This is a genomic window from Halomonas sp. V046 (assembly GCF_052645355.1).
The window spans coordinates 228133-285803 of sequence record NZ_JBQXYF010000004.1 but is presented as its reverse complement, the minus strand read 5'-3'; the positions used below and the strand labels follow the sequence as shown (position 1 = coordinate 285803).

The 57671-nt window shown below is 64.3% G+C and carries 33 protein-coding genes and 1 pseudogene (2 of these 34 only partly in view); 22 read left to right on the top strand and 12 right to left on the bottom strand.

The window, feature by feature from the left end:
* The 9 genes from ACUN9Y_RS07225 to ACUN9Y_RS07185 form a co-directional block, all read right to left on the bottom strand.
* Positions 1-601 carry the 5' portion of an ornithine cyclodeaminase family protein gene (locus ACUN9Y_RS07225; protein ID WP_445460007.1) on the bottom strand. Its footprint begins 356 nt before the window's first position, so the window shows 601 of its 957 coding nt (coding positions 1-601); it begins with the start codon at positions 599-601; its stop codon lies off the left edge, out of view.
* A 1-nt stretch (position 602) separates the two neighbouring features.
* On the bottom strand, positions 603-959 hold the full coding sequence (locus tag ACUN9Y_RS07220; RefSeq protein ID WP_445460006.1) for a RidA family protein: 357 nt from the start codon (positions 957-959) through the stop codon (positions 603-605).
* Between the two features lie 56 nt (positions 960-1015).
* Positions 1016-2050 (bottom strand): histone deacetylase family protein, encoded by a 1035-nt coding sequence (locus tag ACUN9Y_RS07215; RefSeq protein ID WP_445460005.1) that lies wholly within the window; start codon positions 2048-2050, stop codon positions 1016-1018.
* 124 nt (positions 2051-2174) lie between these two features.
* Positions 2175-3452 (bottom strand): TRAP transporter large permease, encoded by a 1278-nt coding sequence (locus ACUN9Y_RS07210; protein ID WP_445460004.1) that lies wholly within the window; start codon positions 3450-3452, stop codon positions 2175-2177.
* Complete coding sequence (locus ACUN9Y_RS07205; RefSeq protein WP_445460003.1) at positions 3449-4060, bottom strand: TRAP transporter small permease; 612 nt, start codon at positions 4058-4060, stop codon at positions 3449-3451. The genes ACUN9Y_RS07210 and ACUN9Y_RS07205 overlap by 4 nt, the downstream gene beginning before the upstream one ends.
* A gap of 121 nt (positions 4061-4181) precedes the next feature.
* Entirely contained in the window at positions 4182-5228 is a 1047-nt protein-coding gene (locus ACUN9Y_RS07200; protein WP_445460090.1) for a TRAP transporter substrate-binding protein, read from the bottom strand.
* 716 nt (positions 5229-5944) lie between these two features.
* Positions 5945-6823, bottom strand: coding sequence for a helix-turn-helix domain-containing protein (locus tag ACUN9Y_RS07195; RefSeq protein WP_445460002.1), 879 nt, complete (start codon positions 6821-6823; stop codon positions 5945-5947).
* A 451-nt stretch (positions 6824-7274) separates the two neighbouring features.
* Positions 7275-7472 (bottom strand): hypothetical protein, encoded by a 198-nt coding sequence (locus ACUN9Y_RS07190; protein ID WP_445460001.1) that lies wholly within the window; start codon positions 7470-7472, stop codon positions 7275-7277.
* A gap of 527 nt (positions 7473-7999) precedes the next feature.
* Positions 8000-15205, bottom strand: a complete 7206-nt coding sequence (locus ACUN9Y_RS07185; protein WP_445460000.1) for a carbohydrate-binding protein — start codon at positions 15203-15205, stop codon at positions 8000-8002.
* A gap of 869 nt (positions 15206-16074) precedes the next feature.
* Here ACUN9Y_RS07185 and ACUN9Y_RS07180 point away from each other — a divergent pair.
* Both ACUN9Y_RS07180 and ACUN9Y_RS07175 read left to right on the top strand, forming a co-directional pair.
* Positions 16075-17865, top strand: a complete 1791-nt coding sequence (locus ACUN9Y_RS07180) for a type I secretion system permease/ATPase (protein WP_445459999.1) — start codon at positions 16075-16077, stop codon at positions 17863-17865.
* On the top strand, positions 17862-19229 hold the full coding sequence (locus ACUN9Y_RS07175) for an HlyD family type I secretion periplasmic adaptor subunit (protein WP_445459998.1): 1368 nt from the start codon (positions 17862-17864) through the stop codon (positions 19227-19229). The genes ACUN9Y_RS07180 and ACUN9Y_RS07175 overlap by 4 nt, the downstream gene beginning before the upstream one ends.
* Positions 19230-19632: 403 nt before the next feature.
* On the opposite strand, the gene ACUN9Y_RS07170 is transcribed toward ACUN9Y_RS07175, so the two are convergent.
* Positions 19633-34710, bottom strand: coding sequence for a carbohydrate-binding protein (locus tag ACUN9Y_RS07170; protein ID WP_445459997.1), 15078 nt, complete (start codon positions 34708-34710; stop codon positions 19633-19635).
* Positions 34711-35469: 759 nt separating this feature from the next.
* Here ACUN9Y_RS07170 and ACUN9Y_RS07165 point away from each other — a divergent pair.
* The 4 genes from ACUN9Y_RS07165 to ACUN9Y_RS07150 all read left to right on the top strand — a co-directional run bounded on the left by ACUN9Y_RS07165 (position 35470) and on the right by ACUN9Y_RS07150 (position 41305).
* Entirely contained in the window at positions 35470-37251 is a 1782-nt protein-coding gene (locus ACUN9Y_RS07165) for a type I secretion system permease/ATPase (RefSeq protein ID WP_445459996.1), read from the top strand.
* A complete protein-coding gene (locus ACUN9Y_RS07160; protein WP_445459995.1) occupies positions 37248-38576 on the top strand; it encodes an HlyD family type I secretion periplasmic adaptor subunit in 1329 nt (442 codons plus the stop codon). The genes ACUN9Y_RS07165 and ACUN9Y_RS07160 overlap by 4 nt, the downstream gene beginning before the upstream one ends.
* A gap of 394 nt (positions 38577-38970) precedes the next feature.
* Positions 38971-40158 (top strand): alcohol dehydrogenase catalytic domain-containing protein, encoded by a 1188-nt coding sequence (locus ACUN9Y_RS07155; RefSeq protein WP_445459994.1) that lies wholly within the window; start codon positions 38971-38973, stop codon positions 40156-40158.
* Between the two features lie 103 nt (positions 40159-40261).
* On the top strand, positions 40262-41305 hold the full coding sequence (locus tag ACUN9Y_RS07150; RefSeq protein WP_445459993.1) for a proline racemase family protein: 1044 nt from the start codon (positions 40262-40264) through the stop codon (positions 41303-41305).
* 21 nt (positions 41306-41326) lie between these two features.
* Here the strand turns inward: ACUN9Y_RS07150 and ACUN9Y_RS07145 are convergent, their stop codons facing one another.
* On the bottom strand, positions 41327-42214 hold the full coding sequence (locus ACUN9Y_RS07145) for a substrate-binding domain-containing protein (protein ID WP_445459992.1): 888 nt from the start codon (positions 42212-42214) through the stop codon (positions 41327-41329).
* A 136-nt stretch (positions 42215-42350) separates the two neighbouring features.
* Between ACUN9Y_RS07145 and ACUN9Y_RS07140 the strand changes: the two genes are divergently transcribed.
* From ACUN9Y_RS07140 to ACUN9Y_RS07070, 15 genes and pseudogenes are all read left to right on the top strand, one after another.
* Positions 42351-43049, top strand: coding sequence for an ABC transporter permease (locus ACUN9Y_RS07140; protein WP_445459991.1), 699 nt, complete (start codon positions 42351-42353; stop codon positions 43047-43049).
* Positions 43046-43771, top strand: coding sequence for an ABC transporter ATP-binding protein (locus tag ACUN9Y_RS07135; RefSeq protein ID WP_445459990.1), 726 nt, complete (start codon positions 43046-43048; stop codon positions 43769-43771). Before ACUN9Y_RS07140 ends, ACUN9Y_RS07135 begins: the two co-directional genes overlap by 4 nt.
* Positions 43772-43877: 106 nt before the next feature.
* Entirely contained in the window at positions 43878-44705 is an 828-nt protein-coding gene (locus ACUN9Y_RS07130) for a substrate-binding domain-containing protein (RefSeq protein ID WP_445459989.1), read from the top strand.
* Positions 44706-45045: 340 nt separating this feature from the next.
* Positions 45046-45546: a cupin domain-containing protein gene (locus ACUN9Y_RS07125; RefSeq protein WP_445459988.1), complete on the top strand. Its 501-nt coding sequence runs from the start codon at positions 45046-45048 to the stop codon at positions 45544-45546.
* A 261-nt stretch (positions 45547-45807) separates the two neighbouring features.
* A complete protein-coding gene (locus tag ACUN9Y_RS07120) occupies positions 45808-46977 on the top strand; it encodes an isovaleryl-CoA dehydrogenase (RefSeq protein ID WP_445459987.1) in 1170 nt (389 codons plus the stop codon).
* Positions 46978-47049: 72 nt separating this feature from the next.
* Complete coding sequence (locus ACUN9Y_RS07115) at positions 47050-48657, top strand: carboxyl transferase domain-containing protein (RefSeq protein ID WP_445459986.1); 1608 nt, start codon at positions 47050-47052, stop codon at positions 48655-48657.
* Between the two features lie 76 nt (positions 48658-48733).
* The gene (locus ACUN9Y_RS07110; RefSeq protein ID WP_445459985.1) at positions 48734-49534 is read left to right on the top strand and encodes an enoyl-CoA hydratase-related protein; all 801 of its coding nucleotides are present in this window, start codon (positions 48734-48736) and stop codon (positions 49532-49534) included.
* A gap of 13 nt (positions 49535-49547) precedes the next feature.
* Positions 49548-51617 (top strand): acetyl/propionyl/methylcrotonyl-CoA carboxylase subunit alpha, encoded by a 2070-nt coding sequence (locus ACUN9Y_RS07105; RefSeq protein WP_445459984.1) that lies wholly within the window; start codon positions 49548-49550, stop codon positions 51615-51617.
* 126 nt (positions 51618-51743) lie between these two features.
* Entirely contained in the window at positions 51744-52664 is a 921-nt protein-coding gene (locus tag ACUN9Y_RS07100; protein WP_445459983.1) for a hydroxymethylglutaryl-CoA lyase, read from the top strand.
* Between the two features lie 159 nt (positions 52665-52823).
* A complete protein-coding gene (locus tag ACUN9Y_RS07095) occupies positions 52824-53111 on the top strand; it encodes a hypothetical protein (RefSeq protein WP_445459982.1) in 288 nt (95 codons plus the stop codon).
* Positions 53092-53232, top strand: coding sequence for a hypothetical protein (locus ACUN9Y_RS07090; RefSeq protein ID WP_445459981.1), 141 nt, complete (start codon positions 53092-53094; stop codon positions 53230-53232). The genes ACUN9Y_RS07095 and ACUN9Y_RS07090 overlap by 20 nt, the downstream gene beginning before the upstream one ends.
* Positions 53233-53244: 12 nt before the next feature.
* Positions 53245-53391: pseudogene (locus tag ACUN9Y_RS07085) on the top strand (type II toxin-antitoxin system RelE/ParE family toxin); the annotation flags it as partial.
* A gap of 256 nt (positions 53392-53647) precedes the next feature.
* Positions 53648-55507 carry a cation:proton antiporter gene (locus ACUN9Y_RS07080; RefSeq protein ID WP_445459980.1) on the top strand — a complete coding sequence of 620 codons (1860 nt, stop codon included), beginning with the start codon at positions 53648-53650 and terminating at the stop codon, positions 55505-55507.
* Between the two features lie 137 nt (positions 55508-55644).
* The gene (locus ACUN9Y_RS07075; protein WP_445459979.1) at positions 55645-55986 is read left to right on the top strand and encodes an MliC family protein; all 342 of its coding nucleotides are present in this window, start codon (positions 55645-55647) and stop codon (positions 55984-55986) included.
* A gap of 97 nt (positions 55987-56083) precedes the next feature.
* Complete coding sequence (locus tag ACUN9Y_RS07070; RefSeq protein ID WP_445459978.1) at positions 56084-56494, top strand: RidA family protein; 411 nt, start codon at positions 56084-56086, stop codon at positions 56492-56494.
* Between the two features lie 115 nt (positions 56495-56609).
* On the opposite strand, the gene ACUN9Y_RS07065 is transcribed toward ACUN9Y_RS07070, so the two are convergent.
* Positions 56610-57209, bottom strand: coding sequence for a LysE family translocator (locus ACUN9Y_RS07065; protein ID WP_445460089.1), 600 nt, complete (start codon positions 57207-57209; stop codon positions 56610-56612).
* Between the two features lie 115 nt (positions 57210-57324).
* Between ACUN9Y_RS07065 and ACUN9Y_RS07060 the strand changes: the two genes are divergently transcribed.
* Positions 57325-57671, top strand: the 5' portion of a protein-coding gene (locus tag ACUN9Y_RS07060) for an aminotransferase-like domain-containing protein (RefSeq protein WP_445459977.1). 1054 nt of this gene lie beyond the right edge of the window; the window shows 347 of its 1401 coding nt (coding positions 1-347); it begins with the start codon at positions 57325-57327; the stop codon falls past the right edge of the window.

Below are 57671 nucleotides of genomic sequence, written 5' to 3'. Positions count from 1 at the left end.
GCGTCACACAGCTGATCACATCGGCCTCGCGACAGGCCGCCTCAAGATCCTCGACCGCCGCGCAGTCGAAGCGGTCGGCGTACTCCAGGGCCAGCGCGGCGGCCTTGTCGGCATTGCGCCCCCAGATACGAACGCGCGTGATCGGGCGCACCGCCGCGTGGGCCTCGATCACCATCGGCGCCAGCTTGCCGGTGCCCACCACGACCAGGGTCTCGGCGTCTTCCCGTGCTAGTTCCCGGGCGGCAAGCGCAGAGGCGGCCGCGGTACGCCGGCGAGTCAGTTCGGCGCCGTTGAAGCATGCCAACGGCTGGCCATGCCGCCCTTCGCTGAGCAGATAAAGGCCGGAAATCGCCGGCAGGCCGTGATCGGCGTTCTGGGGAAACACGTTGACCATCTTGACCCCGATGTAGCCGCGATCCTCGTCGGTGCCGGCCTCCCAGGCCGGCATCAGGAGCATGGTGGCTTCGCCATCGGGGCGATGCATGGCGTGGTGGTGACGCGGGGGGGACTCGACGCCCTGGCGGAAAGTCGCCGCCAGGCGATCGACCAACGGCGTCCAGAGGAGCGCGCCGGCCACTTCATCGGCATCGATCAGGCGCATGTCAGGACTCCGGCAGCGCGGCCACGACCATGATCTCGACCTTCCACTCGGGCTTGGCCAGCTTCGCTTCCACGGCGGCGCGCACCGGCGGACGGCCGGGAGCGACCCAGGCGTCCCAGGCGGCATTCATGTCGGCGAACTCGCCCATGTCGGTGACCCAGACCTGGGCCGAGATGAGCTGCTGCTTGGAGGTACCGGCTTCGGCCAGCAGCTCGTCAATGCGCGCCAGCACCTGCTCGGTCTGGCCACGCATGCCTTGGGTCGCATCGCTCGGGACCTGCCCGGACAGGTACACGGTGCCGTTGTGCACGGCGATCTGGCTCATGCGCTCGTTGCTGTGATGAAGACTCGGGGACATGGTTCTCTCCTTGAGGGTGTGACGCCTGAGGCGTCGTTGGCAAACAGGGTGACGCCTCAGGCGTCGTTGAAGCCGCGCAGGAAGGCGGCAAGATTGTGGCTCAACGCGGGCGTCGGATAGCCGCCCTCCTGGATCAGCACGGTGGGCACGCCGAGCTCTCCGAGCTGACGCCCGATGGCAACGAAGTCCTGGGTCTCCAGGGCCAGCCCCGCCAGCGGATCGTCCTTGTGGGCATCGAGACCGAGGGCGATCACCAGCGCATCGGGGCTGAAGCTGGCCATGGCATCGATCAGCTGGTCGATGCCGGCCTGGAACGCCTCGATACCACTGCCGACGGGCAGCGGTACGTTGAGGTTGGCACCGAGCCCGGGGCCGATGCCGGTCTCTTCGGCGGAGCCCCAGTAGAACGGGTAGAAGTCGCCGGGATCGGCGTGCAGCGAGCCGGTCCAGACGTCGCCGCGGTCGTAGAAGATGTCCTGGGTGCCGTTGCCGTGGTGCAGGTCCACGTCGAGAATGGCGACCTGAGACACGCTTTCACGCAGCACGGTGGCGGCCAGCGCCGCATTGTTCAGAAAGCAGAAGCCTCCGGCGCGGTCGGGCCCGGCATGATGTCCGGGCGGCCGACACAGGGCATAGGCGGTGCCGCCCCCGGCGACAATGCTCTCCGCCGCGGCCTGCGCCGTGGCGGCGCTCGCCAGGATGCCGTGGAAGCTGTCTTCGGTGATCGGACAGGCCATGTCATGCAGGTGCCAACCGGCCTGCCCCACCGGGTGGCGCGGGTAGTGCTTGCCGCCGCCACACGGGTGGATGTTGGGCGCCACGAAGTCGGTGGCATCCGGCAGCACACGCCAACGTGCGTAGATCGTCTCGAGAAAATCCAGGTAGCGCTCGGTATGAATTTCCTTGAGACGCTCCCTCAGCTTGGGGCTATCGCACTCCGCCGGCGCGGTCAGCGACAGGCCCACTTCAGCCAGGCCTTCGGCCAGAAGCTGTGCGCGCTTCGGGCCCTCGGGCGATGCCACCAGCCGCCCACGGCTGAGGAACTGGGGGGGCGCATGGCGTTCCTGGTCAGGATGGTAAAAGAGTTTCATGTTACGTCGTTCTCCGGTCATGACGGCCCTCGGTGGCCGGCGCTGCGGTCCGTCTCAGTCGCCATCGGTTCAAGCATCACGCTTTACATCGCGCCATGGATCGCGCCTTGCATCGCGCCATGGATCAATCCAGCAGCGAGGGGATCCATGTCGATAGTGCCGGAAAAGCGGCCAGTAACACCACCACTGCGATGAAGGCAGCGTAGAACGGCAGTGACGCGACGATGGCTCGTTCATAGGGTACCTGGGCGATTCTGGCGGCCGTCATCAACGTCATCCCCACCGGTGGCGTGACGTTGGCGATGTTCAGGGTCACGATCATGACGATGGCAAAGTGCAGCGGATCGAAGCCCAGGCTGACCATGGCCGGCACCACCACCGGACCTATCACCACCAGCGCCGGCAGCACATCCATCACCGTACCGATGACGATCAACAACAGGCACACCAGCAGAATCTGCACCAGCGCGACATCGCTCAAGGTAGTGATCAGCTCGGCGGCGTCCCGGGCAATGCCCGAGCGGGTGACGAACCAGCCAAGCACCGCTGAGGTCGCCAGCAAGAAGAACACAACGCCGGAAAACTTGACCGTCGTCACCAACGCCTGGCCGACCTTGGCAAGCGTCAGGTTCTTGTAGAACAGCATGCCGATGACGATGGCGTAGACCGCGGCGAAGCCCGACGCCTCGGTGATCGTGGTCATGCCCGAGAGGATGCCGCCGAGGATAATCAGCGGCACCAGCATCGCCGGCAGTGCAGAGAGAAACGCCCAAAGCGCCATCTTGAGCGGCGTCGGCGCCTGCTTGGGATAGCCGCGACGCCAGGCCAGCACGATGCTGACGACCAACAGCGCAGCGGTCATCAGCACGCCCGGTACGATGCCGCCGGCGAACAAGTCGATCACCGAGACGTCACGCAGCAGGGTCGCGTAGACCACCATCACCACGCTCGGCGGAATGATCGGCCCGATGATCGAGGAGCAGGCGGTGATGGCGGCGGCGTACTCGGCGTCATAGCCCTGCTTTTTCATCTCCGGAATCATGATCTTGCCGATCGCCACGGTATCGGTGATGGCGGCCCCGGTGAGCCCGGCGAAGAACAGCGATACGGTGACATTGACGTGGGACAGCGCGCCGCGAACGCGACCGAAGAGCGCGTTGTTGAAGGCGATCAGCTTCTGGGTCAGGCCGCCCTGGTTCATCAGTTCGGCGGTGAAGATGAAGTACGGCACCGCGATCAGCATGTAACCGGAGACGCCGGAGAACATGCGATCCGCGACGATGCCGACGAGGCGTTCACCACCCAGCTCGTAGACCCCGGCGACACCGGAGATGGCCATGACCACGGCGACGGGCGCGCCGATGGCCAGCACCACAATGAAGGCAATAATGGCAGCGGTCATGGGCGAGCCTCGTGAGTGGATGCGCTTGCGTCGTCGGACGCCGGCACCTCGCTTTGTGACATCACCTTCTCGAGCATGGCGTCGTCGTCGATGAAGTGCTCGAGCAGGCTGAAGCCGTGAACCAGGTGCAGCAGCATGATGGCGCCGCTCAACGGCACCGCGAAGGTGGTCCACTTGTAGGAGATCTGGATCGAGGCCGAGACCATGTAGCTCTGGCGGGCGTTGGCGAAGAAATCCCAGCCGTACCACACCATCAACAGGGCGAAGCCGGCCACGATGGCGAGGGTCGCGGAAGCGGCCAGCACCACCAGCGGGCGCGGCAGACACTTGACGAACAATGTCATGGCCACGTGCTCGCCGGCATGCAGGGCGATGGTCGACGAGATCAACCCGATCCAGGGCAAGAACAGGCGCGCCAGGGAATAGGTCCAGCTCAGGGCGTCGCCGGTCACCAGGGTATACAGAAACCCGGTAAAGGAGATGGCGAGCATGGCCAGGACGCAGCCAACACAGAAGCCGATGGCCAGACGATTGACCCCATCGCTCAGGCGCTTGAGCGAACTGACGACGGAGGACAGCGGCGTTGCAGGAGCGGAAGGTGATGACATGGCGTTACCGAAGAGACGCGTTGAGGGACCCGCCCCGGGACAGGGCCCGGGGCGGCACCATGGGCAAGGTCGTTGTCCTCATGGCAGACTGCGGCACCGTTGGATGCCGTCTCAGGCGGCGTTACTGCCCGTAGCGCGCATACGCCTCTTCGGGCAGTGACTGGCGCAGCGAGTCGACCTGGCTCAGCAGGTCGTCGACCAGCGCAGCATCGAGGCCGAAGTCATCAACGATCCAGGTCTTCCACGCCGGGCGCGCGACCTCGGCCATGCGCTGACGCTCCTCGGTCGGCATGATGTAGCACTCGGAGAACAGCTCACAGGACTTCTGCCAGCTGGCCGTGGCGAGCATCGCCGAGGCGCCATGACTGAGGGTCACCGCTTCCCGGGCGGCATTGGTCACCACGCGCTGGTACTCCTCGGGCAGCTCCTGGAACCAGGCCTCGCTGACCACCCAGCTGGCGCTGTTATAGACGTGGCCGGTCAGGGTCGTGTAGTCGGTCACCTCATCGAGGCCATAGGTGGTGTTGATGACCGGCGCATTGAACTGCCCATCGGCAAGCCCGGTTTCCAGCGCGGTGATCAGCTCCCCCCAGGGCAAGGGCGTGGCCGAGGCCCCCAGCGCCTGCATGGTGGCGACATGGGCGGGGTTCTCCTCGGTGCGAATGTTGAGTCCCTCGAGGTCTTCCACGGTCTTGATCAGACGCTCGTTGTTGGTGAAGGCGACGAAACCGCCGCCGTCATCGAAGGTCCCGAGATAGCGCATATCGGCCTGCTCGACGGCGCCGTGCATGAAATCGGCGAACCATTCCCCATCGAAGAACGCCCAGGCCTGACGCCAGTCATCGAACAGAAAAGGCGCGGTGACCGCCTGGTATTGCGGATAGAACGACGACATGGCGCCGGAGGTGAGGATCGTCGACTGCAGCGCCCGCCCGCCCGACTGGACCTGGGAGCCGGTCTCGACCTCGGAGCCCATCTGCCCGCCGGCGAAGATGCTGATCTCGACCTCGCCATCGGTACGGCTCTCGACCAGCTCCTTGAAATGCACCAGGGCCGGGTAGATCGAGTTATTGGTCAGGTTTTCGGGAAGCAGGGTGGCGATGGCCATCTCGTACTCGGCCGCCTGAGCCTGGGTCGCGCCAAGAGTGGCGACGATGCCAGCGGCCATGGCCAAGGGCAAGGCGGCAGGAGCGAAGCGGCGTCCTGCGGGCTTCGCCTGGCCGCTGTCAGCCTGGCCGGATCGCCTCGTGTCGCCCTCGCAGGCGGATTGGCGCCGAGAAGTGATTAGCATGGACATGAATGTCTCCCGTTGTGATTGTTATGGATACGTACCGCCGGGCGTGCCAGGACGGCATGAGCCTGCCGAGCCAGCGCCTTTCTTTCCGCGCCCTTCTTCCCACGCCTTTCTTCCTGCGACTCGTCTTGCCAACGCTTTCGCGCCTCGCCGACTCGGCCTTCACGGCCTGGGCTTCAAGGTTCCGCCTTTCAAGGTGCGGTCTTTCAAGGTGCAGCCCTTCGAGGGCCCGTCTTTCGAGGTGCCGCCGTTTAACGCCCTGCCCTGCAACGCCCGAGGCGTTGGGCTTGCCACGCTCCCTGACGATCAGATTAGGCCAGCCCATGATCGCGTCGCTTGCCCGACCCTCGGAAAGATTTGCCCGAGGCTCAGGTATACGCCCTGGACAGCGGTCCGAGCTCGACACGGAGGGGCAAGACAAAGAGGGGAGACAACAGGCCTGACCGTGGGGGAGACAACAGGCCTGACCGTGGGGGAGACAACAGGCCTGACCGTGGGGAAAACAACAGCCCTGACCGCGGGGGAAGACCCGCACGGGAGAGTCGAATCGGCAGCGTCCGAGTGCTCAGGCGCTACCGCATGCCCTGAGCCTAGTGATGTGCCTGGCCCGCTCGGTGGGCCAGGCGATCGTCGGAGGCGGTACAGCCAAAGTGGCGCCGATAGGCACGGGAAAAACTGCCCTGATCGCAGAACCCGACCAGGCAGGCCACCTGGCCGAGTGCCAGCTCACTGTGGCCCACCAGGGTGCGGGCGTGGGCCAGACGCCGTCCCTGGACGTAACTCTGCGGGGTGAGTCCAGTGGCGTGTCGAAAGCAGGCGTGAAAGTGACCCGGGCTGAGGGCGCAGAGGGCGGCAAGCTGTTCGACGCGGATCTCGTCGGCCAGGTGGCGATCGATCCAGGCATCGAGGCGCGGCAGGTCCAGGCGTTCGCTGATGGCAGCGTCGCTATCGCCACCGCCCTGGGTGAGCGGCCTTGCGCCCCGGGTGGCTCCCGGCAAGGTCCCCGCATCCTGCTCCAGATGCAGATACAGGGCACGCAGCAGCAACGAGGCGACTTCGTTATGCAACGCGGGAAAGTCATCGAGCTGGCGCATCAGGCTTTCCGCCAGCTGTTGCAGGCTCGGTGGCACACTGAAGAAGCGCGGACGATCGAACAGGCGATCGATCTGTTGCTTGTCACGCACCAACGGCAGTGTGGTCAGCGGTATGTCCAGGACGAAGGTGCGATTGCGCCCATCGCCCTGGTAGTCGTGGTGATGGTCACAAGGGATCAGGCAGCCGCGAGACGCGGTAATGTTCGCCCCGCTGCCCTCGATGGCGAGCTCTGTGGTGCCTTTGGTGGCGAGAATCAGCTGGTGGTGATCGTGAGCATGGGCCACATGCTCGGTCGCCAGGGTGCAGGCCCGCAGGTCGTAGTGCGACATGGCATCGATACCGAGGTTGGCGGACAGGCCTCCCGTCCGAAACATCCCTTTACCATGCCCATTCGGGCATCGCCTGGCAAGGTTGCGCGGTTCTTACGCCGCCGTGAGGCAGCCGATCCCGACCCTGCCGTGGCCGTGGCCGTGGCCGTTGCCGTTGCCGTGGCCGTTGCCGTTGCCGTTGCCGTTGCCGTTGCCGTTGCCCCAACGATGGGAAAGATGCCCAGGCAACGAAAGAAGCCCGAACCACGAAAGAGGCCCAGGCAAGGAGCGCGCCTTTCGGTGCCCTCCTTGCCTGGGCCTGATGGTTGGCCCCATTGTGGCAACTGCCAATGTGGCCACTGCGATTGCGGCCACTGCCATCGCGGCGACACCCTACGGGGCGCCTCCGGTTGACGGCTCACTGTTACCACCGACGTTCTACGACCACTCGTGATGACGACGGAGACACGGCCCCGGATTCCCACAACCGCGCGTGCCTCTTGCATCTGCGTCAACGCTAGCAGCGGCCCTTCTTGGCTTGCCCCGGCGGACAGAAATCACCACGATCATGGTCATGCCAGTCGTCGTAATCACGGTCACGATGATCGTCATCGAGAATGATCAGAGGCTCTGGGGAGATTCGAGCCGGGTCATAGCTGCAACCGACAAGGGTGAGCAAGGCGAGAGCGGCGGCGATCAAGGGGAGTGCACGCATGAAGACTCCTGAATTAGCGATAAGCGATTACGATGCGTGACAGGATAGCAAAGTCGATCCTTCGCGACCGCTGTGGCACAATCGCGACGGACATGTCTCGAAAAAGAGACACTTTGATCACGCTTCGCCTGACCCGACGGTCCCGGCTTGGTTAGCCGGGACCGACTCTCGTCGCATCGCTTCTCCCCGAAGGAAGTATCGCCACCGCAAACGCGCCCTCTTGGCTTGTCTTGGCTTGTCTTGTCTTGGCTTCTCTATGGCTGGTCTAGCCTGGTCTAGCCTTGTCTTATGCTGATCTGGTCTTGCATCGTTTTATCGCATGGCGGGCTCCTGACATCATCTCGCTAGGGATCGCCCCGTGTGTTGCCAAGCGCCGCCCATCGACGCTGCCTGTGCCTGAGCTCCAACGTGCTCAGGCACAGGGGGGCACTATCACTTTCCCGGTATCACTTTCCCGGTATCACTTTCCCGGTATCACTTTCCCGGTATCACTTTCCCGGAATCGCTTTCCCAGGCCACCTCCAGGGTCAGAACAGACCGCTACCGTCATCGGTATGAACGCCCTGCACCTCAATGGCATCGTCTTCCGGCGGCGGCGCCTCACTGGCAACCGCCTCCAGGCTGCGCGCCGCCACCACGGTGCTGGGTGAAGCCGGTTGCTTGTCGGTCTCGGCAGGCGCCACACCATTGCCGTCGTACATCGGCTTGATCCCTGAGATGACGAACATGTTGTCGTTGTAGTCGTGGTTACTGGCCCCGGCATAGTCCTGGAGAACGAGATAGGTATCGGGAATCTTCTCGCCATTGCCGTCCAATGCTTCGAACAGTCGGACCAGGTAGCCACGTTCCAGGTCCGGAGACCCGGGGGGCGGATTGCCGGCCCCCACGGGATTGAGCGACGGATCGGTGGACAATGTCGCCACTTCGATACCAAACAGGCCATCGCCTCGCCAAGCGTCGGGAATATCGTCGCGGGTGAAGGTGGCCGTCGGCGCCTTGCCGTCGAGCGAGAGCGGCAGGAAGCTCTGGTTCTGATCGGCCGCGTGACGGATGAGCTTGATGTCCTGGTCGGTGTTCTGCGGATTGTGCAAGCCGATCGCCGAGACGCCAGCACCATGCAAGGCCGCCAGTTGCGTCACCTTGGCTTCGCTAACACCGTCGGCCAAGCTCCAGTAACGCGACAGGACTTCTTCGTCACTGATCGAGCGATAGAACGTGAAATCGTCGAACGCCGACCCCTTGGCCCCGCCCTCGGTGGGCAAGCCGCCAATCTGATTGCCGAAGCCAAACACCTGCCAGACCTCGTCCACCGTGGGCTCCCAGCCACCTTCGTCCTTGGCCTGCCAGTACCCTGCCAGCTGCACTTCCTGCACCGGAGAATCCTGATCGTTGGTGACCAGCCTCAGGCGACCGCCAAAGCTGCCATCCTCGGCGTTAGTGGCCGGGGGGTGGTAGGCACCGCGGTCGAACAGGACGGTGATATCGATAGATTTCCCGGGTGCCAGTACTAGCCCTTCAAGCGCCGCGCCATTGCTCAGGGTAAAGGGGCCTGTCAGGTCGACGTCGAGTATGGACAGGTTCTGGGTACCCGAATTGGACACCGTGAGCTTCGCACTTTCCTTGAAGTCGCGGTCCGGACCGCCGAAGTCGTTGACCTCCAGATAGTTGAATTGCAGGCGGTCGGCGAAGTAGGCGGCGTCCCCTACCTTGACCTCGACCTCCGCCTGGTTGTGGCCAGCGACCGGCACGACATCCAGATAGTCGAGTGCATCCACCCCGGCACCGTCCGAGGTGATATGCAGGGAGTAGTCGACACCGGCCTCCAGCTCCACGTAATACGACTCCTCGCCTCGCGTCCCGGCGCCCGGATAGGCCAGTTCGGTCAAGTGTTCGCCATTCAGGCTCAGCTCCAGATCGCGGCCGCGCATGACGCCGGCGTTGGCGGCCAGGTCCAACCGATACAGCCCCGAGGTCTCGACGCTAAAGCCGAAGTCCGCCGTACGGTCACTGGTGGAGACCGCCGCCGGGTTATCATCGAGCTCCAGCCGTTTGCCCATCGTGACATCGGCAATGTCCAGTTTCAGTGCTTCCCGGGAGGTTTCCGGCACCCACAGCAGATCGATATCGGGCCCGTTGGCCAGCGGCGCGGACAAGACCAGCGTGTTGACGCCGGCCTTCAACGCCACCGGGACATTCTGATAATGCCAATCGTCGTTGCTCTCGCTCTTGCCGGGAAAGTCGAGCTTGCCCTGGTCGATGCTGTTGACGGTAAAGTCCAGCGGCCGGTCTGCCTTGTCAACCGACAACGCGTAGCGGAATCCCACGTCGTAGGTCCCTGCCTGCGGCACGGTGACGGTCCAGGTGATCGACTGATCCACGCTGCCCTTGTAGTCCACATAGGCGCCCTCGGACACATCACGGTCCGCATTCACCTTGACGATTTGCGGGCCGTTGAGCACGGCATCCTCGGCCTCATAGGTCCTGAAGCCTTGGGAAGGCTCGTTGATCACCTCAAGCTGATCGACGTTGGGTCCGGCGGCACCGGTGGACTGCAGGCGAACGCTGACTTCGCCCTCCGGCAAGGTGGTGACGATATCCTGGAACATCCAATGGCCCCAACGCTCGGCATTGGGCACGTCATTCGGGGCCGGCGCGAAGTTATAGACACCGACACTGACGTCGTTGATGAACACCTCGAGCGGACGATCCGCGGCCCCTCCGTTGGCATAGCGGACTCGAAGCACCGTTTCTCCGGCATCGGCGGCGGCAAGGCCAAAGCCGAACGTCAGAAAGTCATTGGCCGTCGCGCCGAAATCCGCATAGCCGCCCGGTACACCGTCGCGGTCATTGAGGTTGCCATCCTGCCCATAGGCACCGGGATGCTGGCCGGCGGTTTCTTCGGCGATGCCGGTACGAAGGCGAATCTGCGCACCGCTGGCAATGCTGGCACTGCTGCCATCGTCTGGCGTGCTGTCCTCTGACTGAATGGTGGCAAGCACCCTGGGCAGATCCGAACCGTTGTCGCTGCCCGTGTCATCGGGTTCAGTGGGGTCGAGCCGCACCAGCTGGCTCTCACCGGTCATGCGGTTGAGCGTGAGCAGGTAGAGCTGGCCGGTGACCGGGTTCTCGATGATATCCAGCGGATCGGTGTAGCTGATCACATTGCCCTGAGCATCACGCAGCACATCATCACCGATGACGTTGCCCGAGGCATCCAGCGATATCCAGCGAATGTCGTCTCCCCCCGAGTACTCGGCCACCAGCAGGCTGCCGCGGAAGGCATCGCCGAAGGTGTTCCCCATCACCTCGGTGACGCCATTGGGTGACCGGTTTTCGCCCAGAGAATAGACGCCGCTGTAGCGATAGTTGGGATCGGCAACGACACCCGGGGCATAGGACGTGACCTCGTTGAGGTCCTCGAGTCGCGTCGGGTTCCCACCGTTGAGAATGTACTCGTCGTGGAGCGGGTTGGGGTGGCCGTAGTAGCCCCCCTCGACGATCTTGAACAGATAGTCGTCCTGCTTGGCGACGTTGGTGACGTGCTCATCGGCCACGGTGTTGGGATCGTCGGGGACACTGCCCCCCGCCGCCGAGCCGTTGGTCGGGGCGTACAGGTAGCCATTGGAGTGCCACACCAGGTCATAGGCGTTACGCGCCCCGGTGGCGAACACTTTCAATACGGCATCATCGGCGAAGGGATCGTAGAAGGTTTCGAGCACTTCACCCGCCGCATTCTGGACGCTGGCCACGCCGCGCGCGTCGAACACCAGGAAGCGGCCGTCGCCCATGGGAATCGGCGCATTCTTGAGGTCGTTGTCGTTGTCCACGAAGCGCCCGTAGTCGTCCGGCAGCGGCTCGGTGGTGACGTCGAACCCCCCGGCCGGCGGCTTACGCGTGGGATCGATTTCCATCACGGAAGCACTGAGCAGGCGTTCCGGGCGACTGCCCCAAGCGCTATCGGCCTCGCCCATGGCGCTGTTGGAGCCCTGAGCGAGGTACAGCAGATGACTGGGTACATCGCTATTGGTCGCCGCGTCGTACGCCGGATTAACCCGAAACTCGAGGCTGTTGGTGACGTGGTCGGCCACCGACCTCGGGAGCCCGGTGATGTAGGTCTCCGCGCTGCCGCCGAAGCTGCCGTCGTTGTTCAGCATGATCTTGAGGATCCGCCCGCTGAAGTCGGGCACCGACCCATCCCGTCCCGACAGCGGAATCGGATAGTTGTCGGTCACCCACAACACCTTGGGATCGGTCGGGTCCACGGCGATACCGATGATGCCACGACGGTTGTTGAACTCATCCGCCCCCGGCTGCAGGAAGGGGTCGAGCGCAAGGTTCAGCGACTCGCTGGAGCCCAAGGACCCATCCTTGGGATCCACGCCATAGCGCAGCACCTCTCCGGAGATGGTCACGACATAGAGAAACTTGCCATCGGGGCTCATTTCCAGCGAGGTGAAGCCGAAGGCGCCGTCGGCGGCGCCATCGAGCTCGATGTTTCCTTCAAACGCCACGTCGCTGGGGAGCACCGCTGGCTCGGGCCCGGTGACGAAGGTATTGGTGTACTTCTGGAACTCCCGGGTGGGGGCGGCAGCATCCGTGTTCGACCCACGATCCTGGAAGCCGTCGATTACCAGGGTGTAACTGGTGAAAGGTTTCAACGACGAAGTGGGCGAGAGCGTCAGGGAGTCGAATCCTCCCGTGGTATTGATATCGAACTCCACGGGCAGACCGGTCACCGTTTCGAAGAGCGTGACCGAGCCGTCGGCCAAGCTTTCGAGCAGGGCCCCGCCACGCCCCTCGACCACCGAAATGCCAACGAAGATGTCGGACGTCGGGTCGACACCCGTGGGCAGGGTATGGTCGTCCGGATCGAGATCGACCTCGACGGCATTGGCGCCGACGCCGGCAATGGCACGAGCATCGGTGAACAGCGCATAGTCTTCGACGGCGGGTCGCGCATCTTTCGGCGTCAGGTCGGGCAACGCCTGGATCTCGAGGTACTGCAGCTTGGTGTTCTTGCTGTCGACACCGATGGTGTCCAACGTCAGACGCCCATCGGTGACCTCGACGATCCGAGTCACCAGATCAGACCTCAGGCCCTCGGTATCATTGACCACGTTGGCATCGAGCGGAAAGTCGCCGGGTCGCTGCGGGGCGAAAGGATCATTGAACAGCTTCCCCTCGGCGTTGATCTGGTGGTAGCTGTTGAACGCACCCGACACCTCCCCTACCGATACGGTCACCTCGTAGAAGCCGTTGTCGAGCTCGATTTCCCAGCCCACCGGGGTGAATCCGCTCTTCGGCATATCGAGCTGAGCGAAGGTGGCCTGGCGGTCATCGAGCCCGACGAAACGATTACCGCGATCGATCAACGCGGCCGCGTCCTGCGCCGCCAGATTGATCGGCGTGGTGCCATTTCCGGTCCCATCGGCGATGCTGGCCTCGGTGACCCAGCCGTAACGGTGGGCCTGTCCGTCCACGCTGACCGATTGCTGGCCGAACGCCAGTCCGACATCGGCGACGTACCCTTCCGGCGTGTCGGAGCCATTCGGCTGGAAGTTGATCTTCAACGACAAACGGTCGCCCGGCTCGATGATCTTCTCGGTCAGGCGCACCGCATCGATGTTGGGCCCACCCTTGGAGAGGTTGGCCAGGCGCAAGGTGTGAGCGCCGGCCGACAGCTCGACTTCAATGGTCTCCTCGCGCCAGGTCACCCACCCATCTTCGCCGGCACCGGTGGAAGCAAAGGCATACTCGCCTCGACTGATCCCATCCACCGCAAGGCCCATCGGCCGGTCCGTATTACCCCCGTTGGCGTAGCGAACCGCGAGCCGATAGGTCCCCGCAGAAACGACGTCGAGCTGAAACAGGCCGGCGTCGCCCACCTCACCCCCCATGTCCAGGTAGCCCGTGCCGGTGTATCCGGGACGCAGGGTAGCGTCCGAGGTCCCCTCGATCAGGCGCACCGTGTCGGCCGGCCGCGCAGGATCCGACTCGATGTCGTCGATAGCGAAGGTTTCGGCTTGCACCGTCTGCCCCGGTGTCGTGCCGGGCTCAGGATCAGGATCAGGATCGGGGTCCGGGTCGACCCCCGAGTCGCCGTCATCGACCTTGACGAGCTCGATCTGATCGATGTTGGGTCCGTTTGCTACGCCGCCCTCGGCGGCGCTGGGAATGGCGAACGCCAGCGTATTGTCACCCGCCACCAGATCCACGGTCAGGGTCACCTCCTGCCAGGCCTCCCAGCGAGAGCCGGTGGTATTCTCCGGCGCCGGCTCAAACGCCACCTGCGTCGTGCTGTCGCCATTGACGCTGAGGTTCAAGGGACGCGCTTGAAGGGCCCCGTTGGCGTAACGCACCGTGAGCGTATAGCTGCCGGCTTCGGTCACCGACACGTCGAACGTCAGGCTATCGCCGGCGTCGCCCCCCATGTCGACGTAGGCCCCACCTTCGGCACCGGGACGCGCGCCGGACCCCACCACCGCCTGATCGCGGACCTTGGTGACCTCGCGGCTGCCGACATCGACAATGGTCGCATCCTCGGCCTGGAAGGTCAGTCCGTCGGTACCGGGGTCGGGGTCGGGATCAGTTCCGGTATCGGGATCCGTGCCGGTGTCAGGATCATCGGCCTGAACCAGCAGTATCTGGTCGATGTTGGGGCCATTCGCCACGCCGCCCTCGGCGGCGCTGGGGATCGAAAACGCCAGCGTATTGTTACCGGCCGTCAGGTCAAGGGTCAGGGTGACCTCCTGCCAAACCTCCCAGCGAGAGCCGGTGGTATTCTCCGGCGCCGGCGCAAACGCCACCTGCGTCGTGCTGTCGCCATTGACGCTAAGGTTCATCGGGCGCGCTTGAAGGGCCCCGTTGGCGTAACGCACCGTGAGCGTATAGCTGCCGGCTTCGGTCACCGACACCTCAAACGTCAGGCTATCGCCGACGTCGCCCCCCATGTCGACGTAGGCGCCACCTTCGGCACCGGGGCGCGCTCCGGTGCCAGCCACCGCCTGATCGCGGACCTTGGTGACCTCACGGCTGCCGACGTCGACAATGGTCGCATCCTCGGCCTCGAGAAGATATTCGGCGTTGCCGGTTTCACCAACGGTCATCGGACCCGTGCCGGCCGGGGTGACCTCGAGGCGATCGAGCAGCGGTCCATCAGCGATGCCACGCAACAGCGTAAGCTTCACCGTATTCTCACCGCTGGCCAGTGCCACTGTCTGGGTAAAAAATCCCCAGTTATCATGGCCATCGGTACCACCACCGGCCGCCGTGTCGGTCCCGGTCAGGACGATACGCTCGCCGGGCTCGCCATTCAGCGATAGCGCCAGGCTGGTGTTGCCACGGCTGGCATAACGCAGGTTGAGGTCGTAGTCACCGGCCTCGGGCACGGTCAGCTGGACGCTGACCCGATCGCCAAAGGTATCGCCAAAATCGAGGTACCCTGACCCGGAAAAATCGGCCCTGAGGCCCCCCGCCAATGAGGCATCGGGTTCCGGATGATCGGCATCCCTTACCGTGGTGTCATTGGTATTGGCGTCTTTATCGACAACGATAAGATTCCCTGCCTCGGCCTCCACGCTTACGCCGTTGAAGCTTGCTGGATCAGCCGCAACCTGACGTGAGATGACCCGCGTGACAGCACTACTCGGTGCTGTGTCCGCCGTGGCGCCGTTCGAGGTGGTGCTGTCCAGGTCGCGATTTTCGGACGACGCAGAAGACGTGTTGGAATCCATGATTCCCCCCCAAGAAGTGTGAACGATGTACGAAGTTAAGTCGGGAAATGACGCCAAGAGTCACGGCCTGGGAGGCTGCCCGCCAATGAATGCTGTGCCCCAGTAGAAACGGTGCCCCAACTCATCGGGTGGCAAGCCCTGGCTGAACCTTGGATCGCGGTTTGTTTCGCCCGACGTCCGGTGACTCATTCCCATACGCAGCATGCTCGCGCTTCACGACAAGCGTAAATTCGCTGGCGACAGAATCGCATATGGAAAATACCCCCTAGCTAACTACCGCCATCCAACAAGGGAATCGTTGATAAACATAGAGCCAAACTCTTACTTCCTTCTCACATTCAAATCACGCAACAGCCATATCCCGCGTAAGCACTACGCCATTTCGCTAAATTTCATGATATTTTTCATAGCACTCAACAATACGCATTAAAGACATTAACTAAAACAGTCATTTTTAGGCCAGAAAGCCACCAAGAAACGCAGACTCTCTAATAAACGAACAACAACAACCTCTAGTTCTTCGGTACAGGTCAAATTCCTAAAAATACCCATAAAATGGCAACTCGAGCCAAGAACAGTGTTATCAAACAAATCCGCAAGAAAAGCAAAGAACGATATGAAACACGAAAGCAAATGTTAAAAACACAACATTAAGTTATCAAAATCCAACGCTTGCCTCGCATCTTCGTTACATACCCATCGACAGCGACACGACAAACGAAAAGCGGCAACGGAGAGCATGCAGCAACGAAGTCACCCACTTCCTGTGCAAAAAAGAGTTTCGCCATGACATCCATCTATATCGCTGAACCAGCCTTGACCGGCGGAGTGCCCTCGGTTGTCGACGTCACGCTGCCCGGGTGCCCGTCGTGAAGCCTGTCGCGACGGACGCCAAGGGAGGCGATACCGGCAGCCTGATGCGCGAAGCACTCGGCTCGTGCCGACGCGGGTTCATCGATGTCGGCCTGTTCAGCCTGTTCATCAATCTGCTGATGCTGGTGCCGCCGCTCTACATGCTTCAGGTCTACGACAGGGTCATCGCCTCGCGCAGCCAGGAAACCCTGCTGATGCTGACCCTGGTGGTGGTGTTCCTGTTTCTCGCCATGGGCGGACTCGAATGGGTCCGCTCCCGGATCCTGGTACGCCAGGGCAATCGCCTCGATGCCCTGCTCCACCACAGCGTCCACGACGCCACCTACCACCGCACCCTGGCGTCTCCTGGCGCCGCTAGCGCTCAGCCTCTGGACGACCTGGCGACCTTGCGTCAATTCATCTCCGGCAACGCCTTGTTCGCCTTCTTCGATGCCCCCTGGATTCCCCTCTATCTGGCGGCACTGGCCTTGTTTCACCCCTGGTTCGGTCTCTTCGCCCTGTCGGCGGGGGCCATCCTGATCGCCCTGGCCGCCATCAACGAACGGCTGACGCGGCCCCTGCTGGCCGAGGCGGGAGGTCGCCACCTGCAGTCGCAGAACCTGGTCAACGGCAACCTGCGCAACGCCGAAGTGCTGCATGCCATGGGCATGATGCCTGCTGTCTTCGGACGTTGGTCGCAAAGCCATCGCGATTACCTGTCGCTGCAATCCCGTGCCAGCGACCATTCCGGACTGGTGACCAACGCGTCGAAGATGCTGCGGCTGTTGTTCCAGTCGCTGATTCTCGGCCTCGGTGCCTACCTGGTGCTGGTCAACGAGCTGACCCCCGGCATGATGATCGCCGGTTCGATCCTGATGGGCCGGGCGCTAGCGCCCATCGACCAGATGATCAACGGCTGGAAGAGCTTCACCAGTGCCCGCCATGCCCGTGCTCGGCTGGAGCTCTTGCTGAGTGAAGCTCCCGACGACGTCGCGCCGATGCCGTTACCGACACCGAGTGGCGCCTTGTCGCTGGAAGGCGTCAGTGCCGCGCCACCCGGCGCCGAGCAGGCGACACTGCACGACATCACCCTGGCGATTAAGCCAGGCGAGCAGATAGCGGTGATCGGGCCCAGCGCCGCGGGCAAGTCCACCTTGGCACGAGTGGCTCTCGGTGTCTGGCCGGCCCAAGCCGGCTGCGTGCGCCTGGACGGCGCCGACATCACCCAATGGGACCGTGCGCTGCTGGGGCCTTTTATCGGCTACCTACCCCAGGATGTCGAACTGTTCGACGGCACCATCGCCGAGAATATCGCCCGCTTCGGCCCGATCGATCCGATTGCGGTAGTCAAAGCGGCAAAAATTGCCGGGGTGCATGACATGATCCTGCGCCTGGCCGCGGGCTACGACAGCGCCATTGGCCACGGCGGCATCGGGCTGTCGGCGGGGCAACGCCAGCGTATCGGCTTGGCGCGAGCCCTGTATGGCGATCCCGTGCTTCTCGTGCTGGATGAACCGGACGCGAGCCTCGACGAGGCCGGCGAACAAGCCCTGGCCATGGCACTGGACCGTTTGCGCCCGACAGGGACCACGGTGATCGTGGTCAGTCACCGCCCGGGGCTGCTTAGCCGAGTCGATCGCGTCCTGCTGCTGAAGGACGGACGTATCGCCTCCCTGGCGCCGCCGCTGCGGCCCCACTCTGCCACCCGTATCGTTGCCTCGACCGCGGAGTCCGGCACCCGTGTGATGCGTCTCCGGCCGGGCGCCTCGGGCCCCTCCTCCGCCAGCCACAGCGAGCCCCAGCCATGAATGCCACTCCCGCACCTTCAGCGTCTCAGCCAGACGCCCTTGCGCCAGCACTGAACGCGCTGGTGTCGATGCCCTCCGCGCCCATCGATGCCAGCCCGTTTCGGCGCTGGGGCATCGCCATCGTGCTGGTGGCCTTCGGCGGCTTCGGTAGCTGGTCGGTCCTCGCCAACCTGGCCGTCTCGGTGGTGGCGCCGGGGTCGGTGTCGGTCGAGGGCCACACCAAGACCATCCAGCACCTCGAGGGCGGCATCATCGAGTCGATCGTCGTCGCGGACGGCGATCACGTCAGTGCCGGCGACGTGCTGCTGGTGCTCGACGACACCCAGGCCCGGGCCCAGCAGCAGATCGCCGAGACCGCCTACCTGATTGCCCGCGCAAGCGAGGTGCGTCTGCTGGCGGAACAGAGTGGCGGCGAACAACTGAGCTTCCCCGCTGCGTTGACCGAGTCGCCGAACTCCCGCGTCCAGGAGGTCCTCGACGTACAGCAACGGCTGTTCGGTGCGCGCCAACAGTCACTGGCGGGAACCCTCTCTGCCCTCGACGAGCAGAGCCAGCAGATGCGCGAACAGATCACCGGGCTGGACGCCACCCAAGCCATCAATCAGCGACGCATCGATTCGCTGGAGGGCGAAGTGGCCAACCACCGCAAGCTGTTTCGCGACGGTATGATCAGCAGCCAACGCCTGCGGGAACTCGAACGTGAAAGCCTCGAGTACCAGAGCGAAAACGCCCAGCACGCCGCCGAGGTCGCGCGTCTGCACTCGCAGATCAGCGAGAACGCGCTGCAAAAGCAGATTCGCACCCAGGAATTTCAACAGAACGTCGGCCAAGAACTGCGCCAGGTCCAAGCCGAGGTCGCCGATGCCGAGGAACGGCTGGTCGCGCTGTCGGATACCCTGAGCCGGACCCGCGTCATCGCGCCAGTCGCCGGCACCGTGGTCGGGCTGAAGGTCCATACGCTCGGCGCGGTGATCCGCGGTGGCGATGCGTTGCTCGATATCGTGCCCAAGGACGAAGGCTTCATGGTCGAGGCTCGGGTGCCCAATATCGACATCGATCATCTGTACCTGGGGCAGCCCGCCGAGATTCGTTTCAGCGCCTTCAATCAGCGCTTATCCAACGTCATCCAGGGTCGTGTAACCTGGGTCAGCGCCGACAGTTTCGAGGATGAAGCGACCCGTGCCCGCTACTACAAGGTGCGTATTCAGGTCACTGACGAAGGCCAGGACAACATGACAGATGGCATGCAGCTGCTGGCGGGCATGCCCGCAGAAGTGATGCTGAGAACCGGGGAGCGCAGCTTCGCGAGCTACGTGATCAAGCCGATGAGCGACATGCTGGCGCGAGCGATGCGGGAGGAATAACCACCGACGTTGAGCCGCTGCCAACAACTGGACCCTGACGGGCTTGCGGGGCACCGAGGCGCTGGAGAGTGATGGAAGGCGCTGAAGAGCGCTGGGTGCTGAGGTGCTGAGGTGCTGGAAAGTACTGAAGAGTGCTGAGTGCTGAGGCGCTGGAACGCACTGAAGAGCACTGAGGCGCTGGGGCGAGCCGTGCAGGGCCCCGAGACGCGGCGAAAAAAACTGCGCGCACCAAGGGCGGTGCACGCAGAGCCAGCTTCCTGCCGGCACGGGACGCTGCAGGATTCACCCTTCCATTCGTTTGGCGTTTGGCGTTTGGAGTGAGCCGAGAGAGACGCTGTGGCTTGGGTATTGCGCTCTCCGGCCCATCTGCAAACGCATTTCTTTGCTGTGTTTTTCCTTCCGGTTAGAGCAGGCCTCCCTGGTCGTCGTCCTGGATACCCTGGAGGGCGACGTCGTCGCTCATCGGAGCATCGTCGTTGGCGGGCGGCGGGGTCGCATCGGCGTCGTCGGCCATGGCCATCATGGCCGCCATGCTCGGCGCGCTGGCCGCGGCCGCGTCTGGATCACGGGTGATCTCGAAGGACGCCAGGTCCTGAGAGCCGCCGTTGAAGGTGAGGCGAAGCACCTGCACGCCTTCCTCCAGATCCAGGGTCAACGAGGGTCCATCGACGAAGACGCCCCAGGCGCCGGAATTCGGCACCGAACCACTGGCCTGGTCGTAGAAGACCCCGTCCTGCTCGACCGCGGCGGTGATGCTGCGTCCGTTGTTGGGGTTAGAGGTCACGAACGACAGGGTGTGACTACCGGCCTGTTCGACGTTGATGGTGTACTCGAGCCACTCGCCATTCTGGACCCAACCCACCGCATCTCCCTGGCCAACAATATCCACCGGGGTGTCACGGAAGTCAGAGCCGAACTGGGCACCCGAGAGCTCGTTGTACGCCTCGCCCTGCTCGCCTTCATCGAAGTTCACCGCATCGAGACTCAAGCCGTCGTCGGCATCCACCTGCCAGGGCATGCCACCGGCGTTGAAGGCCTGCTGCCCGTCACGCTCCAGGGTGAAGGACGCCAGATCCTGAGAGCCGCCGTTGAAGGTGATGCGCAACACCTGCTCGCCGGCTTCCAGCGCCACCTGGGCCGCATCGGTAGGCTGGAAGTCCCCCCAGCCACCGGTCGGCGCCACCGCCACCGGATCGATCGAGGCGTAGGGCGTGCCGTCGGCCTTGGTGAAGGTCGCGGTAATGGTGCGCTGCGGACCGGACGCGTCACCGAGAGCCGACAGGAACGACAGGTCATAGACCCCGGACTGCTGAACGTTGAGGGTGTACTCCACCCACTCCCCTTCGTCCACCCAGCCGATGGCATCGCCGTCGCCGACGATATCCACGCCATCGCCGGGGCGCACCGCGGTGCCAATCTGGTCGGCATCGGCATCGTTGTAGGCGATGCCCTGACCGCCCTCGTCGTAGTTCACCGCGTCGAGGCTGAAGTCACTGCCCACCTGCCAGGCTTCGCCATCGGCGGTGAAAGCTTGCTGGTTGGGGCCGGACGGCGCATCGGTCACGTTCAGCGTGAAGCTCGACTGAACGCTTGCCTGGCCATCGGATGCCGTCACGCTGACATCGAACAGCCCAGTATCGCTGGTGGTCCCCGAGAAGACCCCATCACTCGACAGGCTGATCCCGCTTGGCAGACCGCTGGCCGTATAGGTCAGGCTGTCGCCATCGGCGTCGCTGAAGGCACCATCGAGGGCCAGCTCGATCGGTTGCCCCTCGACCAGACTCATGTCATCGATGCCATCGGCGACCACCGGTGCCTGATTGACCGGCGCCAGACTGAATGACGCCAGGTCCATCGACCCACCGTTGAAGGTCAGCCTCACCACCTGTTCGCCGGCCTCCAGTGCCACCTGGGTGGTAGCGGTCTGGGTGAACGTGGTCCAGCTGCCCGTCGGTGACACACCGACCGGTGACGCCGTCACATAAGGTGCATCGCCCTTGGCAAAGCTTGCCGTGATCGAGCGTGCGGCCGGACTCGTCGAGTCCAGTGCGGTCAAGAAACCCAGGTCATAGAGGCCGTCCTCCGCCACGTTGATGGTGTACTCCACCCACTCGCCGTTCTCGATAAAGCCGAGCGACTGAGATGGAGTGGAGATGTCCACCGCCTCGTCGGAGCGGAACGCATCGCCCTGATGAGCCGCGTCCGCGTCGTTGTAGGCGACGTCCTGGCCACCGTTGTCGTAGAAGCGCGCCTCCAGCGTCAGCCCATCGGCCCCCACCTCCCAGGCAGTTTCGGTGTCATTGAAGGCGCTCTGGCCATCGTCCACCGGCGCCACGAAGTCCAGGGTGAAGGAGGCCAGGTCCAGCTGCCCGCCATTGAAGGTCAGCCGCAGCACCTGCTCACCTTCCTCCAGGTCGAAGCTCAGCGGCCCCACGGTCTGGAAGCTGGTGAAGCTGCCGGTGTTCGGCAGGTTCTGTACCTGGGCACCGGTGTAAAACCCTCCCCCTTGCTCGAAGGCCGCGGTGATGCTCTTGCCGCCGCTGACCGCGGAGGTCGAGAAGCTCAGGGTGTAGGTTCCGGCCGTCTCCACGTTCAGGGTGTACTCGACCCACTCACCATCGGCGACATAACCAATCGCCTCGGTGCCGTTGGAGATGTCCACCGACTCGTTGGAGCGGAAGGCGGCCCCCGAATGCCCCGCGGTGGTGTCGTTGTACGCCACTCCCTGACCACCGTTGTCGTACAGCTTGGCCTCCAGCGTCAGGCCATCGTTGCCCACGGCCCAGGCGGCTTCGTTGGCATTGAAGGCGGTCTGCCCCACCGGATCGGGGTTGTCGATGAAGTTGGGTATTCCATCGTTGTCATCATCGTCGTACAGGTCCACACGCCCGTTGCCGTCGGCATCTTCCGCCCCGTTGGGGTCGTAGGTTTCGACGTTCTCCACCAGGAAGATGTTGTCGTTGTAGTCATAGTTCACCCCGGCGTAGTCCTGGATCACGATGTAGGTGTTCGGGATCACGTTGCCGGCGGCGTCCTTGGCCACATAGACGCGGATCAGATGACCGTCGTTCTCGTCCCAATTGAGGTTGTTGCCGGGATTACCGATGGCATCGATGGTGTCCTCGTAGAGGTTGGCATCCGGGTCGGACCAGGAGATATACCCCTGGCGACCGGATATCTCGGCGAAGAAGCCAAAGGGTGCATCTCGATCCAGGGTCGTGGTGGTCAGCAGGTCGCCGTCGTTGAGCGTGCGTGGCAGTAGCGTCTGACCATCGGCCTCGTCGTGGGCCAGGATCTCGTCGATGTCACGGCTATCGACGTCGTGGACGAACAGTCGCGCCACGTCACCCTGGGTGTGATAGGCCGCCAGCTGGGTGATCTTGATCGGCGAGCTACCGTCGGCACGCTGGAAGTACGGCGACAGGATCTCGTCGCCATTGGCTTCCACCAGGCCCCCCTGGTTCATCTGCCCTTCGGCCACATTGGTCGAATAGCCGAAGGCGTCGATGATCTCCTGCACTCCTGGTTCCTGACCACTTTCGGACTGGTTCTGGGCCAGGCCGGCAAGCTCGATGACCTTCTCGCCCTCGTCGGCGTCGCTTGAATTGATGATCAGGCTGGCCTCATACAGGCTGCCATCGTTGGGATCGTCGGCGATGAAGCGCACGGTCACATCGATCGATTCACCGGGCTGCAGGGTCACCGCAGCGAAGGCCTGCGTCAGCTCGAACAGCGTCGCGTCGCTGACCTCGACGCTCGCGATATCGAGACTCTCGAAGCCGTCGTTGCGCAGGGTGATGGTGACCTCGTCGTGGACCTCCTGGGCGGCATTGGCCGGGTTCTCGATGCGTGACATCACCAGGCGATCGTTGGACGGAACGCCGTCGTTGTTGATCACCGTCAGCTCGCCACCGGACACCGGCGTCACGCCCTCGATGAGGAACATGTTGTCGTTGTAGTCATAGTTGATGCCGGTGTAGTCCATGATCCCGAGATAGGTATTCGGAATCACGTTGCCGTCGGCATCGAGGGCCCGGAACATGCGCACCGTATAGCCACGTTCGATGCCGTCGGCATCGTCCGGCGGTGTACCACCCCCGGTCGGGTTCAACGACGGATCGGTGGACAGGTTGGCCATCTCGATGCCGAACACGCCGGTGCCATTCCAGCCCCCGGGAATGTCGCCGAGGCCGAAGGTCATGGTGGCGAAGTCCCCGTTGCCCTTCACCGGCAGGATGGTCTGGTTGTTGTCACCGGCGTGGTTGGAGAAAATCACGTCCTGATTCTTGTTGCCGGGGTTATGGATGCCAAGGGTCGCCCCGCCACTGCCGTGATAGGCCGCCAGTTGGGTGATCTTGGCCTCGCCGACGCCATCGGCCAGGGACCAGTAGCGCGACAGCACTTCATCGTCGTTGATCGGCCGATAGAGGTCGAAGTCGTTGAGCACCGAATTCTGCCCGGCGCCGACGGTCGGCAACCCATCGATGCGGTTGCCAAAGCCGAACACTTCCCACACCTCGTTGACGTTGGGCTCCCAGCCGCCTTCATCGCGCTGCTGCCAGAACCCGGCCATGTGGATCTCGGCGATGGGCGAGTCGGCATCGTTGGTGGTCAGGCGAATGCGCCCCTCGAACACCCCGTCACCGGCGTCATTGGTCGGCGCCACATAGCTCGCCCGATCGAACAGTACCGTGACCTCGATGGACTGCCCCGCGGCCAGCGTCAGGCCGTCGAAGGCCCCCGGATCGGCCAGCACGAACGGCCCTTCGATGTCGGCGTCGAGGATCTCCAGCAGCTCGCTTCCGGTGTTGGAGATGGTGACCGTGGCGCTCTCCTTGAAGTCGCGGTCAGGGTTGGAGACGCCGTTGTTCTCCAGGTAGCTGAAGTGCAACCGGTCCGAGTAGTAGGCGGCATCGCCGCTTTGTACCGCGATGTCGGCATTGTCGTTGCCAACCACCGGCGTTACGTCCAGATAGTCCAGATCATCGGCGCCATCGGCGCTGGAGACCGCCCGCAGGTTGTACTCCACTCCCGCCTCGAGCTCGACGTAGGTGCCCTCTTCTCCGGCATCCCCCTCGCCCGGATAGGCCAGCATTTCCACCGGCTGCCCGTTGAGGGTCAAGGCAAGGCCCTGGCCATCATCGGCACCGGCATTCGCCGCCAGGTCCAGACGATAGAGGCCGGTGCTATCTACGCTGAAGTAGAAGTCGGCGGTCAGCTCGTTGATGGTGCGAGCGCTGTCGCCGCTCTCGAGCTCGATGCGCGAACCGTCCGAGACATCGGCATAGACCGGCACGAAGCTATCGGACGGCGAATCCGGCACCTGCAGCAGGTCGATGTTCGGGCCCACGGCGCCTGGGGCGGTCAGGGTGATGGTGTTGCTCCCCGACTGCAGCGTGACCAGAGCATTCTGGAAGAACCAGTTGTCCTCGGCGGTGTTGCTCTGGCCTTCGAAGTTCAACTGACCGAGGTCGACGCCGTTGATGGTCAGGCCCAGCGGTCGGTCGGCCTTGGCCGCGTCCAGCGCGTAACGGAAGCCGATGTCATAGCTGCCCGCCTCGCCGACATCGATCGTCCAGGTGATGGTCTGGTCGCCCGCGCCATCGAAGTCGACGAAGCCATCACCGGAGGCGTTGCGATCGTCGTCACTGGCCAGCACGACGACCGGGCCGTCAAGTGCTGCGCCTTCGGCTTCGTACTCGGTCACCCCCGGCGTGGTGTCCGGGGCCTCTTGCAGGATCTCCAGCTGATCAATGTTGGGGCCGGTATTGGCGGTGGATTGCAGGCGCACCGTGTTCTGACCGCTGACCAGGGTCGCCGCGACGTCTTCCGTCAGCCACTCGGCCCAGGCCGCATCGCCGGTCAGCCCCGGGGGCGGACTGAAGTCGAACACGCCGACGCTTGCGTTGTTGACGAAGACTTCCAAGGGGCGATCGGCAACACCGCCGTTGGCGTAGCGCAGCCGCAAGACGGAGTCGCCGGCCTGGTCCGCGCTCAGGTCGAACGTGAAGGTGAGGAAATCGACGTTGGTGGAACCGAAGTCGGCGTAGCCGCCGAGGACCCCGTCATCATCGTTGGTATTGCCATCCACACCGAAGGACCCCGGGCGCAGGCCATTGGGCAGCCCGTTGGTTTCCGGATTGTTCACATCGCGGATCTGGATCTCGGCGCCGGCCCCGGTGGCGATCGACACCGCCGTGCCATCACCAGGCGTCATGTCCTCGGCCTGAATGGCCAGCAGCGAAATCAAGCCATCGTCGGGGCCGGGATCCGGGTCACCCGGATCCACCACCCCACCCGGCGCCGGGTCGAGACGAATGATCTGGCTCTGGCCGTTACCGCGGTTCAGGGTCAGCAAGTACAGCTGGCCGGTGACCGGGTTCTCGATGATATCCAGCGGATCGACGTAGCTGATGACATTGCCATCGGGGTCACGCAGCACCTCATCGCCGATCACATTGCCGTTGGCATCCAGGGTGATGGAGCGAACATCGTCACCGCCGGAGTACTCGGTGAACAGCACGTTGCCCTGCAGGTTGCCGCCGAACACATCACTGGTGTACTCCACCGCGCCGTTGGGCGAACGGTTCTCGCCCAACGAATAAACACCGGAGATGTCGTAGGTGCCCTCCGGGTTCGTCCCCGACGGATACTTGTTGACCTGATTCGGGTCGGTGCCACCGGTCGGGTTACCTCCGTTCAGGATGTACTCGTCGCGCAGCGGGTTGGGGTGGCCGTAGTAGCCGCCCTCGACGATCTTGAACAGGTAGTCGTCCTGCTTCTCGACGTTGGTGTAACGCTCATCCTCTGTGGTCGACGGATCATCCGGCACGTTGCCCCCCGCCGCCGAGCCGTTGGTCGGCACGTACAGAAAGCCGTTGGAGTGCCACACCAGGTCGTAGGCATTACGCGCCCCGGTGGCGAAGATCTTCAGCACCGCGTCATCGGCGTAGGGGTCGTAGTAGGTCTGCAGTACCGTGCCATCGGCATCCTGCACGGTGGCCACGCCGCGATCGTCGAACACCAGGAACTCGCCGTTGCCCATGGGGATGGGATCATCCTTGGGATGGCCATCCGGGTCATCGAAGCGGGTGTTCTGGCCGTTATCGGGGACAGGCTCCGTCGAGACATCGAAGCCGCCGGCCGGCGCGTCCCGGGTCGGGTCGATCTCCATCACCGCCGCGTTCAGCAGGCGTTCGGGCCGGTTGCCCCAGGCGCTGTCGGGCTCACCCATGGCCGAGTTGGAACCCTGGATCAGATACAGCAGATGCGTCGGCACATCGGGATTGGTGGCGGCGTCGTAGTCCGGGTTCTCGCGGAACTCGAGGCTATTGGTCACGTGGTCGCCGTTGGAGCGCGGCAAGCCGGTGATGTAGGGCTCGGCGGTGCCGGAGAAGTCGCTGCCGCCATCCAGGGTGATCTTGGTGATGCGTCCGCTGAACTCCGGTACGCCGTTGTCGCGCCCGTTGAGCGGAATCGGATAGTTGTCGGTGATCCACAGCACGTCCGGGTCGGTGGGATCGACCACCAGTCCGATGATGCCACGCCGATCGTTGTTGCCATCCGCCCCTGGCTGGAAGAAGTAATCTCCCGGCAGCGCAAGCTCCTGACGGTTGCCAAGCGAGCCGTCGTTCGGATCGATGTCATAGCGCAGGATCTGACCGCCGATGGTGGCGATGTACATCGTCGAGCCGTCGGAGGTGATCTCCAGCGAGGTGAAGCCAAAGGCATCATCGGCTGCGCCGTTGAGCTCGACCACGTCATTGAAGGCCACGTCGCGGGCGACGATTTCCGGCGCCTCACCGGTGACGAAGGTGTTGGTGTATTTCTGGAATTCCCGCGTCGGGGCATCGGCATCGTCGTTGGGACCGCGATCCCGGAAGCCGTCGATGATCAGCGTATAGCTGGTGAACTCCTTGAGCGTCTGGCTCGGCGAGATGGTCAGAGAATCGAAGCCGCCGGTGGTGTTGGCGTTGAAGCTGACCTCCTCACCGGTGAGCGTCTCGATCAGGCGGATCGACCCGTCGCCGAGGCTCTCGAGCAGCGCCCCGCCGCGGCCATCCACCACCGAGATGCCGACGAAGATATCGGACGTCGGGTCGACGCCGCTCGGCAGACTGCCGTCGTCGGGATCAAGATCGACCTCGACTTCCTCGGTACCGACGCCGGCGATGGCACGCGCGTCGGTGAAGAAGGCGTAGTCCTCGGCGGCATCGCGACCGTCTCCGGGTGTCAGGTCGGGCAGCGCCTGGATCTCGATGTACTGAATCTCGGTGTTCTCGTTGCCGACACCGAGCGAATCCAGCGTCAGACGACCGTCGGTCACCTGGACGATGCGGGTCACCAGATCCGAGCGGAAGCCATCGGTATCATTGGACGGATCGCCATCTGCCGGGAAGTCGTCGGGCCGGAACGGCGTGAAGGGGTCGTTGATCAGCTCCCCCTCGGCGTTGAGCATGTTGACGCTGTCGTAGGGCCCGGAGGTATCCCCGATCGAGACGGTGACCTCGTAGTAGCCGTCCGCCAGCTCGATCTCCCAGCCGGCACGCACGTAGGCGCTTCCCGGCTGGTCGAAGTGGGCGTAGGTGCCCTGACGCACGTCGAGACCGGCGATGTCATCGGTGCGATCGTTGACCGCCACGCTGGTCAGGCTCGAGATATCCAGCGGTGTGGTGCCGGGCTCGCTGTCGTAGATCGATTCTTCGGTGACCCAGCCGTACTGGTAGGTCTGGCCGTCGATGGTCACCGACTGGGTGCCAAAGCCCTTGCCGTGATCGGCGATGTAGCCGTCCGGCACCGCCACCCCCTCGGGCTGGAAGTTGATCTTGACCGAGAAGCGATCGCCTGGCTCGACCACGTCCGGCGGCGCCACGCCTTCACGGGTCACCGTGATGCGGTCGATGTTGGGACCGGCCGCGGTCAGGTTCTCCAGGCGAATGGTATTGCTGCCGGCCTCGAGTTCGACCTCAATGGTCGTTTCGGTCCAGTTCTCCCAGTCCGTGGCGCCGGTACCGGTCGAGCCGAAGGCCAGGCTGCCCTGAGACGCGCCGCCGACCAGAATGTCCATCGGTCGATCCGCCCCATTGCCGCCGGCATTGGCATAGCGCACCGTCAAGGTGTAGGTGCCGGCGTCGTCGACGACCACATCGAAGGCGCCCGCATCGCCAATATCGCTGCCCATGTCCAGATAGCCGGTCCCGGAGAAGCCATCCCAGAGGCCATCGGCACCGGCGTCGGTGTTGGTCTCGAGGTTATCGGCATCGCGCACCTGGGTATCGAGGGTATCGCCGACGTTATCGGTATCGAACAGCGTCAGCGCCTCGCCCTCGATCTCGAAGGCGAAGGGCGCCGGGCCGGTATCGCCATCATCGAAGTTGAACACGATCTGGTCGATGTTGGGGCCGTTGGCCACCCCACCATTGGCCGCTGTCGGAAGCGTCAGCGTGAAGGTGTTGGCGCCCTGTTCGAGGATCACTTGCACCTCGAGCTCCAGCCATTCATCCCAGGGATCGTTGACCCCGTCGTCGACCGCATTGGCAAAGCCGATCTGCGCCTGCGCATTGCCATTGACGCTCAGATCCAGGGGTCGTGGAGCGGTACCGCCATTGGCGTAACGAATGGTGGCCGTGTAACTGCCGGCCGCCGGCGCATCGAGGTTGAACGTGATCTGGTCGCCGGCGTCGGTGCCGAAGTCCAGGTAGGCGTCACCCACTGCCCCCTCTCGGAAGTTACCGAAATCATCGGGTTCGGCCTCAGTCACCGCTCGCGTGACGGCCCCTTGGGCGGTGCCACCCACATCGGTGACAACCGCATCCTCCCCTTGCACCGTGAAGGGCGCCACCACCACGCCGCCATCATCGATGGTCACGCTATCGCTGGCGCTCGCTTCATTGCCCGTGGCATCGGTCACGATCAGGGTCACGGTCACGTCGCCGCTCTGGCCACCAAGGTCGACGCTGATGTTGCCTGAAGCGTCGGGCGTCACCGCGGTGCGGGTGATGCCGCCGTCGAGGCTGACCTCGAAGCCAACGATGTCATCGTCGGCCCCACTGACGTTGAACATGGCGTCGGCGAGTTGACCGGCATCCAGGGTATCGTCGGCGGCGGTCAGGGACAGGTCGCCGTCTTCATCGGCGCTATCGTCCACCGGGATCGGCCCGCTGCCGCCCTCGGTGATCTCGATGCGGTCGATGTTGGGACCGGTCGTCGCGCCATCTGGAATCGCCAGCACGATGCTGTTGCTGCCGGCTTGTAGCGTCACCGTGACGGTTTCGATCGCCCAGTTGTCGAAGCCCTCTTCCGGCCCACCGCCATCCGGGTCGGTGCCGACAAAGGCCATGCCCACGGGGGTGCCGCCGTTGATCGAAAGATCCAGCGGGCGGGTGGTGTTACTGGCATAGCGCACGCTGATGTCGTATTCACCCGCCTGGGACACCTCGACCTGCCAGGTGATGTTGTCGCCGGCGGTATCGCCAAAGTCCACGTAGCCGGTGCCGGAGAAGTCCGGGCGCAGTCCACTGGGTTGCAGGTCCGGGTTGTCTTCGGGGTTCGATGGATCGCGGATCGTGGTATCGGTGGCGTTGGCATCGTCATCGAAGCTCGTGACGACGCCGTCCTCGGCCTGCAGGCTGATCGGCGAGAACGGCGCCTCGTCGACGTCATTCACGGTCACCGAAAGCGTCTGGGTGTCGGTCAGATCACCGTCGGTGACCGTGACCTCGACCTCGTAGACACCGTCTTCGTCGCCATCCACCGCCAGCTCGAAGTCACGCGGGCTGGTGAAGCTCAGCACGCCGCTGGTCGCATCGATGGTAAAGAGTGGCGAGTCGACGCCGCCGGTGATGGCGAACACGGGAGCCTGGATGCCGGTGCTCGCGCCGTCTTCATCGACCAGCGGGATCGCCCCGATCTCGGTCAGGTTTTCGTCCACCGCAAAATCGGTCTGGCCGATGGCGATGCTCTCGTTGAGATCGGTCACGCTGATCAGGGTGTCCTGTGACACGCTGTCCTCGCCGTCCGACACCGTCACGGTCAGCTCGTAGACGCCGTCTTCATCGCTATCGGCGGCGAATTCGGCATCCGGCGGATTGACGAAGGCCAGACCGCCGCTCGCCTCGTCGTAGGTGAACAGCGCCGCATCGGCGCCGGACAGGGTCACCGTCAGGCTGTCGCCGTCGGCATCATCGAGCACCAGGCTCGCCACCGCGGCACTGTTCTCGTCGACGCTGATCGCGGCGCCGAGGCCATCCAGGGTCGGCGCGGTGTTGACCGGCTCGTCGATGCGCTCGAACACCAGGGAGTCGATGCGCATCAGTTCGCCACCGGCGCCGCGCAGTTCGAGGCTCGCCAGATCACCGGCGGTCACCTCGAAGGGCGTTTCGAAGACGATTTCCTTGCGGTTACCGCTTTGCCCTGCGTTGCCGCGAGCGCCGCTGCCGACGATGGTGCCGAAGTCGTCGTTCATTACCACGTCGGAGGTCAGGCTATCGCTCGTTACATTGCGAGCCTCGAGCACGGTACCGCCGATGGTCAGCGTCAGCCCACCTTCGCCGTCGTTCTCATCGAAGACATAGAGCCGGGCGACGTACCAGCCAGGCTCTACGCCACTACCCGACAGCTCAGTGCCAATCGTCGCCGGCGCGTTGCTGGTCAGACGAATCAGCTGTTCGTTGGACGCCGCCGCGTTGCCGGTCACGATCAGGTTGGCGGCGTCCAGATCGGTGAAGTCTTCCGCCTCGATGGTGATGCTATCGCCAACCTGGGTGCCTTCGATGATGAAGCTCAGCGACTGGGTCGCGGACAGACCGCCAGGGTCGGTGGCACGAACGACCACGTCGAAGGTACCGCCCTGGCTCGGCGTGCCTTGAATGACGCCGTCCACCACTTCGAGCCCCGCGGGCAGGTCCTCGGCGGTCAGTGTCAGGCTATCGCCGTCGGCATCGGAAAATAGCGAAGCGAAGTCCGACAGCGGGATCTGAATGAAGTCCTCGCCCACTTCGCCGAAGTAAGGCTCCAGGGCGGCGGGCTCGGCGACCGGCGCGTCGTTGACGTTCTCGATGCTCAGGGCGAAGTCGGTCGCGCTGCTGGTGGTGCCATCGTCGGCGGTGACCGTGATGGTGTAGTCACCCGGCGCTAGCCCCGCAAGGCTACCGGACAGCACTCGATCGTTGACACTCAGCCCATCCACGATGACGGGCTGGTCATCACTGTCGGTCACCACGAAGCTGAAGCTCAAGGCGTCACCATCGTCGTCGACGAACGGCAGGTCGACCTCAAGATTCGCGCCTTCATCGAGGCTCATGTCGGCAATGCCTCCGCCGACCACCCGCGGTGCACTGTTGCTATCGTCGATATCGGCTTGCGACAGGCTCACGGCGCTGAAGCTCGCACTGCCCTTGGCGCCAACGTCGTCATCGTTGACGAACACCAGAGAGTCGATGGTGGTACCGGCATGGGCCGACAAGTCGATGGTGAAGCGGAAGGTCCCATCGCCGTTGTCGACGCCCTGACCGCGCAGGTCGACGAAGCCGCCCTGGGTCTGGGTGCCGCCGAGCTGATAGACGCTCGCACCGCCGTTGAAGGGGTTGGCGTCGGCATCGAAGCCGATGGCAACGATTTCCGGCACCGGCGAGCCGGAAATCGCCACGTCAAACGTCAGCACGCTTTCACCGGTGATGGTGTAGTCATTCGGCAGCGCCGCACGCTTCCACACGTTGTCGGTCAACGACAGCGTGGCGCCGCCGTCTTCGACCGCGGCGCCGGTGCCGCTGGCCGGATTGTCCTGGGTCGCGTTGTAGGACGTGATGGTGGCGTCGGCGAAGATGACATCCATGCTCGCCGAACCGGCAGCGCCCAGGTTCACCGTGTCGGCGACGCTGGCTTCGTTACCGGCAGCGTCGGTCGCGATCAGCGTCACCGTGACGTCTCCCGGGGCCTGCCCCGACAGATCGACGTTCAGGGTGTCGCCATCGCTGGTGGCGGGCTGTCGCGTCACCCCACCGTCGAAACTGATTTCCAGGGTCGACCCGGCATCGATGCCCGCCACGCCGAAGACCACGCTGGCGCTGTCGGCGGCCTCGATCTCGGCATCGGGGCCATCGAGGGCCAGGTCGGCGCCTTCATCGGCGGTGGTGTCAAGGGTCAGGGCCAGGGACCGCTCGGACCGGTTACCGAAGGCGTCCATGGCGATCAGCGTGGCGGCGACATCGCCATCGTCGAACCCGGACAGATCCAGGGTGAAGCTGCCATCGGGGTTCGGGGTGACTTCATCAACACTGACGCCGCCATCGAAGGACACGCCAACGAAGACGATGTCATCATCGAGGCCGGTCACGCTGAATCCGGCCTCCCCGGCGCTCGCGCCGTTGATGAGGGTCGCATCAGCGCTGAAGACAAGCGCAGCGGCATCGGCGTCTGCGTCGACATCCCCCACCGGCCCGGTCCCCGCGGTGGTCACTTCCAGGCGGTCGACGTTCGGCCCGCTGCTTCCGGGAATGCTCAGGGTAATGCTGTTGTCACCGACGGCAAGATCGGCAGTCAGGCTTTGATAGGCCCACACATCGAAGCCTTCCGGGTCGACTCCATTGGCGTTGGGATCCGTGGAGGCGAAGGCCTGCTGCGCCAGGGCGACGCCGTTGATCATCAGATCCATCGGCCGGGGACCGTTGCTGGCGTAGCGAAAGTTCAAGTCATAGCTACCGGCCTCGACCACGTTGACCGTAAAGGTCAGGCTGTCGCCTGCCTGGCTACCAAAATCGACGTACCCCGTGCCGGAATAGTCAGGACGCAGGCCCTGAAACCCCGCACCATCCTCGGGATTCTCGGCGTCGCGCACCAGGGTGCCGGGGGCGTTGGCAGCTCCCAGCTCGGCATCTTCAGCCTGGACGACGATGGGATCGATGACCGGCCCGGTGGGATCGACCGGGTCGGCGACCAGCAGCGCCACCTCGATCTTGTCGATGTTGGGGCCATTGGTCTCGCCGCCCAGACGCAGGGTAGTGCTGCCCGCGCCAAGAGTGATTTCGAGGGTCTCGGTCGACCAGCCTTCCCACTCGGTCTGACGCGTCGAACTGCCGGACGTCGGCACCGCCGGCTGATTGCCCTGGGGAACATCGCTTATGTCATCGGGGTAGTAGTTCGGCTCCGTCACCCCAGCGAACACGAACCTGCCAATCTGGCTTGGCGTGCCGCCATCGACCACGAACAGGTCCAGCGGACGACCGGAACTCGTGGCATAGGTCACGGTGACGCTGTAGGTGCCGGCGGTGGCGACGTCCAGGGTGAAGTCAGCGTAGGCATCGGCATTGCCAGCGGCCCAGTCGAGATAGCTTGCCCCTTCGGCGCCAACCCGGAAGGTCTCGTCATTGTCGACACCCAGCGTCGCGATGTTATCGATCGATACCACGCGGTTGGTGCCGGTATCGTCGATGTCGGACGTCGGCCCGATATCCAGATCCTCGCCCTGAATAACGTAGACATCCGGGTCTGGAGCACGCACTTCCAGGTAGTCGACGTTGGGACCGCTGGCGCCGTTGGAGGTGAAGGACACGGTGTTCTGGCCGGCTTGGAGCTGAACGCGAATGGTGCGCTCACCGAAGTCGCTGAAGTCGGCCCCATCGCCGGTCAGGGTCGTGCTCGGCAGATCGAACATGCGATCCTCAAGCTCGCCATTGACGTCCAGGCGCAGCGGACGGTTACGATCCGAGCCATCGTTGTTCTGGCTCAGGGCATAGCCGAGGGCAAGCTCGTACTCGCCGGCGGCGTCGACGTTGAAGGTAAAGGTCAGCGTCTCACCGGTCGGGTCGCCATAATCGACATAGGCCGTGCCCGAGGCATTGGCGGTATTCGGGGCATTGTCATCCCCGGCTACCACGGCGAGGTTGGCTCCGCTCAGCGAGGCAAAAGCGCCATCGGCGTCATCGTCGGTGAGCTCTTCGGCTTCGATACGGAGGGTGGTGAAGGTATCCGCCGCGATGGCCGCCGCGGCCGCAAAAGGCGCGGGTGCCGCCGCCGCAAGGGCGACTGGGGCGGCCGCTGTCGGCGCGCTGCTGGGTGCAGGCGCCGGCAAATCATCCTGGACCACCGCCTCACTCGGCGCATCGTTGCTCGGGGCGGTTTGTGGTTCCGGTTCCGGCTCTGCGCCATCGTCTTCGGTCGGCGCGCTCACGTCCACCCCGAGGCCCTGTTCAGACCCTGGCAACACCGCCCCTCGCTCATCCAGCGCCTCGAGCAGCATCTTGAGTTTGCCAGGCTTCGGTGCTGGCAGGTGATCGAAGACAAAGGGCCGCTCGAAGCGCTCGAACACCGACACCTCACCGCGTGCATCCTCAAGAGTCATTCGCATTGCCTTGATGGAGTCTTCCCAGGGGGAAGGCAAGGGCGTGACACTGATGCCGTGATTCTGAAAGATATTTCCTTCCAGCGTATCGCCATTATTGATACGCCCTGCATGGGAACCCAGACGATTGGACACGAATGACATGAAATACATTTCCCCACCCCGCAATGATGTTATCGAGACGCATCCCTTACGTCGTTTTGAGATTTTATGACGCCGCGTCCTCGGCACCAGGAACAGATTTTTATCGTCACCACCATCTCCCGATACGACCACCCACAACCTGGGCACGGTCTTCGGGCCGATAAATTTCGAGTCTAGACAGGGTTTTTTATAGGGCAAGAGTTTTTTGACAGCGCTAACTACTGCATTGCAAAAAATACAATAAACAAATTCTAATTAACATTTTTTATCGTTTATTTTCAACTATTTAAAGAAATTAATTATTAATGTAAACCGTTACATGATTTCTCTAAACTGCCAAAAGATTAGAAAACCCACACCGCGAACAAAAAGCATAACTCGCACTCATCATTAAAAGTCTCAGACTTTATGTTACGAACAGAAACCTCATAAAACTTCGGAAGTCATGAGTCAACTAAATGCGGAAAAACCCATCCTAGAAAACCAAAGAATATCTGACGAAAGAGACGATTATTTTCTTGCAAACCGACACTTGATCGGTAACCTCTGCATGGTATAGATAAATAGATCGACTACGTGAAAACGTAATGTTTATGGCGACGCTTTACTCTGGAACGACCGCTAGCCTCTGCGAGGAAACGGGTAAAGATCGCCGCCCAGCGTCGGACCTTCAGATACAGCACGGCCCAGGCCCGGCGAGCGATGCCGGGATCTCGGCAACACAATAACAACGGCAGCGCGATACAACGGGACACCACCATGGCCACTTCCGGGGAAGGTAACGACCTGAGAAAGGTCCTCGACTACTGTCGACGCAGCTTCGTCTACGTCGGCCTCTTCAGCCTATTCATCAACCTGTTGATGCTAGTACCGCCGCTCTACATGCTGCAGGTCTACGACCGCGTGATCACCACGCGTAGCCAGGAAACGCTGCTGATGCTGACCCTGGTGGTCGTATTCCTGTTCGTGGTGATGGGTGCCCTCGAACTGGTCCGCTCACGGATCCTGGTGCGGGTCGGCAATCGTCTCGATGTGCTGATCAGCCCGCGGCTCTACAGCGCCATGTTCAAGCGTTCACTGGTGACCCCTGGCAAGCCCTCGGCGCAGCCGCTGAACGACCTCACGACGCTCCGCCAGTTTCTCTCTGGCAACGGCCTGTTCGCCTTCTTCGATGCGCCCTGGGTGCCCGTCTATATCGGCGTGCTGGCCCTGTTTCACCCATGGTTCGGCTTGTTCGCCCTCGGTGCAGGCTTGATCCTGGCCACCATCGCGCTGATCAACGAAAAGACCACCAAGAAGCTGCTGGCCGATGCCAACGGCCAACACGTCATGTCCCAGGACCTGGCCAACAGCAACCTGCGCAACGCCGAGGTCTTGCATGCCATGGGCATGCTGCCCGGCATCCAGGGCCGCTGGGCGGCGCGCCACCGCGAGTACCTGGTGTTGCAATCAAAGGCCAGCGATCGCGCCGGCCTGTTGACCAACACCTCCAAGGTGCTGCGCCTGATGTTTCAGTCGCTGATCCTTGGCCTTGGGGCCTATCTGGTGCTCGCCGGTGACCTGACGCCCGGCATGATGATCGCCGGCTCGATTCTGATGGGCCGCGCCCTTGCCCCTATCGATCAAATGATCAATGGCTGGAAAGGCTTCAGCGGCGCGAGGACCGCCCGGGCGCGGCTGGAAGAGCTGCTCGACGCGGTGCCCGCCGATGCCCCGAGCATGCCGCTGCCCAAGCCCAAGGGCAGATTGAGCCTCGAGGCGGTCAACGCCGCCCCGCCAGGCGAGCGTCTGGCGACCCTGAAAGACATCAATCTGAGCGTCGCGAAGGGTGAGCATATCGCCGTGGTAGGCCCTAGCGCGGCGGGCAAGTCGACCCTGGCACGGGTGGTGCTCGGACTATGGCCGGTGCAGCTTGGCAGCGTGCGTCTCGACGGCGCCGACATCGGTCAATGGGAGCGCACCGCACTGGGACCACATCTTGGCTACCTGCCCCAGGACATCGAGCTGTTCGACGGCTCCATTGCCGAGAACATTGCCCGCTTCCAGGAAGTCGACGCCCAGCTCGTGGTACAGGCAGCACAGCGTGCCGGCGTCCACGAAATGGTCCTGCGCCTGCCTCAGGGCTACGACACCTGGCTGTCCCACGGCGGCGCGGCGCTGTCCGCGGGCCAACGCCAGCGCATCGGCCTGGCCCGAGCGCTCTATGGCCAGCCGGTGCTGGTGGTACTCGATGAGCCCGATGCGAACCTGGACGAAAGCGGTGAGCAGGCGCTTGCCGAATGCCTGATTCGGCTGCGCCAGGAGGGCACCACGGCGTTGATCATCACCCACCGCCAACGCCTGTTGCAGCACGTCGACCGTATCCTGGTGCTCAACGACGGCCAGGTCGCATCGTTGGCCCCGCCGACGCGCGTGCCGCCCGTCGCACGAGCCGTCGCCGGAGCCGGGCGCACGGGCCCAACGCCAGGCAGCCAACGCGTCACCACGCTAAGACCGAGTGCCAGAGGCCGCCATGAGGGCGGCGAGGAGACCCCGTCATGAGCGCTACCCAACCGGGCAATGCCGGCCCCGCGAACGAGCTTCCGTTGCATGACACCCACTATCGCCGCTTCGGCCTCGCCGTGCTGCTTGTCGCCATCGGTGGGTTCGGCAGCTGGTCGGTCATGGCCAACCTGGCCGTCTCCGTGGTCGCCCCGGGGTCGGTATCGGTGGAGAGTTTCACCAAGACGGTGCAACACTTCGAAGGCGGTATCGTCGAGGCGATTCGGGTCGAAGACGGCGACCACGTCGACGCCGGCGACGTGCTGATCGTTCTCGACGACACCCAGGCACGCTCGCAGCAGAAGATCGTCGAAGCCGAGTACCTGATCGCCCGGGCCAGTGAGATACGCCTGCTAGCCGAGTATAGCGACGCCCAGACGCTGGCCTTCCCCGACGCCTTGGTCAGTTCGACCAACCCGCGGGTGCAGGAGGTCCTGGAAGTTCAGCAGCGCCTGTTCGAGGTCCGTCGCCAGTCGTTGAGCGGCGCCATGGCGGCTCTCGATGAGCAGATCGTGCAGATGAACGAGCAGATCGCCGGCCTCGAGAACACCCAGGCCATCACCCAGCGGCGGATCGACTCGCTCAACGGCGACGTCGCCAACCACCGCAAGCTGTTTCGCGATGGCCTGATCAACAGCCAGCGCATGCGAGAGATGGAGCGCGAGAGCCTCGAGTACCAAAGCGACAATGCCGGCCAGGTCGCCGAGGTCGCGCGGCTGCGCTCGCAAATCAGCGAGAACGAGCTGCAAAAGCAGATTCGTCTGCAGGAATTCCAGCAGCAGGTCGGTGAGTCTCTGCGCCAGGTACAGACCGAAGTCACCGACGCCGAGGAGCGCCTCGTTGCGCTCAACGACAAGCTCAAGCGTACCGAGGTCATCGCACCGGTGACGGGGACGGTGGTCGGTCTCATGGTTCACACCCTGGGTGCGGTGATTCGCGGCGGCGACCCGCTGCTTGACATCGTGCCCGCCGGCGAGGGCTTTATCGTCGAGGCGCGGGTGCCGGATCACGACATCGATCATCTCTACCTCGGCCAGCCGTCGGAGATCCGCTTCAGCGCCTTCAATCAGCGACTCTCCAACGTTATCGATGGCGAAGTCGTTCACGTCAGTGCCGACAGCTTCGAGGACGAGGCGACACGCGCCCGCTACTACAAGGTGCGCATCCGCGTCACCGAGGCGGGGGAAGACAACATGACCGACAGCATGCGTCTGCTCGCGGGCATGCCCGCAGAGGTGATGATCCGCACCGGCGAGCGCAGCTTCGCCAGTTACATCGGCAAACCCATGGCGGACATGTTGGCTCGGGCGATGAGGGAGGAATAGCCATCGTCGGCGAGCCCAGCGGTCATCGAAGGCCCTGGAGCTCGTCGACAACGGCCTCGCGCCGTCGGCGTCACCTGTGGCGATGCGCGTCTTCTGGTGTCTGAATGCGCCGCGATCCGCTGTACGTGGTTGACGACAGCCGCCGGTCCGGTGGCGGCGAACCACCATCACGCAGCACCTGGGCCGGCCTGCGATGGACGGCATCGGCGGCATGGCCGGCCGCGGGCGCCTGTGGCGCCATCGTGCCAAGCGCTCCTCTTCTTTCCCACCCCCGGCGTTACTGCGCCCTTCGGGCCGCCGGCCGCCAGCGCGAAGAACGGCGCCGGCGCGACGCTTTAAGCTCGCCGCTTCGCGGCGTAAGGTGTGCCTCACACTCGCAATCGAGATGCTTGTCATGGCCCACGCTTCAGTCTCCGAGACCACCCTTCCCGCGACCATGTCCGCGATGCTGCTGACGGGACATGGGGGCGTCGACCGACTCGTCTATCGCGACGATGTCACCCTGCCCTCGCCAGGCCCTGGCCAGGTGTTGGTTCGAGTCACGGCCACGGCCAAGAACAACACCGATCGCAAGGCGCGCGAGGGGCTTTATCCGACCAAGGACAAGGAGGAGGTCGCGTCCTTCGCCATGGGCGGATCGCCGACCCTGACCTTCCCTCGTATCCAGGGTGCCGACATCGTCGGGCGCGTGGTCGCGGTGGGTGACGGCGTCGACGTCGGTCGTCTCGGTGAGCGCGGCCTGCTCGACTTCAATCTCTACGCCGACTCCCGGCCCGACATCAACCTGACCCCGGACTACTATGGCCACGGTGCCGACGGCGGCTTCGCCGAGTACGTGGCCCTGCCCTCGGATCAATTCCACCTGGTCGACAAGCCGGACCTGGCCGATGCCGAACTTGCCGCGATGGGCATGTGTTCCTATCAAACCGCCTACCACATGATGACCTCCGCCGGCGTCAAGGCCGGCGAGCGGGTCCTGGTCACCGGTGCCAGCGGTGGCGTCGGCACGGCACTGATTCAGCTGTGTCGCGTTGTCGGGGCGATTCCCTATGCCCTGAGCCAGGCCGACAAGGCCCCGGCGCTTAAGGCACTCGGTGCCGAGGCGGTCTTCGACCGCGGCGAGATCGCCGAGCTTGAGCGGCAGGTGCGTGCCGCTACCGGCGACAGGCCCCTCGATGCGGTGATGGATCTGGTCGGCGGTGAGATGACGGACCGTTTCATCGACGCCATGATCTTCGACATGAAGGCGCGGACCACGTATCCGCGGCTGTCCATCGCCGGCGCCAGCGGCGGCAACCTCAGCGAGATCATGTGGACCCGCATCTATCTTTACCAGGTGCAGATCTTCGGCGTGTCCCACGGCACCCGCGACGAGGCCGCCCAGCTGATCGAGTGGATCCGCACCGGGCAGCTCAAGCCCGTCTTGCACGGCGCCTTCCGCCTGTCGGACCTGCACCGTGCCGAGGAGTACTTCGTCGACCGCGGCAAGGGCTTTCTGGGCAAGATCGTCATCGTGCCCGACGCCCAGTGGGAGGCGCATGGCGCCGCCTTCGCCCTGGATGCCGGCGCTACCGACGCCTGAGCGGTGCGGCCTGTGCCACGCTGTGCCAACGCTTCTAACTTGCACCAACGACACCGCCGCCGAGGCCCCTCGGCGACAGTGCCACTGCCACGAGGCCACGCCCATGTCCCGCCCGATCATCACCCTCATGGATACCCACGCCGGTGGCGACGTCAGCCGCATCGTGCTCGGCGGCATCGCCGCATTGCCGGGCGACAGCGTTCGCGCCCAGATGGAGTATCTGCGCGACAGCGCCGACGGCCTGCGCACGCTGCTGCTGCAGGAGCCCTACGGGGTTCCGGAGATGTCGGTGGACCTGATCGTGCCGGCGTGCGACCCCCGCGCCGCCGCGGGCTACATCATCATGGAAGTGATGGGCTACCCGATCTATTCCGGCTCCAACACCCTGTGCACGGCGACGGCGGTACTCGAAAGCGGCCTGGTCGAGAAGCGCGAAGGCCACCAGAGCTTCCTGCTGGAGGCACCGGCCGGACTGGTGCAGGTCGAGGCACACGTCACCGCAGGCGTCGTCGACTCGGTGACCTGCGAGGGGCTGCCGAGCTACATCCACACCTATCAGGCGCGCATCACGGTCCCGGGCTATGGCGATGTCACCTATAGCGTCGCCTACAGTGGCGGCTTCTATGCGCTGGTGGATGCCGCGTCGCTAGGCTTTTCGTTGACCCTCGACGAACAGGATCGGCTGAGCGATTGTGCCCATGCCATTGTCGAGGCCATCCAGGCCGAGCGTGGCTTCTCCCACTACACCCTGGGCGACGTCGGGCCGCTGCCTTTCCTGCACTTCATGGGGCCGGTCGAACAAGTCGCCGACGGTTTCTATCGCTCCCGCTCGACGACCTACGTGCACCCCGGCGTCATCTGCCGAAGCACCACGGGCACCGGCACCTCCGCGCGCCTGGCGCTGCTGCACTATGAGGGCAAGATCGATCCCGGCGACCGCCTGGAAACCGTCTCACTGCGCCAGACCGGCTTTATTGGCACCTTCCTGCGCACCTCCCAGCAGGGCGAACACAGCGTGGTGGAGAACACCATCACGGGACGCAGCTACGTGCTGAACCGTGCCGACATCGTGGTGAACCTGGACGACCCGATGGTCCGAGCCGACGGCATCGGAAATGTGCTGGAGGCACCGCCTTCGGCAAGCTAAACGCTCCCGTAGGCGGCGCTGTCAGGCGTTGAACCGCACCTCGCCGTGGCGACTCAGGTCATAGCCACCGAGCGCCTCGGCCTGGTGCCTGAGCCGCTCGGCTCTGGCGAAGCTCACGAGTCTCTGGACCGGTTCGCTGAAATAGCTGCGCCTGCGCATCAACAGATCGAAGTCTTCCTGGTGCAGCGGGATAAAATCGAGCCCCTGACGACGAGCCGCGGCTTCGGCACCTAAGCCAACCTCCGCCTCGCCGTGATGCACCGCCAGGGCGAGATCGTCCTCACTCATGGCCGGACGGCTGGCGAGCGCCAGCGCGCTCATCGCGATACCGGCTTGCTCGACGAGCCGAGCCAGCAGCCGATGCGCCCCGGCCCCTTCCTGGCGGCGGGCGACGCGAACCCCTTCCCTGGCAAGGTCCGTGATCGTCTCAAGGCCACAAGGATTCCCCGGCGCGACGATCAAGCCTTGCGTCCGCTGGACCCAATGCAGGACCACCAGATCAGACATGCCGCCAAGCCCCAGCTCGCTCGGTACGTTGTAGCGGCCGTCGGCGCCGAGAAGGTGCGACCCGACCACCAGGGCGCGCGCCGCCAAGAGCCGCTGAATGCCATCGCCACTGCCCTGACACAGGGTCGCCAGGCCCGACCCACTCTCGCGAAGCGCCCAATCGAGCAAGGGATCCTGGCTGCCGGCCAGCACCTCCGGTGGGCTATCGCCTTCGCGGCTATCCCCCTCCAGATGCTTCATCAGCCACAGATCAACGCTGGAGCGTGGGAACAGCAGCTTCCCGGTGGCCCGGGTACAGGGAATCTGCCCCTGTCGCACCAGATCATAGACCTTGCGCGGCTTGAGCCTCAGGTACTCGGCGACCTCCCCAGTGTTGAGGTAATGAGGCAACGGCGACGACATGGCGGACCCTCCGAAAGACGTATCGCTGCATTGTGCACCCGTAGGCATATGGCTGCATATATTCCAGCACGGGGATGCGCGATCGGGCGTTACATCACATGATGCCTATAGATACGCTCCGCCGACTCGAGGCTCCATGACCGACTCTGCCTTCTCGACTGCCCTGGCCCTGATCGTCGGCCTGGATTCTGATCTGCTTGCCATCGTCACCCTGTCCCTGCGTGTCTCGCTGACGGCGGTGAGCATCGCTGCCCTGATCGCCTTCCCGCTCGGAGCGGCGCTGGCGCTGTACCGTTTTCCGGGACGCAGCATGCTGATCGTGACGCTCAATGCGTTGATGGGCTTGCCACCGGTGGTCGCCGGCCTCGTTGTCTACCTGCTGTTATCTCGTGCCGGGCCTCTCGGCACCTTCGGTCTGCTGTTCACACCAAGCGCCATGGTTGTCGCTCAGGTCATCCTGGTGCTGCCGATTCTCGCCGCCCTGACCCGTCAGCGCATCGAGGAGCTACACGGCGAGTACGCCGAGCAGCTCGCCTCGATGGGCGTCAGCCGGGCTCGGCGCATCCCAACGCTATTGTGGGATGCCCGACTGGCCCTGATCACCGTGCTGCTGGCGGGCTTCGGACGTGCCAGCGCCGAGGTCGGCGCGGTCATGATCGTCGGCGGCAATATCGACGGCGTGACCCGGGTCATGACCACCGCCATCGTGTTGGAGACCAGCAAAGGCAACCTGCCTCTGGCGCTCGGGCTCGGCATCGTATTGCTGGTCATCGTCGCGCTGATCACCGCCATCGCCCACGTCCTCGGTGAAGGCACGCGGAGGCAACTGGGATGACCGACATGTCGCTGCCCACGGTGTCTCACATCGCTCCCCTGGAGTTCGATGGCGTCGCGTTCAGGCCTGCGTCACAGACGCTGCTGGGGCCCATTTCGCTGCGCCTCGATGGCTGCCGTCGGACCCTGGTGATGGGCCCCAATGGTGCGGGCAAGAGCCTGCTGATGCGCCTCGCCCATGGCCTGATCGCCCCAACCAGCGGCCGTGTCCGCTGGCATGGCCCCGTCCCCCGCCAGGCCATGGTCTTTCAGCGCCCGGTGCTGCTGCGCCGCTCGGCACGGGCCAACCTCGAATACGCCCTGGCCGTCGATGGCGTGGCCCGGCGTGAGCGACGCGAGCGCGCCGATGCCGCCCTGGAACATTTTGGCCTGGCGAGCATTGCCCGGCGCCCGGCGCGGGTCCTTTCCGGCGGCGAGCAGCAACGTCTCGCCCTGGCGCGGGCGTGGCTGCTGGCACCCGAGGTGCTGTTTCTGGATGAGCCCACCTCGGCGCTGGATCCGGCGGCGATCCGTGCCGTCGAAGAGGCGATCAACGCCTTTCATCGCCGCGGCGTGCGGATCGTGATGACCAGCCATGACCTGCACCAGGCCAGACGCCTGGCCGACGACGTCGTCTTTCTTCACCACGGCAGGTTGATAGAACACTGCCCCGCGTCGGTCTTCTTCCACCAGCCCGCCAGCGAGCAGGCCCTGGCCTTCGTCAACGGCGAATTGATCGACTGACGGTGACGCCAGCGGCGTCGCATTTTCCTCCATTACCTCGCAGTACTGCAGCACCCACGACACCACAACACCCACAACACCCACAACGCGAATAGGGAATTCCACCATGACCTTGACCCGTCACCTCGCCGCCGCCGGCCTGCTGCTTGGCGCTGTGTCCCTCAGTGGCGCAGCTCTGGCCGAACAGGAAGCGCCCTTCATCACCCTGGCCTCGACCACCTCGACCCAGAATTCGGGGCTCTTCGATGCCATCGTGCCCCAGTTCACCGACGCCACCGGCATCGAGGTGCACGTGGTGGCGGTGGGCACCGGCCAGGCCTTCGAGATCGCCCGACGCGGCGATGCCGACAGCCTGCTGGTCCACGACACCGCCGGGGAAGAGACCTTCGTGGCCGATGGCGACGCCGACGAGCGTGCCGACGTCATGTACAACGACTTCGTCTTGATCGGCCCCTCAGGCGACCCGGCGGCGATCCGTGAGGCCACAAGCGTGGCCGATGCCCTCGGCCGTATCGCCGACACCGAGGCTCCGTTCGCCTCGCGGGGTGACGATAGCGGCACCAACCGCGCCGAGCTCAGGCTGTGGCAACAGGCCGATGTCGAGCCGGGGGGTGACTGGTATCGCGAACTCGGCAGCGGCATGGGGGCGACGCTGAATACCGCTGCCGGCATGGACGCCTACGTGATGTCGGACCGCGCCACCTGGGTCGCCTTCGACAACCGCCAGAATCTTGCGCTGCTGTTCGAGGGTGACGAGGCGATGTTCAACCAGTACGGCAGCCTCCAGCTGTCCGAGGAAAAGCACCCAGACCTTAAGCACGACCTCGCCAATCAATGGCACCAGTGGTTGCTCTCGAGCGAAGGCCAGGCGGCCATCGCCGACTTCCGGGTCAAGGACCAGCAACTGTTCTTCCCCAACGCCAAGGTCGACTAGCGACCCGGCCGGCGATGCCTGGGATTACAACGGCTGAGCTCGCCGATGCCTGGGGTTACGCCCCCTGAGATCACCGATGCCTGGGGTTAACCGACCGAGGGGCCGGCCATTGCCGGCCCTGGGCTATCGTCTCCAATTGCCTCGTCTCCAATTGCCTCGTCTCTATTGCCTTGTCTGGCAGTCTCGGCGTCTCTGTCGCCTACGCTGATCGCCTGGCTCACCGGCGTGAGCCGTGCCCGAACGGTGGCACGACGATTGTTGCCTGGCGAACGGGGTTCACCGAGCCATTCGGCGCTCACCGGACTAGGCTACAAGCAATCGCCACCACCGGAGCCACCGCATGCATGCCCGCATCCTCTCGCTTACCCACTGCCCTCTCCCCAAGCAGGCTCATGAGCATGGCGAGAGCGTCTCGGCGTCGCTGATCAACATGACCCAGGCGCTCGGCCTGACGGGCCTCGGCTGTCGCCGGGTCACCGTGAAGCCGGGCTGTCATGCCTGGCCCTTCCACAGTCACCACAACAACGATGAGCTGTTCATCGTTCTGAAGGGCCAAGGCACGGTTCGCCTCGGCGAGCGCCGCTACCCGATCGTCGAAGGCGAGATTATCGCCGCCCCCGCCGGCGGGGCGGAAAGCGCCCACCAGATCATCAATGACTCGGACCAGGTGCTGATCTACTTGTGCATCAGCAGCATGAACGTACCGGATGTGATGGAGTACCCCGATTCGGGCAAGTTCGGCGTGGTGGCCGGCAGCGCGCCCGGCGGCGACAAGGGCGATCGCACCTTCGAGTTCTACGGCGCCACGGATAGCGCGCTGGACTACTGGCACGGCGAGTAGCCGCGAGCGCCCGCCTGGCAACGGCCGCCGTCCAGGCGGCCCCCGCCCAACACGCTTGTCTCCTGGCTTGCGGTTTCTGGTTTCTGGTTTCTGGTTTCTGGTCGAAGGCGCACCGCCCTGGCTATGACTTTGGTCGAAGACGAGCGAAGCTGCACTTTACGTTAACGTCAACCTTGCCTAGTCTGTCACCATTACCTCCATCGGGGAGTGGCCGCTCATCGTCATCGCCACTCTCCCTCTGAAACACCCCGGGAGTCCCCCATGTACAGCCCCTATGCCCCGCTCGACTTCGGCCTCGACGAAACCCTGGTGATGCTGCGCGATCAGGTCAACGCCTTCGCTCGGGACGAAATCGCTCCGCGCGCCGCGAAGATCGATGAGAACAACGAGTTTCCGAGTGATCTGTGGCAGAAGTTCGGCGACATGGGCCTGCTCGGCGTGACCGTCTCCGAGGAAGACGGCGGCACCGGCATGGGCTACCTGGCCCACTGCATCGCCATGGAGGAGATCTCCCGGGCCAGCGCCTCCGTCGGCCTATCCTACGGCGCGCACTCCAACCTGTGCGTCAATCAGCTGAAGATCAACGCAAGCCCCGAACAGAAAGCCAAGTACCTGCCCAAGCTGATCAGCGGTGAGCACGTCGGCGCACTGGCCATGTCCGAGCCCGGCGCCGGCTCCGACGTCGTCTCGATGAAGCTTCGCGCCCGCAAGGACGGCGACCGTTACATCCTCAACGGCAACAAGATGTGGATCACCAACGGCCCCGATGCCGATGTGCTGGTGGTCTACGCCAAGACCGACCCGGACGCGGGCTCCAAGGGCATCACCGCCTTTATCATCGAGAAGGATTTTCCCGGGTTCTCCACCGCCCAGAAGCTCGACAAGCTCGGCATGCGCGGTTCCAACACCTGTGAGCTGGTGTTCCAGGACTGCGAGGTGCCCGAGGCCAACGTGCTCGGCGAGCTTGGCAAGGGCGTGCGCGTCTTGATGAGCGGGCTCGACTTCGAACGCACGGTGCTGGCCGCGGGTCCGATCGGCATCATGCAGGCGGCTATGGACGTGGTGCTTCCCTACATCCACGAGCGCAAGCAGTTCGACCAGTCGATCGGCGAGTTCCAGCTGGTCCAGGGCAAGGTCGCCGACATGTACACCACGCTGAACGCCTGCCGCGCGTACCTGTATGCGGTGGCGGCGGCCTGCGACCGCGGCCACTCGTCGCGCAAGGATGCCGCCGGGGTGATCCTCTACTGCGCGGAGAAAGCCACCCAGGTGGCGCTGGATGCGATCCAGCTCCTCGGCGGCAACGGCTACATCAACGAGTACCCGACGGGTCGCCTACTGCGCGACGCCAAGCTCTACGAGATCGGTGCCGGCACCAGCGAGATCCGTCGCATGCTGATCGGCCGCGAACTGTTCAACGAATCCAAGTAAGCGCACGGCGGGAGGGCGGCGCCTTACGGGGCGCCCTTCCCACGGCACGCTTCGGCTCATCTCGGAGGGGCAATGGCTACCCTAGACACTCAGATCAATCCGCGCACCGAGGACTTCAAGGCCAAGGACGCGGCGATGCGCGCCGAGGTGGAACGGCTGCACGACCTGACCGCCGCCATCCGTCGCGGCGGCGGCGACAAGGCGCGCACGCGTCACGAGTCGCGCGGCAAGCTTTACGTGCGCGACCGTATCGACCACCTGCTCGACGAAGGCTCGCCCTTCCTCGAGTTCTCGGCGCTCGCCGCCCATGAGGTCTACGACGCCGAGGTGCCCGCCGCCGGCGTGGTGACCGGCATCGGCCGTATTCAGGGCGTCGAGTGCGTCGTCGTCGCCAACGATGCCACCGTCAAGGGCGGAACCTACTTCCCGCTGACGGTGAAAAAGCACCTGCGCGCCCAGGAAATCGCCCTCAAGCACCGCCTGCCCTGCGTCTACCTGGTCGACTCCGGCGGCGCCTTCCTGCCGCGCCAGGACGAGGTCTTTCCCGACCGTGACCACTTCGGCCGAATCTTCTACAACCAGGCGACGATGTCGGCCCAGGGCATTCCCCAGATCGCCGTGGTCATGGGCTCCTGCACCGCCGGCGGCGCCTATGTGCCGGCCATGGCCGACGAGTCGATCATCGTCAAGGAACAGGGCACCATCTTTCTCGGCGGGCCGCCGCTGGTGAAGGCTGCCACCGGCGAGAGCATCAGCGCCGAGGACCTCGGCGGCGCCGACGTCCACACCCGCATCAGCGGCGTGGCGGACCACTATGCCGACAACGATGCCCACGCCCTGCAGCTGGCCCGCCGCTGCGTCGCGCGCCTCAACTGGCAAAAGCGCGGCCAGCTGGCCATGCAGCCCCCTCGCCCGCCGAAGCTCGACCCTGAAGAGCTGTACGGCATCGTCGGTACCGACCTGAAGAAGCCCTTCGACGTTCGCGAGGTCATCGCCCGCATCGTCGACGGCTCGGACTTCGATGAATTCAAGCGCTACTACGGCGACACCCTGGTGACGGGCTTTGCCCATATCCATGGTCACCCGGTCGGCATCGTGGCCAACAATGGCGTGCTGTTTTCCGAAAGCGCGGTCAAGGGCGCCCACTTCATCGAGCTGTGCGCCCAGCGCAAGATTCCGCTGGTGTTCCTGCAGAACATCACCGGTTTCATGGTCGGTTCGAAGTACGAGCACGAAGGCATCGCCAAGCATGGGGCCAAGCTCGTCACGGCGGTGGCCTGCGCAAGGGTGCCGAAGTTTACCGTGCTGATCGGCGGCAGCTTCGGCGCCGGCAACTATGGCATGTGCGGCCGCGCCTACGATCCCAACCTGCTGTTCATGTGGCCGAACTCGCGCATTTCGGTGATGGGCGGCGAGCAGGCGGCCGGGGTGCTTGCCCAGGTCAAGCGCGAGCAGATCGAGCGCGCCGGCGAGTCCTGGTCTGCCGACGAGGAGGCGGCCTTCAAGAAGCCGACGCGGGAACAGTACGAGCACCAGGGGCACCCGTACTACGCCAGCGCCCGACTGTGGGACGACGGCGTCATCGACCCCGCCCAGACCCGTGATGTGCTTGGCCTGTCGCTAGCCGCCGCCATGAACGCCGATATCGAAGAGACCCGCTTCGGCGTCTTCAGAATGTAACTGCGCCTGAGCCGGAGGCCCTGGCACTGAGCCGACGCTCGGCGCCCAGCCCCCGGCTCGTTCGAAGGAACTCCCTATGACTGACATGTCTCAACTTACCGTCGACGACCGCGGTGTGGCCTGGCTGACCCTGGTGCGTCCCGAGGTCCACAATGCCTTCGATGACGGTTTGATCGGTGAGCTCAACGACCATCTGGACGCGCTCCGCGAAAAGGCAGCACGAGGCGAGGTTCGGGTGCTGGTACTCGGCTCCGAAGGCAAGAGCTTCTCGGCCGGCGCGGATCTCAACTGGATGAAGCGCATGGTCGACTACAGCGTCGACGACAACCTGGCCGACTCGCGCAAGCTGTCGGCGCTGATGCATGGCCTCGATACCCTGCCCTGCCCGACACTCGCTCGGGTTCAGGGCGCCGCCTTCGGCGGTGCCGTGGGTCTCGCCGCCTGCTGCGACATCGTGATCGCCAGCGAGCGCGCCAAGTTCTGCCTGTCGGAAGTGCGCATCGGCCTGTCGCCAGCGGTCATCAGTCCCTATGTGCAGCGCGCCATCGGCAGCCGCCAGATGCGCCGCTACGCCCTGAGCGCCGAAGTCATCGACGCCACCACCGCGAGAGAGCTGGGCCTGGCCCATCAGGTCGTAGCCCCGGACAGCCTCGATGCTGCGGTCGAAGCGATGCTCGACACCCTGCTCGGCACCTCGCCCCAGGCCAGTCAAGCGACCAAGGCGCTGCTGGCCGAGGTCGCCCGCGCGCCCGATACCGACCAGACCCGCGAGCGTACCTGCGCCGTGATCAGCCAGCTACGCGTCAGCGCCGAAGGCCAGGAAGGCCTGGCGAGCTTCCTCGAAAAACGTCGTCCTGCCTGGACCCCCTCTTCCTGACTGGAGCGCCACCATGAGCTCGACTTTTGACAGCACCGCCAGCGCGCGCTTCGACACCCTGCTCGTCGCCAACCGCGGCGAAATCGCCTGCCGCGTCATGCGCACCGCCCGCCGCATGGGGCTGCGTACCGTCGCGGTCTATTCCGATGCCGACGAAGGCGCACGCCACGTGCGCGAAGCCGATGAAGCGATCCGACTCGGGCCTGCCGCCGCGCGGGAGAGCTACCTCGACGTCGCCAGGGTCATCGCGGCGGCCGAGCGTTCAGGCGCCGGCGCCATCCACCCCGGTTACGGCTTTCTGTCCGAGAACGGCGACTTCGTGCGTGCCTGCGTCGAGGCCGGCATCATCTTCGTCGGGCCCCCGGCGGCGAGCATCGCCGCCATGGGCGACAAGTCCGCGGCCAAGGCACGCATGATGGACGCCGGCGTACCGCTGGTCCCGGGTTATCACGGCAACGATCAGGACGATGCCCTGCTCAGGCGCGAGGCCGATGCTATCGGCTACCCGGTGCTGCTCAAGGCCAGCGCCGGCGGCGGCGGCAAGGGCATGCGCGTGGTCGAGGATGGCGATGCATTTCAGGCGGCCCTCGACGGCTGTCGCCGCGAGTCCCGGGCGTCTTTCAACGACGACCGCATGCTGATCGAGAAGTACCTGACCCAGCCGCGTCACGTCGAGGTCCAGGTGTTCTGCGATAGCCACGGCAACGGCGTCTACCTGTTCGAGCGTGACTGCAGCGTGCAGCGTCGTCACCAGAAGGTGCTCGAGGAAGCCCCGGCGCCGGGCATGAGCGACGCCCTGCGCAGCGAAATGGGGGAAGCCGCGGTGCGTGCGGCCAAGGAGATCGGCTATGTCGGCGCCGGCACCGTGGAGTTTCTACTCGACGTCGACGGCTCGTTCTATTTCATGGAAATGAACACCCGCCTGCAGGTCGAGCACCCGGTCACCGAGATGATCACCGGCCAGGACCTGGTCGAGTGGCAGCTACGCGTCGCCATGGGCGAATCGCTGCCGCTTGCCCAGGATGAGCTGACCATCGACGGCCATAGTTTCGAGGCACGGCTCTACGCCGAGGATGCCGATAACGATTTCCTGCCGGCAACCGGCCGCCTGTCCCGCTTTGCGCTTGACCTGGTCGGCGCGGACCTGGACGCCGATCGCGTGCGCCTGGACAGCGGCGTCGAAAGCGGCGATAGCGTCTCGATGCACTATGACCCGATGCTGGCCAAGTTGATCGTCCACGGCGCCGATCGCGCCTCCGCGCTCGCCACCCTCAATCGCGCCCTGGCGGCACTCGATGTGCAGGGCGTGGTGACCAACCGCGGCTTTCTGCAGCGTCTGGCGACCCACCCGGCGTTCCAGGCGGCGGATCTCGACACACGCTTCATCGAACGCCACGGGGACAGCCTGTTCGCTGACCGTCGCGCCGATCGCGATAGCCTGGCCAGTGCCGCGCTGATCGCCCTGCACCAACTGGCTCGGGAGAGCGAGAGCGACTCGCCCTGGGATCGCCACGACGGCTTTCGCCTGAACGGCCCGCGCAGCATTCGCATCAGCCTGTGCGATCCGCGTGATGCCCAGTCGCCGGAGCCCGAGAGCCTCGCCGTCGTCGAGGGCACACATCGAGCCAGTGACGATGCCTGGCAGCTAAGCGTACGGGGAGCCGATATCGACACCGCGCCGCTCTCGGCGACCCTGACCGAGCTGCCCGGGGACGCCGTGGCGATCACCCTGGACGGCCACCGCCGTCGCCTGCAGGCACGCCGCGATGGCAACGAGATTGTCCTGGCCAGTCCCCAGGGCGAGACCCGCCTGTACTGGCGGCGCATCGATGCCATCGACCATGGCCAGCGCGAGACCGAATCGACCCTGACCGCGCCCATGCACGGCACCGTGGTGGCGCTTCTGGTCGAGCCGGGACAACCGGTCGAAAAGGGCTCGGCGCTGATGGTGATGGAAGCCATGAAGATGGAACACACCCTATCGGCGCCGTCCGATGGTCAGGTGGCAAGCTTCCCTTTCTCCGCCGGCGACACCGTGGGCCAAGGCGATGTGCTGGTGGAATTTGCCCCCGAGGGCGAGTAACAAGGAATACGCAGCCGGTCGCCGGTGCGGCGCTGACTCGACGGCCAACTGGCCCGAACTCGGCGCTGACGCGGTGCCGGCTCAGCACGGGACGATCCCGTGCCACCCCAACGTCAAGGAGGCCTCATGGCATTTCCCGAATCCGTGCGCCTGGTGGAAGTCGGCCCCCGGGACGGCCTGCAGAACGAGCCGGACCCGATCGCCACCGCGACCAAGCTCGACCTGATCGACCGACTCGCAGGCGCCGGCCATCGCCATATCGAGGCCGCCAGTTTCGTGTCCCCGAAGTGGGTGCCGCAGATGGCCGACCATCGCCCGGTGATGCAGGCGCTGATGCAAGAAGGCAAGGCGCGTCACGGCGTCACCTATTCGGCCCTGACCCCGAATCTCAAGGGTCTCGAGGCGGCGATCGAATGCGGCGTGACGGAAGTCGCCGTCTTCGGTGCGGCCTCGGAGTCGTTCTCGCACAAGAACATCAACTGCTCGATCGCCGAGTCACTCGACCGCTTCGCCCCGGTGGTCGAACGCGCCCAGGCCGAAGGCATTCGCGTTCGCGGCTACGTCTCCTGCGTGCTGGGCTGCCCCTACGAGGGCGACATCGCGCCCGAGGCGGTGGCGGCGGTGTCGCGAGCGCTGGACCAGATGGGCTGCTACGAGGTATCGCTGGGCGACACCATCGGCACCGGCACGCCACTGGCGGCCAAGCGCATGCTCGAAGCGGTGGCCCGCGACGTGCCGATCGAGCGCCTCGCCGCGCATTTCCACGACACCTACGGACAGGCACTGGCCAACCTGGTGGCGGTGCTGGAAGAAGGCGTCGCCGTCATCGACGCCTCGGTGGCGGGCCTCGGCGGTTGCCCCTACGCCAAGGGGGCTAGTGGCAACGTGGCCACCGAAGACGTCGTCTACCTGCTCAACGGGCTAGGCATCAAGACGCCCGTGGATCTTGCCAGGATCGCCGCCGTGGGCGACTGGATCACCAAGGAAATTCGCCGACCTAACCGCTCCAAGGCAAGCGTGGCGGTGGCGGCTGCCGGCGAGCGGTAAGCGGTAAGCGTGGCGGTGGCGGCTGCCGGCGAGCGGTAAGCGGTAAGCGGTAAGCGGTAAGCGGCAAGCGGCAAGCGGCAAGCGGCGGTCCAGGCCCTTTCTGGCATCCCCCTGCACTGCCGTATAGAATTCGTTAGTACCATGCCGGAGGACAGGTCCATGACCAAGCACGCCGTCTTCACCATGAAGCTCGAATCCGAGCTGCGCGACGCCTTCATGGCCGAAGCCGCCCACCGACCGGCGTCCCAGGTGCTTCGAGAACTCATGCGTGATTACCTCCGACACCAGCAAAAAGCCAGGGAGTACGATGAATTCCTCGGCCAGAAGGTCGAACAGGCTCGATCACAGAGAGCCAGCGGCCAGCACTACTCCAATGAAGCCGTCGAAGCGGAAGCCGCGAGGCGTCGCGCAGCATTGAAACGCCGCCTTGAAGCATCTGAGCCGTGAAGGTCCGCTGGACGGGGCACTGGCGATGCAAGACCGCGCCGATATCGTGGAGTACATCGGAGCAGAAAATCCCCGTGGCGCCCTCAAGATGGATCAGCTATTCAGCCATGCGGTAGAATGACTCCGCACCTTTCCCTTCCTCGGCAGCCCAGGGCTCCTGCCCGATACGCGCGAGCTCTATCCCCACGAAAACTACCGCCTGGTCTATGACATCGAGGGAGACGTTGTGTGGATACTGACGCTTGTCCATACGTCACGCCATTGGCCGCCCTGCGATTGACATCAGCGGAGAGCAACACGCTGGAATCCAGAAAACGGCATCTACCGGCGAACCGCCGTGGGGTGTCGTCGGTGTTAGCGCTCTCGAGGCAACCGCAACGGCGGGGTTCGGGTCGGTCTTGCGTGCCGCTGACGGCGGAACGCGCGCCGATGGCCGCCGGCACTTACGTTTAACCGACCCGCTTGTGATATCCCTCTCCTCCGCCTAGCGTTCATGAAGACGACTCTTTGCTCTTTCACGTGTCAGGGAAGCCTTCATGACCCCCGTTATCGTGTTCTGCCTGATCGCGGCCTGCGGCATCGGTGCCCAGTGGCTGGCCTGGCGCTGGAAGATTCCCGCCATCGTGGTAATGCTGATCGTCGGCGTGCTGATCGGCCCGGTCAGCGGGGTGCTGGATCCCCACGCGATCTTCGGCGACCTGCTCGAACCCCTGATCGCGGTCGCCGTGGCCCTTATCCTGTTCGAAGGCGGGCTGACGCTGAACTTCTCGCGTCTCGCCGACGCCGAGATCGCCGTCAAGCGCCTGGTGTTTCTCGGTGGCCCGCTGGTGTGGGTCCTGTCGACGCTCGCCGGCCACTTCATCGGCGGGCTCAGCTGGGCGTCTGCGTCCGTGCTTGGCGGTATTCTGATCGTCACCGGCCCCACCGTGATCATCCCGCTGCTGCGCCAGGCGAGTCTCAAGCGGCGCCCGGCCGAGATCCTGCGCTGGGAAGCCATCATCAACGACCCGGTCGGTGCCCTGGCGGCGGTGCTGGCCTTCGAGCTGACCATCGTCGCCTACTCGTCCGAGGCGCTCTCCCTGACCCTCGCCCACATGGCACTCGGCAGCATCGCCGCCGGTGCCTTCGGCTACTTCACCGCCTGGCTGATGATCCTTGCCCTCAAGCGCGGCCATATTCCCGAGTACCTGAAGGTGCCGGTGATGATCGTCTTCGTCATGCTCACCTATGCCGCGCCCAACGCCCTGCTGCATGAAAGCGGCCTGCTGGCGGTGACCGTCATGGGGGTGGTCATCGGCAATTCGTCGCTGTCATCGCTGGAGGAGATTCGACGCTTCAAGGAGAACATCACCATCCTGCTGGTCTCGGGCGTGTTCATCCTGCTGGCGGCGGATGTGGAACTCGCGCGTCTGCTGTCCTTAAGTCCGCGCGAGATCATCTTCGTGCTGGTGGTACTGTTCCTGGTGCGCCCGGTCGCGGTGTTCGTGTCCCTGGTCGGGGTGAAGCTTCCGCTGTCGGAGAAGTTGATCGTCGGTTGGATCGGGCCGCGGGGTGTGGTGGCGGTGGCTATCGCCGGCCTGTTCGGCTCTCGCCTGGTAGACCTTGGCGTCGAGGATGCGGCCATCCTGCCCCCGCTGGCGTTCGCCATCGTTGCTGTCACCGTGGTGTTCCACGGCTTCTCGCTGGAGCCACTGTCACGCCGCTTCAATCTCAAGTCCACGGCGGTCAAGGGACTGCTGATCGTTGGCGCCAACCCTTTCACGCTGCGCCTGGCAGAGGCCATACAGTCGACCGGTCGGCCGGTGCTGATCGCCGATCGCAACTTCAAGCGCCTGCGCACGGTACGGGGCAAGGACTTCCCGACCTACTTCGGCGAGGTGCTGTCGGAGGAGGCCGAACTCGATATGGAAATGAACCAGTTCGATTCCCTGGTGGCGCTGACCGACAACGACGACTACAACGCCCTGGTGTGCGTCAATTATGGGCCGGAATTCGGGCACCACCGCGTCTTTCAATTCGCCCCGGCCAACGGCGAATCCGGCGATAGTGCCAACAAGGCGCCGGAGACCCTCGGCGGCTACTATTTCGGCAACCGGCTTGACTACGATACCGCGATCTCACGCATCGACCAGGGCTGGTGCTTGCGGTTGACGCGCCTAAGCGAGGCCTACACCTTCGCCGACTATCGCCGCGATAATCCGGACGCGCGGGTCATTTCGGCCTACTCGGAAGACGGCGGCGTTCGGGTCATGACCCGGGACGCAAGCTTCGACGCCGATAGTGATGAAACCCTGCTCGCCCTGGTGCCAGACGACACCAGCGACGACAAGGCAAGGCGCAACCGGGCACGCCAAGGCGCCGACGGCCTACAGGCGGACGGCGAGCTCCCGTCGTAACGATGATGACCTGGATTCGAAAAACAACAAAGCCTGCTTAGGAACTTGTGCCGGTTGTCGTAGACTAACGCAGTAACGTTTCGGACAGGATCAGCACCACTTTCTCCTGTCTCCTTCAGCCACGACAAGGAAGCCCGATGAAACTGACCCCATGGATTGCCGCCACTGCCATCGCCACCACCCTGGCCGGCTGTGCCGGTGGACACACCACCGAAGACACCACCGATAGCGGCGACCAGCAGGCCCGCAGTGCCGCGTACGTGTGCCAGGACGGCAGCCAGTTCACGGTGATCTTCGACTCGCCCGAGACCGCCAAGGTCGAGATGCACGGCGACACCTTCGAGCTCGAGCGCCAACGCTCAGGCTCCGGCATGGCCTATGCTTCGGCCAACGGCCAACACCAGCTGCGTGGCAAGGGCAACGAAGCCACCTGGACCGTTGGACGCCGCATGCCCGTCCAGTGTGAAACCTCGGCTTGATCCCAAGGCCCTGACGTCGATGTTCTGACGCCCGTGGCCGGGTGCGACCGCGCCCGGCTCTCGTCACTTCACTAACGCCCCGCGCTGAGGAGGCACCATGCCTCGCTACTTCAACGACCCGACCCTGCCGACGCCGACCTTTCCCGGCAGCCATCTCGTCATGGACAAGCACTACGCGCACCTGTCCGGCCTGACGGTGGCCGATATCCAGGACGGTGACTCGGTGATCGGGGACGCGGCGGAAGAAACGCGCTGGATCCTGCGCCGCGTCGATCACCTGCTGGAGCAGGCGGGCTGCCAACTGGCAGATGCCGTCAAGGTCCAGATCCACGTGACCGACCTGGCCCTGCAGGCAGATGTCGATAGCGTCTACGCCGAATGGTTCGACCAAGCGAGCTTCCCGGCGCGCACCTGCACGGTGTCTCCGCAATTGCACGGCGGCGCCAGCGTCGAAATCACCGTCACCGCACGGCGCCCCGAAGGCGCGACGCCCGACGATCCCAACTGAGGCCGAAAGGCCCAGAGCGGACCGACGACAAGCGCACGCTCGCCAACGGGCGGGCGTGACTAACAGGTGAGCCTACGGGCCCGACAAGCCCGGCCCTAGCGCCCCTCGCCGCGGCTCACTGCAAGATCAGCACCACGCAGGCCGCGGTCATCGCCCCCATGCTGCCGTTGAACCAGCGCCATGCCCGTGGGGTCTTGAGCAGTCGTCCGATCGCGGTGCCAAACGCCGCCCACAGCATGATGCAAGGCAGTCCTACCAGTTCGGCCACCCCGGCCAGGACCACCGCATTGAGCAGCGGATTGCCCGACTCGGGCAGGAAACTCGCCATCAGCGCCATGCCCATTACCCAGGCCTTGGGGTTGGCGAACTGAAAGGCCAACGCCTGCCAGAACGACAGGGGACGAGCACCATCGGTGCGCAGGTTCGGCGGCGGCGCCTTGGCGATCTTCCAGGCCAGGACCAGCAGATACAGACTGCCGACGAGCTTCAACCCCTGCTGGACCAGCGGGAAACGCTCGAACACCACGCCGAGCCCCAGCGCGATGCCACCGAAGAGCATGAAACAACCGGCCAGAATGCCCAGCAGGTGCGGCATCGTGCGCAGAAAGCCGTAGTTGGCCCCCGAGGCCGTCAGCATGACATTGTTCGGCCCGGGCGTGATGGTCATCGATATCATGAACAGCGACGCCGGGAGCAAGAACCCAAGATCTTCCATGGCTGGTGCTCCGTCAATAATTGTACCCATACATTTTCCGAACCACGGGCTGTAAAAACCCGCTTTTACTGAGCATAATGGGGACAATTACGACGTCAAAGGTTTTATTGTCACCATGACAATATGGACACCGCAGCTCGACGACGGCATCGCCGCCCCCCGCTATCGGCGTATCGCCACCGCCATCGGCGCCGCCATTTCCCGGGGCGATCTCAAACCCGGTGAACGCCTGCCGCCTCAGCGCCGACTCGCCGATCGCCTGGGGGTGACCGTGGGCACCGTGACCCGTGCCTACGCCGAAGCCCTGCACCAGGGCTTGGTGACCTCGCGCGTGGGGAGCGGCACCTACGTCTGTGAACCCGAATCCACGCCACCCTTCGTCATCCACCCGCGAAGCAGCGAAGCCGACGGCATCATCGACATGAGCCTGAGCCTGCCACCGCCCCACCCCTGGCGGGTGGA

Excerpts from the sequence above, each read along its gene's own strand:
- ACUN9Y_RS07220 (WP_445460006.1), bottom strand. The coding sequence starts at position 959 with ATGTCCCCGAGTCTTCATCACAGCAACGAGCGCATGAGCCAGATCGCC.
- ACUN9Y_RS07215 (WP_445460005.1), bottom strand. The coding sequence starts at position 2,050 with ATGAAACTCTTTTACCATCCTGACCAGGAACGCCATGCGCCCCCCCAG.
- ACUN9Y_RS07210 (WP_445460004.1), bottom strand. The coding sequence starts at position 3,452 with ATGACCGCTGCCATTATTGCCTTCATTGTGGTGCTGGCCATCGGCGCG.
- ACUN9Y_RS07205 (WP_445460003.1), bottom strand. The coding sequence starts at position 4,060 with ATGTCATCACCTTCCGCTCCTGCAACGCCGCTGTCCTCCGTCGTCAGT.
- ACUN9Y_RS07200 (WP_445460090.1), bottom strand. The coding sequence starts at position 5,228 with ATGGCCGCTGGCATCGTCGCCACTCTTGGCGCGACCCAGGCTCAGGCG.
- ACUN9Y_RS07195 (WP_445460002.1), bottom strand. The coding sequence starts at position 6,823 with ATGTTTCGGACGGGAGGCCTGTCCGCCAACCTCGGTATCGATGCCATG.
- ACUN9Y_RS07190 (WP_445460001.1), bottom strand. The coding sequence starts at position 7,472 with ATGCGTGCACTCCCCTTGATCGCCGCCGCTCTCGCCTTGCTCACCCTT.
- ACUN9Y_RS07185 (WP_445460000.1), bottom strand. The coding sequence starts at position 15,205 with ATGGATTCCAACACGTCTTCTGCGTCGTCCGAAAATCGCGACCTGGAC.
- ACUN9Y_RS07175 (WP_445459998.1), top strand. The coding sequence starts at position 17,862 with ATGAATGCCACTCCCGCACCTTCAGCGTCTCAGCCAGACGCCCTTGCG.
- ACUN9Y_RS07170 (WP_445459997.1), bottom strand. The coding sequence starts at position 34,710 with ATGTCATTCGTGTCCAATCGTCTGGGTTCCCATGCAGGGCGTATCAAT.
- ACUN9Y_RS07165 (WP_445459996.1), top strand. The coding sequence starts at position 35,470 with ATGGCCACTTCCGGGGAAGGTAACGACCTGAGAAAGGTCCTCGACTAC.
- ACUN9Y_RS07160 (WP_445459995.1), top strand. The coding sequence starts at position 37,248 with ATGAGCGCTACCCAACCGGGCAATGCCGGCCCCGCGAACGAGCTTCCG.
- ACUN9Y_RS07155 (WP_445459994.1), top strand. The coding sequence starts at position 38,971 with ATGGCCCACGCTTCAGTCTCCGAGACCACCCTTCCCGCGACCATGTCC.
- ACUN9Y_RS07150 (WP_445459993.1), top strand. The coding sequence starts at position 40,262 with ATGTCCCGCCCGATCATCACCCTCATGGATACCCACGCCGGTGGCGAC.
- ACUN9Y_RS07145 (WP_445459992.1), bottom strand. The coding sequence starts at position 42,214 with ATGTCGTCGCCGTTGCCTCATTACCTCAACACTGGGGAGGTCGCCGAG.
- ACUN9Y_RS07140 (WP_445459991.1), top strand. The coding sequence starts at position 42,351 with ATGACCGACTCTGCCTTCTCGACTGCCCTGGCCCTGATCGTCGGCCTG.
- ACUN9Y_RS07135 (WP_445459990.1), top strand. The coding sequence starts at position 43,046 with ATGACCGACATGTCGCTGCCCACGGTGTCTCACATCGCTCCCCTGGAG.
- ACUN9Y_RS07130 (WP_445459989.1), top strand. The coding sequence starts at position 43,878 with ATGACCTTGACCCGTCACCTCGCCGCCGCCGGCCTGCTGCTTGGCGCT.
- ACUN9Y_RS07125 (WP_445459988.1), top strand. The coding sequence starts at position 45,046 with ATGCATGCCCGCATCCTCTCGCTTACCCACTGCCCTCTCCCCAAGCAG.
- ACUN9Y_RS07120 (WP_445459987.1), top strand. The coding sequence starts at position 45,808 with ATGTACAGCCCCTATGCCCCGCTCGACTTCGGCCTCGACGAAACCCTG.
- ACUN9Y_RS07115 (WP_445459986.1), top strand. The coding sequence starts at position 47,050 with ATGGCTACCCTAGACACTCAGATCAATCCGCGCACCGAGGACTTCAAG.
- ACUN9Y_RS07110 (WP_445459985.1), top strand. The coding sequence starts at position 48,734 with ATGACTGACATGTCTCAACTTACCGTCGACGACCGCGGTGTGGCCTGG.
- ACUN9Y_RS07105 (WP_445459984.1), top strand. The coding sequence starts at position 49,548 with ATGAGCTCGACTTTTGACAGCACCGCCAGCGCGCGCTTCGACACCCTG.
- ACUN9Y_RS07100 (WP_445459983.1), top strand. The coding sequence starts at position 51,744 with ATGGCATTTCCCGAATCCGTGCGCCTGGTGGAAGTCGGCCCCCGGGAC.
- ACUN9Y_RS07095 (WP_445459982.1), top strand. The coding sequence starts at position 52,824 with ATGACCAAGCACGCCGTCTTCACCATGAAGCTCGAATCCGAGCTGCGC.
- ACUN9Y_RS07080 (WP_445459980.1), top strand. The coding sequence starts at position 53,648 with ATGACCCCCGTTATCGTGTTCTGCCTGATCGCGGCCTGCGGCATCGGT.
- ACUN9Y_RS07075 (WP_445459979.1), top strand. The coding sequence starts at position 55,645 with ATGAAACTGACCCCATGGATTGCCGCCACTGCCATCGCCACCACCCTG.
- ACUN9Y_RS07070 (WP_445459978.1), top strand. The coding sequence starts at position 56,084 with ATGCCTCGCTACTTCAACGACCCGACCCTGCCGACGCCGACCTTTCCC.
- ACUN9Y_RS07065 (WP_445460089.1), bottom strand. The coding sequence starts at position 57,209 with ATGGAAGATCTTGGGTTCTTGCTCCCGGCGTCGCTGTTCATGATATCG.